The sequence below is a fragment of the Butyrivibrio sp. genome, from assembly GCF_017635265.1.
Lineage (GTDB): Bacteria > Bacillota > Clostridia > Lachnospirales > Lachnospiraceae > Butyrivibrio.
In genome coordinates this window covers 1-52,964 of sequence record NZ_JAGBLU010000076.1, presented here as the reverse complement: position 1 = coordinate 52,964, position 52,964 = coordinate 1, and the positions used below count along the sequence as shown (strand labels likewise).

Genomic DNA, 52,964 nt, shown 5'->3' with positions numbered 1-52,964 from the left:
TATCAGGTGCAGCTACAAGGTATGGCACCAAATGAATACTATCACTATAAGGTAACCAATCAACTACCATCAGCATTGGCAATAAATACTGCCAAAAAATAATGCGTGTGTCCTTGACATGGGGTTCACTTTATTGATAATTGCAATGCCTATATTGGCTGATGGCTGCATAGTGGCAGTATGACTGGTGAAAAAACAGAAAGTAAAAGAAAAAATAAGCAATAGAAACAACAAGTAAAAAAAGAAACAAATAAAAAAAGAAACAAATAAAAAAAGAAACAAATAAAAAAAGGAAACAAGTAAAAAAAGAAACAAGTAAAAAACAAAAAGGAGAAATAAAAAATGATAGGACTAAAGAAATACTTAATTGCAGAAGAGAAAAGACTAAAGACAATCAAACAGGGTGTAGATAAAAGACTTGTTGAAGTGCCTGAAGGCAATCTTAGGATAACATCATCCGGCAAACATATTCAGTACATGCATTGCAAAGAAAAGGATGGTAAGTATCAAAAACAAGGAGAATACCTAAAGAAAGAGGATATGCCTCTTGTTAGAAGACTGGCTCAAAAGTCTTATGACCAGAAGATGAAAAAGCTGGTAGATAGGAGACTTAAGCAAATCCAGATCATTAGTAAAGAGTATTCGGAAGATGAGCTTGAACTTATCTATACCAATATGAACGTCAATAGGCAGGCTCTGGTTACACCTGTTGAAAAGACATGGGTGCAGAAAGTGGCTGATTGGAAAGCAATCCCATATACAGGGAAAGAGTTTGAGGAAGGTGCACCTGAAATATATACCAAAAAAGGAGAGAGGGTAAGATCAAAGTCAGAAAAGCTGATCGCAGATACTTTATTCGATTTGGGAATTGAATACAAATATGAATGCCCTATTGTCTTAAAAGGCTATGGGGTGGTGTATCCGGACTTTACAATTCTCAGTCGCAAGACAGGAAAAGAAGTATATTGGGAGCATGATGGAAAAATGGATGATCCTAAATACTCCGAAAAAGCAGTAAGGAAGATTAATTCATATATTTATAATGGAATAATACCCGGGGATAGACTAATGCTTACCTTTGAGACATCAAACATAGTGCTTAATGATAGAACCATAAAGAAAATGATTGATAATTTCTTGCTATAATACTTAGAGAAAAGCATGTTGGCCTTTTAGTAATAAACGAATGTTGGAAGGAACAATAAAACAATGAAAGTACTTGTAAGCCCAGATATACATTTAAAACCTTGGATTTTTGACAGAGCATCAGAAATCCTTAAAGAAAAAATCTCAGATTGCATTTATACATCGGATCGATAATGTACTATGTTCTTATATGACAGTACTTGGGACCAAGGGACATATATCAGTGGATAAATACATTGATAAAAAGTTTTTAAATGCTGATGTAACATTCTCCGGTTATGAAACTGATTTTCAACAAATTAAATATATGCTGAGATTAGTGGTTGTTGCATTTGGGGCAACAACCATTTTGGACATGTGTAAAAATGATATAGTTTCGATGATAGGAGAAATGATGCTATAATATCATAAGATATACGGAAATAAAGAGACTTCATTTATCAGGTGAACAAATATGCTGAGAATATATTTTGGTGAAAAAGAAGATGTAATGCATGGACCATCATGGTTTAGATTTAATTATGATGAAGAATGGCTGGCAGACCCTTTTGTGGAAGAGATGATGACAGATATTGATAAGTCACATTATAAGGGAGGGCAGCTGATAGAAAGTGATGTTTTGGGACCAATTCCACCAGAGAAACTTTCAGGTGGATTGCAGACTCTTATTTGCATTTATAAAAGACCGGATCTGGTTTTCAATGCCACAAGCTGCGGCGAGAACTGTGCAAAATGGCTTATAGAGATTGGAAGAAGAGAAGATATTACCGTAAATCTTAGATATTACATGCCTTTTGATGATTGCGGCGATATAGAAATCGAAATTCTTAATGAGAATATCAAGGTAACAAATGCCAAGGATTATATGCATGAAGCATTAAAATATGTTTGATGACCAGGAAGTATTATACATATGAAGAATAAACATCATGTAGTTGTTGAATCAAAGAGGCTAAAATACGAATTTGATATAAAGAGGAATATTACTGTTATTCAAGGGGATAGCGCATCTGGAAAGACTACACTTTTGGACCTTTTGGGGACACATTCAAGATTTGGAAAAGAAAGTGGCATTAGTCTGCAGTCAGATGTTCCATGTGTGGTATTTGGTGGAGATGCAGGTCTTTGGAAGACTATTTTGGAAGCTTATCAAGATAGTATAGTATTTATCGATGAAGATTATCAATTTATTTATTCCAAAGATTTTGCGGAGTTGGTACAGGCTTCTTCGAATTATTTTGTCTTGATTACAAGACAGCCTCTGTATAATTTACCATATAGTGTTCAGGAAATTTATGGCATAAGAACAACAGGTAAATATCACTATCCAGAGCAAGTCTACCATGAGTTTTACAGAATTTATAATGATTCAAATGAGGCATTGGATAAAGAAGTTTTGTTGTTAGTAGAAGATTCAAAGTCTGGATATCAGTTCTTTTCTAAGGCGTGTAAGCAAGGTGAGTGTGTGAGTGTAGAAGGAAACTCACAGTTTGTAGGTAGAATTGAGGATGCCGAAGAAAATAAGAAAGTGATTGTAATTGCTGATGGAGCAGCCTTTGGCGCTTATGTTGCCAAGGTGACTACTATAGCAAAGAGCAGAAAAGATGTAATGCTTTATTTCCCTGAGTCATTCGAATGGCTAATTCTTAAGTCGGGAGTAATTGGAATAAAGGATTTGGATGCTATATTAGCTGAGCCGGAGAAGTATATTGAAAGCAAGGAGTTCTTTAGCTGGGAGAGGTATTTTACTGATCTGCTCATTACAGCAACTGCTGATGATAGTATTAAGAAATATGATAAAAGCCAGTTAAAGCCCTATTATATTGAAGGAAAAAACAAAGATGCTATTATCGCTGTTCTTCCTGAAGAGTTAAGAAAAATCATGGGGTAAATGGGCTTTATTTGTCCGCTATTTCTTAACCCCTTCACTCCAAACTATGTAAAAAGGGGTGAACATACCTGGGCCCAGTATCTACGCAGTATGTTTAAATTAATAGCGGTAGTAGCGCATGTGGAGACTGTATGTTTATTGTCCAAACTTCATGAAGCAAAACATCATATCAACGTAAAGGTAGATACAACTAGGGAGGTAGACTATGGAGTTTCGTATTGCTAATGATGGTAATGAAAAAGATATAGCAGAAATCTATAAAATGCTAAAAGATTACAATCTTAGCAAGCGAGAGAAGTCAGAGGATGTACCATTAGGAATTTATCTTGAGGATGAAAATGGAAATAAGCAAGCAGGCCTTACAGCAGATATTTTTGGCAATTGGTTATGTATACATTATCTATTTGTTTCGGAAAGACTTCGCGGACATGGCGTGGGAAAAGAACTGATTGCAACTGCTGAAAATGAGGCAATTAAGAGAGGCTGTAAATATTCCTTTGTTGATACATTTTCCTTCCAAGCACCTGGATTTTATTCGAAACTTGGTTATAAAGAGGTATTCTCGTTGCAAGAATATCCATACACCGGAGCTAGATATTACTATACGAAAGAACTATAAATTACAGCATATTGTACAATAGTAATTATTGATTGGACTTGGAGGAATATCAGGTGAAGCTCATTGTAATAGATATACAAAAGGGAATTACGGACGAAAGATTATATGATTTTGCTGGCTTCTTAAAGAATGTGATAAGTATCATTGATGCTGCAAGGAAGAACGGCGTTGAGGTTATTTATGTTCAACATAATGATGGTCCCGGGACAGGATTTTCTATTGGTGATGTAGATTTTGAGATAGCTGATCAAGTTGCTCCGGAAGCTGGGGAGAAGATTTTTGTAAAAGAGATTAACAGTTGTTTCGGAAATAAAGATCTTGCTACGTATCTTGATGAACAGAAAGACAAGGTACTTATGATTGTGGGGCTTCAGACTAACTTTTGTATTGATGCCTCTGTGAAATCAGCTTTTGAAAGAGGATACAGAGTAATCATTCCAAAGGGAACAAACTCTACGTTTGATAATGATTATATGGATGGCGAAACGACTTATAAATATTACAATGAAATGATGTGGCCAAAGAGATTTGCTGACTGTATTTCATTGGATGATGCAATTAAAATGATGGAGAAATAGCTTAATGAGAACAAAACATGTTGTTGTACTTCCATATGATGAAAAGTGGAAGCAGGACTTTATTGTCATAAAAACTGAACTTAGCCAGGCACTCGGAGAGCTTGCTATTTCTATTGAGCATGTCGGCAGTACATCGGTTAAAGGATTGGCTGCTAAGCCAATTATAGATATCGATGTTGTAGTAACAAAAGAAAGAATTAATGATGCGATATTAGCTTTGAAAAATATTGGCTACATTCATGAAGGTAATCTTGGAATACCTGGAAGAGAGGCATTTGCATATGAAGGTAAAGAGCATTTACAGAAACATCATTTATATGTGTGCCCCGAGGAGTCTTTGGAATTGAAAAGGCATCTGGCATTCAGGGATTATCTCAGAGTACATCCAGAGGCTGTAGATGAATACAGTAAAATTAAGATGGAGGCTGCGTCCTTGTATCCGGAGGATATTGATAAATACATTGAATATAAAGCTCCGGTTATTGAGAAAATATATTCCGCTATGTAAGGAGTGGGTATTAAAACTTTTTACAGAACCGGAAAGTATTTTGTTGACAGCTTTGTAATTGTTGTAATAAACTTTCATTATTGAGAGAGGAGGTGCTTCATTATGATGATAACTAGAATGAATATTTTATCTGAATATCTCATGAAGACCTCGGTGATTTTTGTTTAATTTATTATGATTAGATGCCGTGGACTTTTGCCACGGCTTTTTTATTGAAAAAGAGTCATGGCTTTCGTAGATATTCATACAAGCTTAAAGGAATCAGTTAACTAGAATATTTATGGAGGAAAACTATGATTAGTTTGAAGGTAATTAATGAGGAGAATTTTGTAGATGCATTTAATCTCAAGTTAGCTAAAGGACAAGAGGAGTACGTTTCTCATCCAATACGAAGTTTAGCACAGGCTTATGTATATAGAAATCAATGCCAGCCCTTTGGGATATATGCTGATGAAAAGATGATTGGGTATGTCATGGTGATATATGATTTTGATATACCGGAGTATGATATTTGGCATATGATGATTGATGAATCTCAGCAGGGGAATGGTTATGGTAGAGCTGCGCTTAATCAAGTCATCGCGTATATAAAGACAAAACCATTCGCTGATACTTGTAGAATTGCATTAACCTGCAATAAAAAAAATCACATAGCTAAAGCACTATATGAAAGTATTGGTTTTTCCGCTACGGGAGTTGAGGATGAAGATGAAATTGAACTTGTTATGAATGTATAATAATCAATAGAAAATTAGTGTGCGCTTGTACTTTACGTAATAGTAGGTACGAGTGCACTTTTACTATATGAAAAGAGATTGCGACCGGTATCTGGAAAAATCTATAGACTTTGTACTACCTTTTTCTCTTGCCGCGTCCATTTCCCTTTACCGGTTTACAAAGATCTGAGTATCTTTGCAGGATGTCGGTAAAGGTCTTAAACTCATAGGAATCCATCTTGGTAAAATTGATTTTGAAGAGTTTGCTATACATGACCATTTGGGCCTGCGTTGCATTGTCGGCAGTCTTTAACTCTTCAATTGAGTCAAGGATATCATCAACGGGAGTAGTCATATCACCGGTTTCCGCATCCTTGCCGTGTGCGTCTCTAATATCTTTAGCAATCTTTACGATGTCATTTCCCAGTAGATTGTTAAAGTAATTGTCTTCAGAAATAGAAGCTGCCTGTAAAGTTTTCATGTAGTGATGGGTATTGAGTATAAGTATGAATGTCCACTGAGATTAAAGGGATATGGAATTGTCTATCCCGATTTCACATTATTAAGTAAAAAGACATTTGAAGAAGTCTATTGGGAGCACGAGGGAAGAATGGATGACATCGAATATGTCGAGAAGGCCATTAGAAAAATTGACCTATACACCAGAAACAATATAATTCCCGGACAAAGGCTTATACTAACTTATGAATCATCGAGCTATGCGCTCAATACTTCTGTTGCAGAGAGACTGATCAGGGAGCATTTGCTTTGAAATCAGTTAAATACATAGATATAATTATGTGGTAGATATTTAGCAAGCTATTATCAAGAAACAGTAAACTTATCTGAGATCATCGAATGGGAGCAGAAAACATGCATTTTGTTGATGCTAAAGGGATACTGACCGGCAACGGAGGTCATTTAGGAATGAATATTTACAGAGGATGTTCCCACGGCTGCATTTATTGTGACAGTCGCAGCCGGTGCTATCAGTTTAAGCATCCTTTTGAAGATGTTGAGGTTAAGCAGAATGCACCGGAGCTATTGGAATCTGCCCTTCGTTCAAAAAGAAAAAAGAAAATGATTGGAACCGGATCAATGTCTGATCCGTATATGCATTGTGAAGAAGAGTTACAACTTACAAGGAAGTGCCTTGAAATCATATTACAATACGGTTTCGGAGTTGCGATACAGACAAAATCGGATCGTATCCTTCGGGATATCGATTTGCTGGATGATATAAACCGCTCTGCAAAGTGTGTGGTTCAGATGACACTAACAACCTGGGATGATGACCTGTGCAGAATATTGGAACCTAATGTCTGCATTACCAAACGGCGGTTAGAAGTTTTGAAAGAAATGCAGAATAGGGGCATTTCGACAGTTGTGTGGTTGACACCAATCCTGCCATTCATCAATGATACTGAAGAAAATATTATGTCTATTTTGAATGAATGCATCAAGGTAGGAGTAAAAGGCATTATTAATTTTGGTATGGGATTGACGCTTAGGGAGGGCGACAGAGAATACTATTTTGCTGCTCTTGACAGGCATTTTCCCGGAATGAAAGAACGCTACATCAAGAGCTATGGAAATGCGTATGAATTGCCGAGTCCCAGAGCCAAAGAATTGGAAGAATTATTTCAAAAAACCTGCAAAGCCAACGACATATTGTCAAGGCCCGAAGATTGCTTTAAGTTTATGAATGAACTGCCTGAAAAATATTCACAGATGAGTATATTTGACCTGTAAAGATAGAAGCTGCAGTTCTATTATCCAATCAAAGACGTGATCAAACTCCATTCCAGATAAGATCACACCTATGTACTTGGCGTTAAAATAGGGCAAGTGTCAAATAAGCCCTGCAAATACTGATGCAAGCACTACAGTGAGAATACCGGCTACAGCGATTGAGAGGGAACTCATGGCGCCTTCCACTTCGCCGATTTCCATGGCTTTGGCGGTTCCAATGGCGTGGGCAGCTGTGCCAAGAGCAAGTCCCTTGGAGATAGGCTCGTGTATTCTGAACATTTTAAAAATAAGTTCAGCAAGGATATTTCCTAAAACGCCGGTGATTACGATGACTGCTACAGTAATGGTTACGTAGCCTCCAAGTTCCTCAGAAACACCCATACCAATGGCTGTAGTGATGGACTTTGGAAGTAGGGTTACATAGCTTTCGTGAGAAAGTCCCATGAGCTTGGCAAGTGCAAATACTGTAACAAGGCTTGTCATAACACCTGAAAATATGCCGATTATCACAGCTTTTGCGTTATTTTTCAGAAGCTCCCATTCTTCATATAATGGAATGGAGAGGCAAACTGTTGCAGGTGTAAGTAGCCAGCTTAAATATTTGGCTCCTTCATTGTAGGTTTCATAATCAATTCTGCATCCCAGTAAAAAAAGCATTGTCACAATTATTGATATAAGAAGCGGATTGAAAAGTCCGATACCCGTCTTCTTTTTCAAGGTATTTCCAAGAGCATAGGAAATAAGGCTGATAGTTACGCCAGCGTAGGCGCTGTTTTGCATGAACTCGCTCATAGTGTTTCCTTCCTTTTATCCCTGCGAATGATAATCTGCGATATTAATCCGGTGGCAGCCATTACTGTAAAGATTGTTATTACGGTTATTACCGATACGGGAATGAGAACCGGCTTAAGTACATCCCATGATGACATAAGACCAACGCCGGCAGGGATAAATAAAACGGGCATGATTTCTATGAGAAATTTACCTGTCTCTTTAACCTGATCGAGCTTTAAAATTCCTGTGAGAAGAAAGATAAACATAAAGACCATTCCGTAAATGCTGGCCGGTATTGGCAATGGAAGAATAGTTTTTAAGACCTCTCCCAAAAGAGAGATTGCCAGAATAATTAGAAACTGTTTCAAATACTTCATTGATTTTTCCTCTGTGTTGTAAAAAAGTACTTTCCTATTATACATAATGGTTGATAAGAAGCAAGTGGAATAGTTTGTCCTGCCTTTATTTTGTGAGCATAAATAATTATATTGATACATAAGAATATAGAAAAATTCGAACTTTTTTCACAATTATATTGTTGATTTGTTCACAGGTATTTTGCTATATTTAAATCTGCGTTTTTAGGGAGATTTCTAAGTATTAGAAAAAGATTTGTTGAAGGGAAGAAATGTTTTCAAAAGACACACAGATATTGCTATGCATATCTTCTAATGTAATTGAACAGGAAAATATTCGCAATTTAATAAGTGCGGACAGGAACTGTGTTTTTGTGAAATCAGAAAGGGAAGCTTTAGCGCTCCTAAAGTCGAGACTTCGTCCATCGCTGATACTTTTGGACCTTGATTTTCCGGGGAACGACTATTTTGCACTGTTTTCACGGCTTAAGTCTGATCCGGTATTGGAAAATACCCCTGTGGTTATTCTCATTCCTGAAGATTCTGCCAAGGAAGCATTCTTTTTGACTATCGGTGCTTCTGATGTTATCAGAAAGCCTTTATCACAGGAAGTGTTAAACAGGAGAATTGATAACGTACTTAACAGTCAGTATATCAATGACTATCTTATTACCAAGATGTATTCATACAGAGATTCATTGGCTGAAGAACATAAAAAACTTGTGATTTATACCAAACAGATCATTAAATCTCTTTCATCTGCAATTGATGCCAAGGATACGTATACAAATGGGCATTCGGTGAGAGTTGCTGAATACGCATGCGAAATTGCGGAGGCCATGGGATATGATGACAAGATGCTTGAGATTATCTATCAGGCAGGTTTGCTGCATGACATAGGCAAGATTGGAGTATCTGACACAGTACTTCGTAAGCCTGGTGAACTCAATGAAAAAGAGATGGCAGCCATAAGACAGCATCCTATAATCGGTCATGAGATATTGTCGTCAATAACAGAGATTCCGCTTATTTCATATGGCGCCAGATGGCATCATGAGAGATATGACGGAAAGGGCTATCCTGATGGATTAAAAGGACAGGAGATACCGCTTATCCCCAGAATTATTTGCGTTGCTGATGCCTACGATGCCATGACATCGAACAGATCTTATAGAAGGCAGTTATCTCCTTTAGAGGCAAGAGAAGAGATTCTCAGAAACTGCGGCAGCCAGTTTGATCCTGAAATTGGTAAAATAGCAGCAGAAATAATTGACAAGAATATATCCGGTGATGTGAATCATAAAGACAGAGGGGCGACATTTACGTCAATTTTTTCACCCGGAAATAATAAAGCACTTTATGCGTAATAAACTTTAATAGCCTGTTATCTAAGCTAAAAGGTCGTATCTTATAATGTGGATTTTATTGTCATTTTTTGAATTTGATGACAATAAAATCCACTTTTTTTGCTATAGACCATCTGATAAAATCATCATTATGGAAGAACATAATGATTTATATTCAAAAAGAATAAGCAGGCAATACCTGATATTAGTGCTTACATTGGTATTCACCTTTTTGACTTTGATATGGGGGACTTTGTACTTCAGTTTTTACAGATTGGGACTTGCCAAACAGACGGAAGCCAAAAGTTATGACAAGTACTTTGTGATGATAACAGATAATTATAAATCGGACTTTTGGCGGTCAGTTTATGAAGGTGCCCTTGATAAAGCCAAAGAATCTGATATATATGTAGATCTTTTGGGAATGGATCTGTCAAAGGATTATTCCTGCGAGGAACTTATGAAGATTGCCACAGCATCCAGAGTTGACGGAATTATGGTTTATGCAGATGAATCAAGTTCCATGACAGCTCTTATTAATGATGCAGTAAAAAATGGAATCCCGGTTGTAACTCTCTATGGAGACAACACTCATTCCGACAGGCTGAGCTTTGTCGGAATTGGAGGATATAGCGTTGGCAAGATGTATGCGGGGCAGATCATAAATATTATTAAAGATACCAGGCGTGAAAAGATTTTGGGCGATGAAAACAGTGTTCAGACCGGTAAGGTTCAGGTGGCGATACTTGCTGATGCTGATACCAAGAACGCCGGGCAGAATATCATTATCTCGGCAATTCAGGATACGATAAGTGAAGAAAACGTTACAGACGCAGAGTTTGATATTTCAATAATCGCAGTTAATAATACCAATGCTTTTTCAGCAGAGGAATCAATCAGGGATATATTTTTAAAAGAAGATGTTCCTGATGTAATTGTGTGTCTGAATGAACTTAACACTACCTGTGCTTATCAGGCAGTTGTTGATTTTAATAAAGTCGGCGAAGTTAATGTGCTGGGATATTACGATTCCAAAGAAATTGTTGAAGCAATAGACAGAGGGGGAGTTTATGCCACGGTTTCAATCGATACAAGGCAGCTTGGAGAGTACAGCGTATCGGCGCTTTTGGACTATTATGAGTTTGGAAACACCAGTGAGTACTATCTTGCCGATGTAACTCTCATAGATAAAAACAATGTCGAGAAGTTCCTGAAAAAGGAGGCTGAGGATGAATAAGTTCCTGAACAGCCCCCTTCAGACCAAGATTATAAGCGCCTGTGTTCTGGCAAATCTTATTATCTTCATGGTTAATTTATTTTTGATCTTTGGAATAAACAGCATGTCAAAGGATATGGAGATGGTATATGAGGGAAACAGATCTTTGAATGAACTGTCAACAGCTCTTAATAAAGTTCAGGATTCCATGACTGAGTATTTAAGCTCCAAAACCAGCGACTCTCTGGAAAATTATTATATAAACGCCCAGGAATACGGAGAGCTGACAGATGAACTTGGTGATAAAGTCACCGATTTTTCTTTTAACAGAATGGAACGAAATATCAAGTATATGTCAGAAAACTACTTGGAGAAGGTAGAGCAGACTATCGAGTCAAAAAGAGGCAGAAATGTCGAAAAGTATCGCACTTACTATGAGGATTCGACAGAACTTTACGAGGATATTCAAAGCTATATTACAAGCCTTAATCTGGAACTGTTTGTCATTAATTCAGAGGAGTTTATAGCACTTATAAGGACCTTTAGAACCTTTGAAATCATCGGTGTTGCGGTTATGACCTTTGTAATGATAGGTAACGTCATTATAATTACCAGCTTTGTAAGAGCCATGATAATGCCACTTAAAAACCTTTCGGATTCGGCCAATGAGATTGCTGAAGGAAACTTTGATGTATCACTTCCTTCTGTATCCTACAGTGATGAGGTTGGAATAGTTACAGGTGCTTTCAACAAGATGATCATTAGTATAAAAGACTATATCGAGCAGCTGAAGATAAGCATGGCCAATGAGAGATACATGCAGGAAAAAGAACTGATGATGGAAGCCCATCTTAAGGATGCGCAGCTTAAATATCTGCAGGCACAGATCAATCCGCATTTTCTTTTTAATACCTTAAATGCGGGAGCACAGCTTGCCATGATGGAGGGAGCGGACAGAACCTATGAATATGTTCAGACTGTTGCTGATTTTTTCAGATATAATGTAAAAAATCAAAAAGACCTTGTTACCGTAAGAGAAGAAGTTACGCTGGTTGACAACTATATTCATATTTTAAATGTTCGCTTTTCCGGGGACATAGGCTATGAAAAGCAGATAGATGAAAGACTTTTAAATTACAAGATGCCCAGTATGATACTGCAGCCTATCGTTGAGAATGCGGTAAATCATGGAATCAGAGAGATGGCAGGAGACGGGAAGATTGTATTAAAGGTCTACAGGCAGGATAAATGTATATGTCTTAGCGTTAAGGATAACGGAAAGGGCATCAGTAAAGAAAATATAGAGAAAATACTGGCAGGAAGTTATGTCAGTGATGAAAATGCATATGATAATAATGGAATAGGAATGGACAATGTTATTTCAAGACTGCGTCTGTTTGCAGGGCGTGAAGAGGTTATGCAGATATTAAGCAAGGGAGAAGGCTGTGGCTGTGAGGTTATAGTTTCAATACCTTTTGAGGGAGCAAAAGATGTACAGAGTGATGATTGCTGATGACGAAGGAATTGTCATCGACTCTATGAAATTCATAATTGAAAAAGAGTTTGGCTCACTTTGCCAGGTGGAGTACGCCAAAACAGGCCGTAAGGTAATAGAACTGGCGGAGAACTTCAGACCGGATATTGCGGTAATTGATATACATATGCCGGGGATAAATGGCATCGATGCCATTAGGGAAATGAAGCGCTTTTGCACAAACACCGTATTTATCGTTATGTCTGCCTATGATAAGTTCGACTATGCAAAAGAGGCAATAAAGCTGGGAGTTCTTGAGTATATTACAAAGCCCATGGAAAAAATGAAGGTGATAACCGTTCTGAAAAAGGCCATGGAGCAGATTGACTCTGAAAGAGAAAAGCGAAGCAATGAGCTTTTGATAAAAGAAAAGCTGGAGACTGTAGAGCCTATTATTGAAAACGGGCTTATTTATGACATTCTTCTTCAGGAACATTTTGAAGAGGACATAGACAGTTACCGGACAATACTTGGCATAGAGGAGAACTATGGCTGTATGCTGGCGATAGTCTGCGGAGATTCTCAGGAAGGTAATCACATGACCAACGCTGTGGGAAGCTCCGTAAAAATATCAGGGAAGTATCAGGAAATAAGAGAAGGAGTAAGAACTTTCTTTGACTGCAAGATTGGAAATGTAATGGCCAATAAAATAGCAGTTCTTTTACCTCTTAAAAAGGAGAGCCTTGATTATAACGAAAGAACCGAGCTCATTGACAGGGCGAGGGAAATGGCAAGGTTTCTAAGGAAAAAGACAGAAATAAGCTTTAGGGTTGGAATTGGCGGAGTAAAGCCTCTTAGAGAGCTTGCGGAGTCTTACAAGGAAGCATTAAATGCGCTGATAGCAACTACCGGTTCTGTTGCGCACGTTGATGACCTTACTATCAGCTGCGGATATGAAGATGATTATCCCAAGGATCTGGAAAAGCCAATGTTTGATGCAGTGTCTAAAGGCGATCAGAATGCGACATGTGTATATGCCGAGAAATATGCAGACTGGATGTGCCAAAGAGCAAGTGACGGAGATCTGATGTCCATGAGACTTAAAGTGCTGGAGTTTTCGCTTTACGCTGAACATTTGGCTTATCAGAACGGCGGTCAGACATATCATTACTCCGGAAGAAATAACTATCTTCCTGAGATTATGGAGCTTGAATCCCCTGAAAAAATAAAAAAATGGTTTATGGATAAAATGTCAGCTGCCTGTCAGAATGTTATAAGCAAGAGAGAAGAGCGCTCCAATAACATTATGAAAACAGCCCTTAATTACATCAATGACAATTTCCATAAGGACATATCGCTGGATGATGTTTCAAGGGTGGTCAATATTTCACCTTATTATTTCAGTAAGATATTCAAGGAAGAAAATGGGCTTAATTTCATTGAGTATCTTACCAATATCCGAATTGATAAGGCCAAAAAGCTATTGGAAGATACAGATCTATCCATTAAGGAAATTTGCATTTCCTGTGGATATACAGATCCGAATTATTTTAGCAGGAGTTTTAAGAAAAACGTGGGAGTTACGCCGACTGAATATAAAGATAAATTCTGATTGAAGGTATTTGCGATGGGGAAAAAATACAAAAATCTACTTGGCTGTTTACTGATAAGTTTAATGCTGGTTTGTTTTACAAGTGGGTGTGGGGACAAAGCCGGGAGTGAAGACTATAAAGCTGACGATGAAACGGGAAAAGTTCAGATCGGGATGTGTTTTGATTCTTTCGTCATAGAGAGATGGCAAAGGGATCGGGATGTTTTCGTATCTACTGCAAAAGAGCTTGGGGCAGAAGTGAATGTCCAGAATGCCAACGGTGATCCGAATCGGCAAAAGCAGCAGATTGAATATTTTATAAAAAAGAACATGGATGTCATTGTCATTATCACTATTGATTCCGAAGCTATTTTGGATAGCGTAAATAAAGCAAGGGAAGAGGGAATCAAGGTGATTGCCTATGACAGACCTATCAGTGGAGCTGATGCCGATCTGTACATCTCTTTTGACAATGAAAAAGTCGGGGAAATGATGGGAGAAGCTCTTGTGAAAAAAGGTCTTATTGGGGGTAAAGTGCTTATGTTGTGCGGCTCTCCCACAGATCTTAATGTTCCAATGGTTGAAAATGGTTTTGGCAAGGTAATGGAAGAAAATACCAACATGGTTCTTGATGTATTTCATGCCGATGGATGGAGGGCAGAACTTGCAGGTGAGTATATTTATGATCACATGGATCTGGTAAACCGTGCAGATGCCATTATGTGTGGCAATGATGATCTTGCCAGCAAGGTAGTCCATGCTCTTTCTGAAAAGAGACTTGCCGGGAAAAAAATGGTTGTAGGGCAGGATGCAGATCTTGAGGCTTGCCAGAGGATTGTTGAAGGTACTCAGCTTATGACGGTGTATAAACCGATAGAGAAGCTGGCCCAGAAGGCTGCCGAGTCCGCAGTTAAACTGGCAAATGAAGAAGTTCTTTCGGAGGATGAATTATCTGTCTATGTGGACGGAGAAAAAGAGATACCATATTTAAAGATAGAGCCTGTCAGCGTGACGGAAGATAATATAGACGAAGTCATAATAAAGAGTGGATTTCATTTAAAGGAAGATGTCTACTTAAATGTTCCTTCAAAGATGCCTGAATAAGGAAATAGCAATATTTTGAAAATATAAAGCTGTGCTTGCAAAAAAATGCTAGCACAGTTTTTTTTACGAAAATTTAATAATAAAAATGTGCTAGAAATCGTAAGTTACTCCTGCTTGTCAGATGCTAGAATGACTTTCGTAAAGAGCAGATAACATTCTGCAAATAATACTAACAAACTATTGTGGGAGGAAAAGAAATGAAGAAAAAACTATTAAGTGCAGTTCTTTCAATGGCTATGGCAGCATCACTTATGGTTGGATGTGGGAGCTCAGCGCCTGCCGGAACACAGACTGACAACAGTGCAGCTCAGACCGAGACGAAAACAGAAACACAGACAGCAACAGAGACACCTGCAGATACTACTGCAGCGGGTGGCGGTAAGGTCGGTGTTGCAATGCCAACCAAGGATCTTCAGAGATGGAATCAGGATGGCGCCAACATGGAAGAACAGCTTAAGGCAGCAGGCTATGAAGTAGACCTTCAGTATGCATCAAATGATATCGCAACTCAGGTTTCTCAGATTGAGAACATGATAAGCTCAGGAGCTCAGGTTCTTGTAATTGCATCTATCGATGGTGATTCCCTTGGAACAGTTCTTGCACAGGCCAAGGAGGCAGGTATCTCGGTTATTGCTTATGACCGTCTTATCATGAACTCGGATGCCGTTTCATATTATGCAACATTTGATAACTACATGGTTGGAACAAAGCAGGGCGAGTACATCAGAGATCAGCTTGATCTTGATAATGCTGCAGGACCGTTTAATATTGAAATCTTCACAGGTGATCCCGGTGATAACAATGCAAGATTCTTCTACGGCGGCGCTATGGACGTACTTAACAAGTACATCGACGAAGGCAAGCTCGTAGTTCAGTCAGGTCAGAAGGACTTCGATAACGTTGCTACAGCAAACTGGTCAACAGAAAATGCTCAGTCAAGAATGGATGCCATTATTTCTGCCAACTATGCAAACGGAACAAAGCTTGATGCAGTTCTTTGCTCAAACGATTCAACAGCTCTTGGTGTTACAAACTCTCTTGAAGCAAACTACACAGGTGATTGGCCAATCATTACAGGTCAGGACTGTGACGTTGCAAACGTTAAGAACATGATCGCAGGCAAGCAGTCAATGTCAATCTTTAAGGATACACGTACACTTGCGGCTAAGACTGTAGAGATGGTTGATGCTATCATGAAGGGCTCAGAAGCTCCTGTTAACGATACATCAACATATGACAACGGAACAGGCGTTATTCCTTCATTCCTTTGCGAACCTGTATTTGCTGATGCAAGCAACTATAAAGAACTCTTAATTGACTCAGGTTACTACTCTGAAGACGATCTTAAGTAATTAAATTTAAGCTTAAGGCGGGTCTTTATGGCCCGCCTTATATTAAGAAAAAAGCATTTGACTTTAATTTCGGAGCCTGTTTGAGAATACGGCTTAATCAGATTAAAAAGGAGGAGGGGCAATATTGGAAAAGATATTATTGGAAATGAAAAATATCACCAAGACCTTTCCTGGTGTGAAAGCATTGGACAACGTAAATTTAAAAGTTGTAAATGGTGAGATTCATGCGCTTGTTGGAGAAAACGGCGCCGGAAAATCCACACTGATGAATGTGCTTAGTGGTGTTTATCCATATGGTTCTTATGAGGGTGATATTGTTTATGACGGTGAGGTATGCAAGTTCGGAGCCATAAAGGATAGTGAGGAGAAGGGAATAGTAATTATTCATCAGGAACTCGCACTGATTCCCTATATGACTATTGCCGAGAATATGTTTTTGGGCAATGAAAGAGGGAAAAAATTTAAGATTGACTGGAATGAAACCAATAAACAGGCTAGAAGATATTTGGATATAGTTGGTCTGCGTGAAAGTACCCAGACATTGATAAAGGATATTGGTGTTGGTAAACAGCAGCTTGTTGAAATAGCTAAAGCCCTGTCAAAAAGAGCAAGGCTTCTTATTTTGGATGAACCCACTTCGTCCTTAAATGAGACAGATTCCAGAGCGCTGCTTGATCTTTTGCTAAGGCTAAAAGAAGAACGTGGTCTTACTTCCATTATTATTTCACATAAGCTAAACGAAGTGTCTTACGTAGCTGATAAGATTACGGTTATCAGAGACGGTGCTACTATCGAGACTCTTACAAAGGGAAAAGATGATTTCTCTGAGAGCAGAATAATCAAGGGAATGGTTGGACGTGAAATCTCAGACAGATTCCCCAAAAGAGAGTCACATATCGGTGAAATCAGCATGGAAGTTAAGAACTGGAATGTTTACCATCCTTTATATAAAGACAGAAAAGTTGTGGATAACGTAAATATTAATGTAAGAAAAGGTGAAGTTTTAGGTATTTCCGGGCTTATGGGAGCAGGTCGAACCGAACTTGCCATGAGTATTTTCGGGAAGAGCTATGGTGAAAACATCACGGGACAGATCTTTATAAACGGAAAAGAAGTAAAGCTTGATACGGTAAAGAGCGCCATCAGACACGGACTTGCCTATGTGACAGAGGACAGAAAGGGCAATGGACTTATTCTTTCCAATCCTATAAAAATCAATACTACAGTTGCCAATCTTGAGGCGGTAAGTAAAAGAACGGTAATCGATAAACATAAAGAGTATTCTGTTGCCGTAGAGTATAAGGAAAAACTGAAAACAAAAGCACCTTCTGTTGAGCAGCATGTGGGCAATTTGAGCGGAGGTAATCAGCAGAAAGTTCTTTTGGCAAAATGGATGTTCACGAATCCGGATATTCTAATACTTGATGAGCCTACAAGAGGAATCGATGTGGGAGCAAAATATGAAATTTACTGCATTATAAATCAGCTTGTTGCAGAGGGAAAATCTGTAATACTTATTTCTTCGGAACTTCCCGAGGTTCTTGGAATGTCAGACAGAATATATGTCATGAATGAAGGAAAGATTGTCGGTGAACTTGATGCCGGGGAAGCTACACAGGAAAAAATAATGGCTAAAATATTGCAGACAGCAGGCTAATAGGAGATGACTAGCGTTTACGGCCATATTTTGGTCAGTTACGGTATCTGCATCCGGTCAGCCTTAGTAGGATAATAAACTGGTGTTATAGGAGGAAAGATATGAACAAGGAGAATGTACTGGGGTTTTTGAAAAAAAACACCATGATAATAGTCTTGATTATAGTAGTAGCGTTTTTTTCATGGAGGACAGGAGGAGCTATTCTTCTTCCCATGAACGTAAGTAACCTGATTTCACAGAATGCATATGTATTTATACTTGCTACAGGTATGCTTCTTTGCATTTTAACGGGTGGAAACATCGATCTGTCGGTTGGATCGGTGGTATGCTTTGTAGGAGCAATAGGAGCTCTTTTGATGGTAAATGTAGGGGCTCCGGTATGGCTTACAATTATCGTAATGATCCTTATCGGAACAGCAATAGGAGCCTTTCAGGGATTCTGGATCGCGTTTGTAAGAATACCTCCTTTCATAGTTACACTGGCAGGAATGCTTGCTTTTAGAGGACTTTCAAACGTAGTACTTAATGGTCTTACAGTTTCTATCAAGGATCAGACAACCTTTGTAAACTTATTTGGTGGCGGAGCAGATTGTTATATACATGATTTTATCGGGAACGGCAGCTTAAATCTCACATGTTTATTCGGCGGTATTCTGGCAGCATCAGCACTTGTTCTTTTACAGATTCTCAGTAGGATAAAGAAAAAACAAAACGGCTATGAACTTGAGAGCGTTTTTGCCTTTGGAGGTAAGATTGTTATTCTTGCGGGAGTAATAATTGCTTTTGCATATAAGCTTGCTCAGCATAAAGGCATTCCTACAGTTCTTATATGGGTTCTTGTGGTTGTTATCATATATGGCTACATCACAAGTAATACAACAGTTGGACGTTATTTCTACGCAGTTGGCGGAAATGAAAAGGCTACAAAGCTTTCCGGTATTGATACAAACAGAGTATATTTCCTTGCATATACCAATATGGGCTTTTTGGCAGCTCTTGCCGGAATGGTAACAATTGCACGACTTACATCCGCTCAGCCGACTTACGGTCAGAACTATGAGATGGATGCTATCGGTTCCTGCTTTATAGGCGGAGCATCTGCTTACGGCGGAATCGGAACAGTTCCGGGGGTTATTGTTGGTGCGGTTCTTATGGGTGTTATAAACCTTGGCATGTCACTTATGGGTGTGGATGCCAACATGCAGAAGGTTGTAAAAGGTGTTGTCCTTTTGGCGGCTGTTATCTTTGATGTAGTATCTAAGCGTGGCGGCAAGATGATCGTAAAGAACTGATAAAAGATAAAGCTTGAAAACAGTATAATTAAAGTCACTGTGTAGATTAGGAATAGTATTTTGGCTAAGCATTTTGCTTAAGCCAGAATACTATTTTTTTGGTCTTTAGCAATTTATCACATTAACTTGTTAACATAATATTATAGTATATAAGAATACGTGATATCGGCAATAGATTAATTTTACACCCATAGGTCGATAGATTGGATTGATATATTTTAACAATTCAACGCTTTCTATTGCTAAATTGACATGTATAAAGTATAATGAAAAAATGTAATTTATAAAAATTTAATAATTAGTTCAGAAAGCAGGTTTACATAAATGATGAAATTATCGCAGATGCCGTATAAGCGTCCGGATATGGATGATATTAAGGCTTTTTATGAAAAACTTATAGAAGACAGTAAGAATGCAAAAAGTGGCGAAGAACAGCTGCAGCTCCATCAAAAATACAGAGATTTCAGAGCTGACTATTTTACAGAGCTTACTTTGGCGGTGTTCAGGCACAATATTGATACAAGCGATGAGTATTACTCAAAAGAGAATGACTATGCAGATGAAGTAATGCCACTGATTTCCAATTATGAGAATCAGTACAAAAAGGTTTTATTTGAATCTCCGTATCGTGAATTTCTTGAAGAGAAGATTAACAAGATCTTTTTCAAGAACATAGAACTTGCCAACAACTCTATCAGTGAAGAGATCCTTCCTCTTATGCAGGAAGAAAATGCACTTATCAGTAAGTATGATAAGGTAATTGCTTCTGCAAAGATTCCGTTTGACGGTGAAGAGTACAATATTTCACTTCTTCGTAAAAAGCTCACAGATGAGAACAGAGACACCAGAAAGCGTGCATGGAAGGCTCTTTCAGAGTATTTCCTTTCTGTTACCGATGAGATTGATGATATCTATGATAAGCTTGTAAAAAACAGGACTGAGCAGGCTAAAAAGCTTGGATATGAAAATTACGTAGAACTTGGCTATAACCGCATGCAGAGAAATGCATACAGAAGAGCTGAGGTTGAGAATTTCAGAAAGCAGATAAAAGAGTCATTTGTACCATTTGTTTGTGAGATTCAGGAGAAGAGAAAAGCTCAGATTGGCGTAGAAAATCTTAAGTACTATGATAATGACGTTTTCTTTAAAAATGGCAATCCTGCACCTGTCGGAACACCTGAAGAAATCATGAAGGCAGGACAGGAAATGTACTCAGAGCTTTCACCTGAGACAAAAGAGTTTTTTGATTTTATGATGGAAAACGAGCTCTTTGATGTCCTTGGAAGAAAGACCAAGAAAGCCGGCGGTTATATGGACTTCCTTCCTAAATATAAAGCTCCGTTTATTTTTGCTAATTTCAACGGAACAAGCGGAGATGTAGATGTTATAACTCACGAGTGCGGACACGCCTTTCAGGGTTATGTGACCAGAAATGACGAGACTCCTGAAAATAATGATCTTACTATGGAAACAGCTGAGATCCATTCTATGTCAATGGAGTACTTCACATACGGCTGGATGGATAAGTTCTTTGGTGACAGATCAGATGATTATCTCAAGATGCATCTGCAGGATTCAATCACATTTATTCCTTACGGATGTATGGTAGATGAGTTCCAGCACATTGTTTATGACAAGCCCGAGATGACTCCTTTAGAGAGAAAGCAGGTTTGGAAAGAGCTTGAAAAGACATACAGACCATGGCTTGACTTTGATGGGGATGAGTTCTTTGACGAAGGCGGATTCTGGCAGAAACAGGGACATATTTTCTGGAATCCTTTCTATTATATTGATTACGTTCTTGCAAGCGTTGTTGCAATGCAGTTCAAGGTATGGATGGACAAGGACTTTAAGGATGCCTGGAATCACTATTTACAGCTTTGTAAGCTTTCAACCAGAGATTTCTATGAAAATGAGCTGGCCGAGGTTGGACTTAAGAGCCCATTTAAAGATGGCACAATAGATGAACTTGCAAAAAATATGAGAGAGAAAGTCTGATAATCCTTCATTAATACAAAGAGAAAGGTTCGATAACTTTTTATTATATGAAGAAATAGATTTTTAATAAGCCGGTATCTGAAAACTTATGTTGCAATATTGGTTTTACCGATTTAAAATTGTAAATTATGTAAAGACATATGTACGTGTCAGAAAAACACTGCGCGTTTACATATAAATTTTGCGGGAGGTAGAAATATGAAAAAAAAGACACTTGCGTCTCTTTTAGCTTTATCTATGGTAGCCGGTTCATTAACAGCTTGCGGTAATACAGCTACAGAGACACCTGCAGCTCCTCAGGCTACTGAAGAAGCTTCTACAGAAGCAGCTGCAGAGACAGAAACAGAAGAATCAGAAGAAGTTGTTTCAACTGCTGATCTTCCATCATCAGTTCAGGAACTGAACGGAAAAGAGTATGGTGAGAATGCTGATTACATTTCACTTTACGACAAGTTTGGCAAGCAGATCTCAATCGCTGACGTAACAGAGGATGAGGAAACAGGTCTTGCTTATCTTAATGTAGATGGAGAGACTTATGAACTTGGTCTTGATTTCCTTTCAATGGCTATGGTTTATAACACATCTACAGAAGGAACAGACTTCGCTACAGAAGATGAAGTATATGCTGAGTGGTGGAAGTATTTCATTACACGTTGGAACTATATGCTTCCTGAGATTCCTCTTTACTCCAATGAGTACTATGATGTTTACAACACACAGATCAAGGGCGTAGAAGAGCATCCTACAAACCCATATTGGCAGCCATGCTACGCTGTTATTGACTGGACATCTGAAAAGGAAGATAACTCAATTATCCTCGGTGATACAACAGATCTTTCAGGTAAATTCAGATATGCAGCTTTCGGTGGCACAAATCCCGGAGCATCTGACCTTGATATTCAGAAGCTTACCAATGGACTTGAAATGGTTGCTATGAACAAAGAGGGTGCTTATCAGATAAATGATACCGTAGTTGACAGTTTCGAAGAAACAGACAATGAGGATGGTTCAAAGACATATACTGTCAAGATTAAAGATGATCTTAAGTTCTCTGACGGATCAGCTGTAACAGCTAAAAACTACTTCTATTTCCCATTGGCATTCTCAACACCTGTTGCAGCAGAAGCAGCAGGAAAGGATCATAAGGGACTTTTATATGAAGCAGGCTATGAAGCATTTGCAGCTTATGATGGCACAAACGATGGTGTCGATGGAGCTTCAAAGGTTATGAGCGGTCTTCGACTTATTGATGACTACACACTTTCAATAACTATTGATGCGCAGTATCTTCCTTATTTCTATTCTATTGCTTATCTTCAGTTTGATTACTTCAGACCATATGCTAAGGAAGTTTGGTTTGGTGATTGCGATATAGCTGATGATGGAGAAGGCGTATACATCACAGGAGATTTCTATGCAAAGAATGGTGATAGTTACGTAATGGCTTCTCATATTACAGATTCAGCAAATAATGCTGATGAAACATATCCATATTCAGGTCCATATGTAGTTAAGTCATTTGATGCAAGTGATAAGTCTGCTGTGCTTGTAAAGAATGAATACTTCAAAGGCAATTATGAAGGAGTACAGCCTTCTATTGAGAAGATTGTATTTAAGAAAGTTATTGCAGAGACACAGCTTGAGGACTTCAAGTCAGGTGGAATCGATCTTCTTTCAGGTATTACAGGTGGTTCAGCAACAGATGAAGCTGTAGCACTTGCAGATGGTTCAAACGGAGCTTATGCTTATACACATTATTCAAGAGCAGGCTACGGTAAGCTTGGATTCAGATGTGACTATGGCCCAGCTCAGTATACAGCTGTTCGTCAGGCTGTTGCATACTGCATGGACAGAGCAACATTTGCTAAGGATTTCACAGGTGGTTACGGCGGAGTTGTTGACGGACCTTACTACACAGGATCTTGGATGTACAAGGCAGCTGTAGATCAGGGAATGCTTCTTAACACATATGATACTTCTGTTGATTCAGCTATCGAAGTCCTCGAGAACGATGGCTGGGTATACAATGCAGAAGGTGGCGAGTACACAGAAGGCGTTCGTTATAAGAAAATTTCAGGCGAGTATGCTACAGAAAACGACAAGAACTATCAGTCTATTGACGGCGCATACAAGACTGTAGAGATTGACGGTGATTATTACATGCCACTCGTACTTAACTGGTACGGTACTGTTGACAACGAGTTCTCAGATCTTCTTGTAACCGGATTTGAGCAGAATGACAATATTGCAGCAGCAGGCTTTGCAGTTCAGAAGACAACCGGTGACTTCGGTCCTATGCTTGATGAATTCTATCAGCAGCAGGTTTATGGTTACTACAGCGGTACACCTATGTACACATGCTTTAACTTTGCAACAGGATTTACATCTGCTGTATATGACGATGCATTCTATGCAACAATTAATCCCGGTATGTACGATGATAACTCTAACTGGTATATCAAGGACGAGGCAGATATTTATTGGAACTAATTTTCTACTAGAAGTTTCGGTAGGATTATGTTAATATAGGTAACTGACTGACAATCCACGGTTATGGGAATGGAACCATAACCGTGGATTATTGTCGGTTTAAAGATTGTTTTCGCTATATAGATTATTTGTTGTTTGAATTTGAATACTCCTATCTGCAAATTGATTACAGATGGTTTATATATAGAATTTTTTAGGAGGTTTAGACTATGGGAAAGTATGTACTTAAAAGAATAGGCTACATGTTAGTTGTACTTGTAGTTTTGTCGTTTTTATTATTCCTCATATATAATCTTGTTCCCAATAACAGAGCATATACAGATGCTAAAGCTGATATGGCAGCACAGAAGACACGTCTGCGTAATGCTTCTGATGAAGAGAAAGATAAGATGTTTGATGAAATGTATTTGGAGTATCAGCGACAATATGGAACAGATACCAATAATATGGCAGTCAGATATCTTCGTTGGGTAGGGTTGATGCCCAACTATTATGGCAAATATTCAGGTCTTTTACAGGGTGACTTTGGCTATTCATATGAGCTTAAGGATGACGTTGTTAATGTTGTTAAAGAACCTATGAAAAACACCATATTTATAAATATATTTGCAACTATACTAGCTCTTGGAATAACAATTCCGTTAGGAATTGTCTGTGCCGTGCATAAGGGAAGTAAAGGTGATCAGGCCATGCAGGTTATTACTATTATAGGTTATTCACTTCCTACTTTTGTAACAGCAATTCTTTTTGTATGGATATTCTGTTCCCTTCTTGGAATATTCCCTCCCAGTGGAATGAAGACTCCAGGAAGTAACTATACAGGTTGGAAGTGGTTTGTTGACAGAATGTATTATATGGCACTTCCTCTTATTACAATGACTTTCTGCTCCCTTGGTTCAATGACAAGATATGTTAGAGCTTCTATGATCGATGCTCTGTCACTTGACTGTATCAGAACTGCAAGAGCTAAAGGCGTTACAGAAAAGGCAGTTATATATTCTCACGCCTGGAGAAATGCACTTATCCCAATTGTTACTTTGGTAGTTGGATGGTTTCTTGGTATCTTTGGTGGTTCACTTATTTTTGAAACTACATTTGGCATAAATGGAATGGGTAAGCTTATGATATCATCACTGCGAACACAGGATTTCGATGTGGTTATTCTTATGCAGCTTTTCTATGTTGCTATTTCTCTCATAGGCAACCTGATAATTGATATTGTATATGGACTTGTTGACCCAAGAGTCAGAGTAAGCGCCTAAGGAGTAGTGAGAATATGAAGAAAAAGAATTTTTTTGGCCGTTTGAGCGGCTGGGTTCGCAGAGTATTTTTTGGAGGAAGCAGAGACCTTGCAGACTCCATTGATGTAGAAGAAGTAGTAAGTCCTATAGGGCAGATAGTAAGGAACTTCCTTGAGAGAAGACTTGCAGTTGGAGCTATGATCGTAGTTATCTTAATGTTCCTTTTGGTTTTCTTCGGGCCACTGTTCATGCCTAACTATTATGACTCATATACAGAGGTTACTCAGAAAAACGTAGCTCCTACAATGAGTATGATGAAGGTTCCTTCAGGACTGAAAAATGATATAAAGATGATCGACAGCTATGGTAGTTTTTCAGTAGGTCTTTCCAATTCAGGAGATGTATATGTTTGGGGAGCTACACAGCTTGGAACAACAGGAATCGATATTAGTGATATTCCCGAAGCTGTTGAGAATGACACAATTTGCTATGTTGCAGCAGGTATAGATCATATAATTGCAATCAGCGAATCCGGTAAGGTTTACGGATGGGGTTCCAATAAGCATGGTCAGTACATCACAACTGATAAGGAAGTCCTTGAGCAGCTTGAAGAAGCTGAGGAATCAGTAAGTGAAGAAGATCAGGCTATTCTTGAAGAAGCAGGAGCTACAACTGAAGATGCTGAGTCTGTAGAAGGTGAAGAATCAGCAGATGAAGAAGTATCGGAGAGTTCTGATGAAACAGATGTTGCTGCATCTACTGCAGCATCAGCAGGTGAAAACATCATTCCTATGCCAGATGAGCTTGTAAATGGAACTATTGATGTTGCTAATATCAAAAAACTTGTTTGCGGATATCAGTGCACAGCAATTCTTATGAATGATGGCAAGCTCTATATCTGGGGTAATGCCAATGCATATCAGAACATCAGCAGCTTTGTTGACAAAGATGATCTTACAGATATAGATTTTACTCTTAACTATATAGTTGGTATTACAGATGCTGGAACTTCAATCTACACAGGAAAAAGAGGACTTTATGATCAGTATCGTTCCAATATAAATGAGGCAGGTAAGTCTTCTAAAAAGTTCCTTGGAAAGAGAAAGATTGTTTCAATTTATGCTACAAACAATCATCTTTGCGGAATGCTTAGTGACGGAAGTCTCTTTTTTGCCGGAAATTTCCCATCTGATTCAGTTGCAATGCCAGCTCTTCATGATGGTGAAACAATAGTTCAGATAGAAGCAGGAACATATCACTATACTGCGCTTACATCAGAGGGAAGAGTGCTTTCATGGGGAGGCTCAACACTTAAACAGACAGATGTCCCTACAAAAGTTGATGGAAAGACTGCAAAGGTATTTGCCGGAGCTTTCCAGAGTTATGCTGTAGATTCAAATGGTTCTCTTGTTGGAAAATGGGGACTTAAGGGTTATCTTTTTGGAACAGACGGATATGGCGCTGATATATTCCAGCGTATTATCCAGGGTGGAAAGATGACCATGACTATCGGTGCTGTGGCAGTTATCATTTCAACTATTATTGGTATTGTAGTCGGTTGTTTATCAGGATATTTTGGAGGAACTGTAGATATTGTTCTCATGCGTATAGCAGAAGTTTTTGCAGCTATACCGTTCCTACCGTTTGCACTTATTTTGTCTGCTGTTATGGCACAGATGGATATTTCTGAGAATAAGAAGATATTTATTCTCATGTGCATCCTTGGTGTTCTTACATGGACAGGACTTGCCAGAATGGTTAGAGGACAGGTTCTTGTAGCACGTGAGAATGAATATGTTACAGCTGCCAAGGCTATGGGTGTTAAGGAAGGAAGAATCGCTTTCAGACACATCCTTCCCAATATTGTTTCAATCATCTTCGTTACACTTACACTTGATTTTGCGACATGTATGCTTACAGAGTCATCACTTAGTTACCTTGGATTTGGTGTTACATATCCAAGACCTACATGGGGTAACATGCTGAGTGGTTCGAACAATTCAACTATTATCAAGAATTACTGGTGGCAGTGGGTATTTACATCTATTTTCCTTGCAGTTACCTGTATATGTATCAATATCGTAGGTGATACACTGCGAGATGTAATGGATCCAAAATCTGACCGTGATAAGTAAGGGAGTGTAAGAGATGGCTTTATTAGAATTAAAAGATTTACATACCTTTTTTAGGACAAAAAAGGGAATAGTTAAAGCAGTTAATGGCGTTTCTTACTCAGTTGATGAAGGAAAGACCATTGGCGTAGTAGGAGAGTCCGGTTCCGGAAAGAGCGTATCTGCAATGAGTATCTTGCAGCTCCTTGACGGCAACGGATATATAGATAGCGGTGAGATCATGTTTGATGGCAGAGATCTCACGAAGCTTTCGGAAAAAGAAATGTACAAGGTTCGTGGTAATGATATTTCTGTCATTTTCCAGGAGCCTATGACAAGCCTTAATCCTGTCTTCACTATAGAAAGACAGGTAAGTGAGCCTTTCATTATCCACCAGGGTATGAATAAAAAAGAAGCAGCTGCAAAGGTTGTAGAGATGCTTGCAGATGTTAAGATTCCTAATCCTCACATCGTAGCAAAGCAGTATCCACACCAGCTTTCAGGTGGTATGAGACAGAGAGTTATGATTGCCATGGCTCTCGCCTGCAAGCCCAAGCTTCTTATTGCTGATGAACCTACAACAGCTCTTGATGTTACAATTCAGGCCCAGATCCTTAAGCTCATGAATGATCTTAAGAGTGAGTATAATACATCAATTATCTTCATTACACACGATCTTGGTGTAATTAGACAGATTGCTGATACGGTTGCAGTTATGTACTGCGGACAGGTTGTTGAGCTTACAGACGCAGAGACAATCTTCCACGTATCAGAGTTCTCACATCCATATACTGAAGGACTTATGATATCAATTCCAAGACTTGATACACCTTCAAACCAGAAGCTTGATGCTATACCGGGCGCAGTACCTCACCCGCTTAAGCTTCCAAAGGGATGTAAGTTTGCACCTCGTTGTAAATATGCAACAGAGAAGTGCCTCAATGAAGAACCACCACTTATTAAGGTTCGTGAAGGCCAGCAGGTAAGATGCTTCTATGCAAGAAAGGAGGATCGTCATGCCACAAAATGATAAAGTCCTTCTAAAAATTACAAACTTAAAACAGTATTTCTCTGTTGCCAAAAAGGGAATGTATGTAAAAGCCAATGATGGTATCTCACTTGATATCTATGAAGGCGAGACACTTGGCCTTGTTGGCGAGTCAGGATGTGGTAAATCTACATTTGGACGAACACTTTTACAGCTCTATCGCCAGACCGGTGGAAAGACAATGTATTATGGAGCATCACTTGATGAGCTTGCTCCTAAATATGTCAAAAAGACAGTTACAAACCTTACAAAGCTCAGAAAGAAGATGAATGAGCATCAGGCTGAGTATGATAAGGCTAAAAAAGAATATGATGAAGCTCCGGATGATAAGAAGCTTCACCTTCATACAGACCTTACAGCCAAGAAAAAAACAGCAGAAGATTCTTATCTCAATATAGTTAATCTTATTGGTGGTTTTATTGTTGCTGATGATCTTGCACCTGTTGAGAAAATCTATACTGAGAGATATGCAGCATGTGAAAAGCTCAACAAGGACATTGAGAAGCATAAAACTGCAAAGCTTAATGCTGATGAGCTTGAGTATGTAGTTAATAAAAAAGCCGATAAAGCAACAGATAAAGAAAAGAATAAGCTAGCTTCACTTCAGGCTAAAGCAGATCTTATTAAGAATACTATTGATGCAGATAAGGCTTCAATAGCTGAGATAGATAAGAGAATAGAAGCTCTTCGTGCAGATTACAGAAGTAACCCTGATTTTGCCAAGCATGAAGAGAAACGTGATGAAGGAATTGATCTTGCAAGACTTTCTTACAATGAAGTTCGTCTTATCAGAAATCAGCTCCAGTACATTTTCCAGGATCCGTATTCATCACTTAATCCCAGAATGACTGTTGCATCACTTATCGGTGAGGGACTTATGGCTCATAAGTTCTGCAAGGGCAACAATGAGCGTATGCAGGATGAAGTAATTAAGATCATGGAAGATTGCGGACTTGCAGGATACTTTGTACACAGATTTGCTCATCAGTTCTCAGGTGGACAGAGACAGCGTATCGGTATCGCCAGAAGCCTTGCAGTTAATCCTAAGTTTGTAGTGTGCGATGAGGCTGTTTCAGCTCTTGACGTTTCTATTCAGTCACAGATCCTTAACCTTTTACAGGAGCTTAAGGAGAAAAAGAACCTTACATACCTGTTTATTACACATGATCTTTCTGTTGTAAAATATATTTCAGACAGAATCGGTGTTATGTATTTAGGTAATCTTGTAGAGCTTGCGTCATCTGATGATATATTTGCTTCACCTGCGCATCCATACACTAGGGCACTTCTTGAGTCAATACCTACAACTGACAGCAAGAAGGATCTGGTTGTGCTAGAGGGTGATATACCAAGCCCTGTTAATCCTCCTAAAGGATGTAAGTTCCATACAAGATGTAAGTACTGTACAGAAATTTGTGAACATGTAGTTCCTGAGTGGGAAGAAATTGCGCCTAACCATTTTGTTGCTTGTCATCATAAGCTTGTTTAAGAGGGATTATTATGGGTTGGAATAGAAAAGTAGACAGAATATTCAAGGCCAGAAAAGAAAATAGAAATAGTAATGAAGAGCCTGATATTTATGCTGATGAGTATTACAATCCTGAGGATGACAGAAAGGCTTACAGGGTAGGAGATAATCTTGAAAAGGGAGACCTTTTTGCGATGATTGTTTCTGCATGGCTTGTTATTATGCCAATAGCACTTGGAGTTTTACTCCTTATTGTCTTACTCGCTTGGTTCCTTCTTGGTTTATAAAAATAAACTTTTCATTAAATAGGCACAAAAGTGTTAACTTTTGTGCCTATTTTACGATATAATAATAGAAAGCCAGATGAAATCTGGTTTCAAATTATCTAACTATTTATGAAAGGAGGAAATACGTGTATGACAGCTACATGTGATGCCAGAATGGAAGTTATGGACTGCATTAGAAAGGATTGTGAGAATGAATATTATCCTGATCCTGAAAAGGTTGCCCATATTACCGGATTACCTCTGGGGGTTGTTTTTGATCTGCTTATAGAGCTAAAAAACCAGGGTTGTCTTGGAAAGAGATAATCTTCACCAATTAAATGGAGAATACCATGGAAGAACAACAAAGTTAAAGGTCCTGTGCCCACATCGGCATAGGACCTTTAAATCTTTATCTGTATTTATCAAAGCATCTCTACAGGCTCATGAGTAAAATCAGCTTTACCTTCGTTATACAACGTCTTAATAAAATCCAAAGCTCTTTGACCTGATTCTTCAATAGGAACATTCTGACTGTAAATATATTTCAGATTGTCACCGGTTGTAAGTAAGAAGTCTATTTCTGTTCCGCTGATCTGCCCATCTCCGAAGTCCAGTGGCTTAACTTCAGCAGAGCATACTTCTTTAACAATTCCTGAACCAAAAAGAACTCTCATTAAGAAAACCTCCTTTAAATAAGTGATATTATAATCTATATTTTAACACTAAATAGTTGTAATTGCGATAGTCTTTGGATATTTTACCATTTTGTGCTATACTATCTCTTGTGTTACAAAAATTGTAATATTTTTTGAAAGGACGATGACAGGTCTGTTTAGACCTTGTTACATATAATGAATACAATAAAAAAAGTACTTACATCCGTAGCTTCTGCATTATTATCAGTTTCAATACTTACAGGATGTACTTCAGCAGATAAAACAGCAATTTCTGACACAGCTGATAAGTTTCTCTCTATAGTAAAAAATGGCACCAATGAAGACATAGAAAAATATGCGAGCGCCGAAGTATCTGAAGGTGAATTTGTTAAGACTTTTGACAGCGAGTATCTAAAACAGAATTTTATGGACGGCTTTGTCAGTAGTGAGGTAGATGATGAAACGTTAGCGAGAGTTGAGGCTTTTTGTTCTTTGTTTTCTGATATGATTGTTGATTATAAAATATCCGAAGTTACAGTCAATAAGGATGGAACCGGAACGGTTGTAGCTATGATAGATACCTCTTTTCCGATAGATGTAATAGATAACGCAGAGGCCCTTGAGATGATAGAACAAGAGGCTGAAGTGTACTATGCTGAAAATGAAGAGCAGATTGTAGCTATGTATGAGGAAAAAACTGAAGAAGAAGTAGAAGCCTACATATACAATGACATGATTACCAAGATTATTGATGTCTATGAGAAACTTATTGAAGAGGCTTCTCCTGAAACATATGCTATAACTCTTAAGCTTGAGAAGAATACCGAAACTGACAGCTGGTATGTAACGAATGTTTCTTCATATGATGAATCAACTTCTTCTGATACGCAGATAGCTACTGAAACAGCCACAACTTTGGAGAGTACCTCCGGATCATCGGAAGGCTCATCAAGTACAGCTTCAAGTGAAAAATCAGAATAGTAAAAAGGCTTAGCAAATTTGTGAAATGCTAAGCCTTTTATAGTGATAAAAATTGTTGAAGATTATTCCGGTGTCTGCATATTTTTCAGCTTATTAGCCTGCTGGAAAATCTGTCCAAGGGTATTTTTAAAGGCATCAAACTTTTCAACGGCCTGATCTGAGGATCGTGCACCTTCGTTGGATAGTGATGCAACTTCCTGGCTGGTTGCTGAAAGATTTGAGATGCTGTCATTGATTTCAGTTGTAGAAGATGCAATCTGCTTCATTCCTTCGCCGATTTCAGCAAAGCGTGAGAGCATTTCGGTGACATTTTCGTTTATGCTGTTGAAGTTATCTCCAACTGACTCTATCATTGCATTTTGTTCAGAAACAGACGCTACAGTATCATCAATACTTGCCATAGCTTTTTGAACATCTTCATTAAGTTCGTTAATGATATTGGTTATTTTCGTTGAGGCTGTGTTTGTTTCATCAGCCAGTTCTCTTACGTCATTGGCAACAACTGCAAAACCTTTACCTGCTTCGCCTGCTCTTGCCGCCTCAATACTTGCATTTAGGGCGAGCAGATTTGTCTGTTTTGAAATGGACATAATGGAGCCGACAATCTTTTGAACTTCTTCGACTTTATTGATGACAGCCTGTGTAGCATCAACAGTAACCTGACTTTGTCTTGAAACATCCTCTGATTTTGTCTTCAGATCTTCAATGACTTTAACACCATCTTTTACAGCTTCCTGAGCACTTTCGGATGCAACAGTCATGTCTTTCCGGTGCTGTTCAGTTGTATTGGTTTCTTCCTGAATTTCCTGAACTCTTTCAGCCTGCCTTGTTACAGCATTTGCTGTGCTTTCCATGCTGGATGCTATATTGCGCATTCCTTCCTGCTGTGTTTCGATGATGTTTTGGAGCGATATCATGTCATCCTGAGAATCGTTAAACAAATCAGTTATTGTATTGGCGATTTCTGCCATGGCATTTCCTGTTTCAAGGGATTTTTCGGCGTTTTCTGTTATCTTTGCATTGTTCTCATCGTTAAATTTGGTGAGCATTGTAACGGTGGCAAGACATGCTATAAAAGCCAGACCAAGAGTAATACCTGCGGGAATATAATCGGTATTAAATGTTCCGTTTACAACATAGGATTTAATGGCAGATATTATAAACGATATAATTATGGCTCCGATGCCCGCTTTACAAAGACGTGTGTTTAAATAGATAATGCTGCAAAAAAGTATAGGCAGACCAAATGCAAAGTAGATGATATTTGCTTCAGCAATTAATAGGATGAAATAGAAAAGTGTTGATCCCGCCATTATAAGTATTGATCCAAGTTTTACAGATGGATATTTAAAATTGCCAATAAAAATCAAAGCACCGCCTGTAATGACCGTAAGTAAAGTATAAAGTCTCCACTGAGACATTCCGTTTTGCAGAATGCTGTTAATTGTCATGACCATTCCACAGATTATTATTATTATTACGCATACATAAAATGAGTTATTGTTGGCTCTTTTGTACTGATCAGGATTCATAATTTATTCCTTTCCTAAATATGTAGTAGTAAAAGATATTAATATATTCCGACTCTAAAAAGATTTTAACATATAGGCAATGCGAATTAACATATTTACGTTATAAAAAGATATAAAAAAAAGATAAAGAATGACGAGCTTTTTTATCTTTTTTTTATAATATCAGACAACTTTATAATGTAAAATATAAGTGGAATTTAGTGTACTTTTATACTATTTTGAGGGAATTGCGAACAGCAATTTTAAGAGGTGTGTCTATGAAGAAAATGAGTCTAAAAGTAAAAATGTTAATCTGCATATTGCCTGTTATGGCGGTGGCAATGATCGTTCTTACGTACATCGCGTCACAGGAACTTTCCACAAATCTTCAGACAGCTAATACGGAGGCTATGAATAATAACGTCACTGCCAATGTTAACAGTCTTGATGGTAAGCTGGAAATCATAAGAACAACGGCAGTTAATATAGCAGAGATGGTTTCCACATCATATCGCTTTGTAGAAATGGACAACTACAGGGGGACATTATCAAAAATCATTAGTAATAATGATTCAATACTTGGTTCGGGAGTTTGGTTTGAACCCAATACTTTTGATCCTGCTGAAAAATATATAGGACCATATTGGTATAAGGAAGGATCAGAAATTGTAGAAACCTGGGATTACAGCAATGCTGAATATGATTATTTTAACCAGGAATATTATTTAAACGCTAAGGCTCTGGGGCAGGGACAGGCTGTTATCACAGATCCATATTATGATCCTACAACAGGCAAGATCATGTCCAGCTGTTCTGCTCCAATTTATGACGGAAGTACATACGTTGGATGTGTGACTGTGGATATGGAACTTACGGATATTTCAGAAATGGTTTCAACTATCAGGATTGGCTCTACAGGACGCGCAATCCTTTTATCATCCGATGGAACATATCTTTACACTGATGATTCACAGAAAGTCATGGATGGTGTGAAGATGACTGAAGATCCTGATGCAAATGTAGCAGCTGCAGGACAGATGATACTTGGTAATTCTTCTGATACACCAAGTATGGGTGTAATGCATGAAAACGGTAAGACTATTCTTCTGACTTATATGAATATTCCTGATGTGAACTGGAAAATGATTATAAGGATGAATCTTGAGGAAATAGAGGCTCCTTCCAAGAATGCGACAAATGTTCTTATAGTCATTATGATAATCGCACTTATTGTAAGTGCTGTTATAATCACAATCTTTGTAATGAGTATTGCAAAGAGTATCAATAGTGTTAAGCAGTTTGCAAATGTCCTGGCAAGTGGAGATTTTACTGTAGATAAGATTAAATCCAACAGAGGTGATGAACTCGGACAGATGAGTGACTCTCTGAATAATATGTTTGAAAACAACAGAGACGTTATTACCAAGATATCAGACGGCTCTGTAAGAGTTAGCGAGACTTCTTCAGGTCTTGCCAATATGGCAAACGAATTGTCCGGACAGTTTAACAGTATTCAGAATAATATGTCTGGTGTAAACGATGCTATGATGTCTTCCGGTGCAGCTACAGAAGAGGTAAATGCTTCTGTTGAGGAAGTTAATGCCTCAGTTCATCAGCTGGCAGCTGAAACCGAAAAAACAAGTGAAGACGCTGTTGAAATCAAGAAGAAGGCAAGAGAAATCGAGCAGCAAAGCAGAATTGCATATGATAATGCAATCAATATTGCAGAGCAGAGAGAAGCAGATCTTGCTGATGCCAATGAGAAGGCAAAAGTTGTTGCTCAGATCGGAACACTTGCCGATACGATTGCTGAAATTGCCGATCAGATAAATCTATTGTCGCTAAATGCCAGTATTGAAGCTGCAAGAGCAGGGGATGCAGGTAAAGGATTTGCGGTTGTTGCTTCTGAAATCAACAAACTTGCCAGCAGTACATCAGAAGCTGTTGAGCAGATCCGTGAGACAATCGACGGAGTGCAGGAGGCATTTGGAACTCTTTCAAATTCTTCAGGAGAACTCCTTACTTTTATAAAAGAGACGGTTACTCCGGATTATGATAAATTCGTTAATATGGCAAAACAGTACGGTGATGATGCAGGTTCCTTTGGCGATTCATCGGAAAAAATTGCCGGAATGGTTGAAAATATCAGAGCATCTATGGAAGAGGTATCCAAGGCCATCCAGAATATTGCCGAATCCACACAGGATACAGCAGATCTCTCCAGCAGAGTAAATGATTCTGTTATGGCTGCAGCTGACGTGGTATCCAATGTAAATGATATGTCGAGCAAGCAGGAAGAAATAGCAGGTACTCTCGGAGAAATTGTTGGGAAGTTTAAACTTAAATAATGTGTAACTAAAAAAAGAACTCCTGACCGGAGTTCTTTTTTGTTGGAATATTATAAGATGTCGCGCCGTTTTATGTATTGAGGTTCAAGCTCTGTACCTACTATATTTTTTGCATTTATTATCTTGGCCCACTTATCAACCACAGCGTTTTCAATTCTGATGTCATCTGATATTTCTGCGTATGCCATGATGATTGAGTTTTTGATCGTAACGCCTTTTCCGATTATTGCACCACGGCCGATTATGGAGTTTTCTACTGTGCCTTCAATAAGACATCCGTTGCTGACAAAGGAATTTGTGACCTTGGCTGTTTCAAAGTACTGTGTAGGACAGGAATCCGTTGTTCTGGTATATATAGGCCATTCAGCTTTGAACAGGTCACTTGCCGTATTGTAATCAAGAAGTTCCATGGAAGCATGGTAGTAGTCGTCCAAACTGGTAAGGCTTGCAAAGTATCCTTTGTGCTGATATGCTCTGACATCCATCTGCTTGCAGTAGAGATTGATTATATCGGGAAGAGTGTAGATGGAGGACATCCAGCTGGCATCCTGTACAAGTTCTACAAAGGTTTCTTTTTTCATACAATAAGTATCCATCAGGATATTCTTGTTGTTGGCTGTACCGAGATTTTTTTCAATGGCCTGTACACCTTTTTGTTTATTCAGAGCAACGGTGTGACAACCTTTGAAATAGTCTCTTGCGTTTTCTACTTTATGGTAGAGAACTGTGATTTCAGCACCTGAAGCGATGTGGCTTTCAAGGAACTGCCTATAGTCTTCTTTGTATACCATGTAGCTTGGAGCTACAATCACGTAATCCTCATGCATGCGCTGAATGTAATCAATATTTGCTTTATAAGCAGAGATATCGTTGTTATAGATGGAGCGGGCAGAGGTGTTTTCAGAGAACAGAAGCTGGATTTTACCCCTTTTACTGTTGATATTGTAATGTCTTCCGGATCCTATGTGCTCACACAGAGATCTTGGTTTTGAGTTGAGATAAACCTGTATCCTGTTGATGTCTGAATTGCTCATATTTGAAATAGGAAAATCTATGACACGAAATCTTCCTAAAAACGAGAATGAGCCAATAGGTCTGTAGTCCTGAAGACCATCAACGTATATGGTATTGTCTGCGGAGGATATAATTCCAAATGCCTTAGCCATTATTGTTACCTCCCTTCACATTTTTTGCCACCAAAGTAATGTTTTCACTGGTCTTTGAGCCAACCTTGGCTTTTTTGCCGATTTTGATGTTTTCGGCAACAAGAGCTCTTGTGACTGTAGCGCCATCTTCAACTACAGCTCCCGGCATTAGTACGCTGTCGATGACCTTGGCACCTTTTTTTACTACAGCACCTGTGAAAAGAACTGAATTTGAAACAGAACCTTCAACCTGTACGCCCTGGGTTATGTAAGCTTTTTTAACCTTGGCTTCCTTACCGATATATTGTGGAAGAGTAGAAATATCCTCTGTATAAATGAGCCATGACGAGTCATTGAGATTGAGCTCGTTCTTAGGATCCAAAAGATCCATATTTGCTTCCCAGAGTGAATCAATTGTTCCGACATCTTTCCAATAACCGCTGAATTCGTAAGCGAAAAGACCTCTGTGATCGGAGAGCATCTTTGGAATAATGTCTTTTCCGAAGTCGTGATCGGAATTTGGATTCTTCATATCTTCAACAAGCATTTTTCTAAGAAGCTTCCAGCTGAAAATGTAAATACCCATGGATGCCAGATTACTTTTTGGCTTTGCAGGCTTTTCTTCAAATTCAACAATGCGCCCTTTACCGTCGGTATTCATGATTCCAAAACGGCTTGCTTCCTTCATGGGAACACCGCGAACCGCGATAGTTGCGTCTGCATTCATCTCTTTATGGTATGCAAGCATTTTGGCGTAATTCATTTTGTAAATGTGATCTCCGGAGAGAATAAGAAGATATTCCGGATTATAAGTATCGATAAAATCAATATTCTGAGATATGGCATCTGCAGTGCCTCTGTAGACGTCAAGACCTTCATCGGCCTTTTCACGCGGCGTAAGCACGTATACGCCACTGTCCTTGGAGTCAAGACCCCAGCGGCCGTCCTGAGCGACATAACTGTTTAAAAGAACTGATTCATATTGAGTAAGGACGCCAACAACGTCAATGCCACTGTTGGCACAGTTGCTGAGCGGAAAGTCAATGATACGGTATTTACCGCCATAATAGACTGCCGGCTTGGCTACTTTGGTAGTAAGGTCTTTTAGCCTGCTTCCACGACCACCGGCAAGAATCATAGCCAGCATTTCATTCTGAGCCATATTTAATCCCCCTATTCTGTAGTTTTATAGAATTGCCCTCATAATTATGATATAATACACTCCGGAAAAAAGATAGCCAAAAATATACAATGTGTGAGGATTTTAGAGTGCTTTCAGTAATAATACCGGCTTACAATGAAGAAGAAATTATACCCAAGACCGTTGCAACCATCGACGGGATACTAAACGATGCCAATATTGAACATGAGCTTTTATTTGTAAATGACGGTTCTAAGGACAGAACCTGGGAAATTATAGAGGAGTCTGCTGCCGGGAACAGGAATGTGAAGGGGGTTTGCTTTTCCAGAAATTTCGGAAAAGAGTCAGCTGTTTTTGCAGGATTGTCACAGGCAAGCGGTGACTGTTGCGTGGTTATTGACTGTGACCTTCAGCATCCACCGGAAAAAATTGTGGAAATGTACAGACTTTGGGAGAAGGGATATGAAATTGTGGAAGGTGTAAAAACAAGCCGTGGAACAGAAAGCGCTTTTCATAAATTTGCTGCCAAAAGCTTTTATGCAATCATGAGCGATGCGGTTGGGTTCGATATGTCCAGAGCATCAGATTTTAAACTTCTGGACAGGAAGGCTGTAAATGTACTTCTTAATATGAATGAAAAAAATGCCTTCTTTAGAGCGCTCTCTTCATGGATAGGATTTAAGAGTACTGAAGTTGAATATGATGTCAGAGAGAGGGAGGCGGGAGTCTCCAAGTGGAGCACCAGATCACTTATAAAGTACGCTGTAACCAATATTACGTCTTTCACATCTGCTCCCATGCAGATTGTAACTCTTTTGGGATTTTTGGTTTTTGCTGTAGGAGTATTCTTTAGTGTTGAGGCTCTTGTACAGTACTTCCTTGGCAATGCCAGGGCAGGATTTACTACAGTTATAATTCTGCAGTGCTTTACTTCATCAGTTATTATGATGGGACTTGGTGTCATAGGTTTTTACATTTCCAAGATTTATGATGAAGTTAAGGGGAGACCAAGATTCATTATTGATAAAACTACATTTGAATAATGATACACGTAAAACTATAAAAAAATAGTTGGTTTAATCAATATTCTGGAGTACAATATTAGGTGGGAGATTGTTTATGCGTACGTGAAAGGAGCGGATAATGCTAGCTACATTAATTCCTTTGTTCGACGATAAAATGTCTGTTTGTGCCTATTCTGTTTTTGCCAGAAAAGAGAATCACTTCCTTAATCCTGAGATGGAGGCCGGTGCCAGATTTGACGGGGCCGGTACAGTTCATGAGCTTGAAGTTGTCAGCAGCATGGGCGTTGCAACATTATCGGGAGGTAAGGAAGTTTTTGTTCCCATAAATCAGTTTTCTATTTTCTCTGAGATTTCTCTTCAGTGTACCGTGCCAGCAGGTAAGGTAGTTCTTTTGATGGATAATACCATTCTTCCGGAGGAACAGTATATCCGAAGGGTAAAAGAGCTAAAGGAACAGGGGTACAAACTTGCAATCAGAAAACTTCCGATTACAAGTTTTGAGCCTTACAGAGAAATTCTTAGCAGATGTGATTACATTCTTTTAAATCATTCCAAAATAGATATTTCCAAGGCAAAGATTTATTTTAGTTCTGTTTATCCCAATATAAAACTTTGTGCGGTTAATGTTGATACTCAGGAAGAGTATGATGAACTTAAAAAGGATGGCGGATACGACCTTTATGAGGGTAGTTTTTTCAGGATGCCCGTAAAAGAGTCAGAGACTGAAGTAAGTCCTTTGAAGGTTAACTATATTGAGCTTTTAAATGTGGTAAATAATCCTGATTTTGATCTGACTGATGCAGCTGATGTAATCGGAAAAGACCCGGCTCTTGTAATTTCCCTTTTGGAAATAGTAAACAGAATGGCTCTTAATTCTGAAATTACATCTATCAGACATGCCGCAGCGATGATGGGACAAAAGGAATTAAAAAGATGGATAAACACAGCTGTAACCAAGGAGTTGTGTTCAGATAAACCATCTGAGATAACAAGGCTTGTTATGATAAGAGCAAAGTTTGCCGAAAATTTGGCGGAATCCTTTGAGCTTGCTATGCAGGCACCGGAACTCTTTATTATGGGGCTTTTTTCAGCGCTTGATATTATGCTTGAGAAAACTATGCAGGAAGCCCTTGATATGGTTGTAGTACCGAAAAATGTTAAGGCAGCACTTCTTGATGGTGAAGGAGATTATGCCAAAGTCCTAAACTTTGTAAAAAAGTATGAGGATGCTGATTGGACTGAGGTTTCAAGAATAATGGTTGTTGACGGTATAAAAATGGACGAAGTCTATGAAGCGTATCTGTCAGCCCTTAGGTGGTACAGAGACCTGATTCCGGTTACATGATTTAGTGGATAAATGATAAAAGCTTGTTACATCTATGATTTAGATGTAACAAGCTTTTTTATGTTATGAATTGATTGACGGATCAATGCTCTCAGCTGTAAATACAGGATTTGGATTTACGGGAGGAACGTCTGAAGTATTAGTATTTGATGCTTCGGAAGATGTTGGAGCTTTCTGAGCAGCGTCTGCTACAGGGGCTGCCTGAACCGGTGTAACAGTTACTTGTGACTGGGCTGCATTTGTGTTTGAAGATGCAGTCATATCAGCTGTTACATTTGCCGGTGATACCATCTGAGCAGCCATCATTTCCATATACGGTGAAAGTGGCTTGTCCGCTTTAGACATCTTTTTAACCATCTTAATGGCATTAACTGTCATGAAGATTTCCAGAAGAATGAATACAAGGAACATTCCATCGTAATCAAAGGAACAGCTAAAATCATAAAAACCGTGAAGGAAGATAGGAACGAGAAGAGCTTTCTTTAAGTTGAGATTTTTGCCTTCTTCATCGCCTCTAAGCTCACATCCCTTGGCAATTCCGTAGTAGATACCCATGAAAATGCCGAAAATGCAATGTCCCGGAACAGCTGTGATGGCACGCATAATGGCAGTTGAAAAACCACCCTGAAATACGTACAGGATATTTTCAAGTGTTGCGAAACCAAGTGAAGCACAGACAGAGTAAACAATTCCATCAAATGAGAAGTTAAATTCTTTGTTTTTCCATGTTGCTTTCTTAAGTACAAAGTATTTTCCGGCCTCTTCTGCAAGTGCCACAACGCAGAACATTTCAAAGAATGTATAGAGACCATTTGGTTCATAGAAGAAAAATGACAGGATATATAATCCGATTTCTTCTAATATCATGGCGCTGATGGTTGTTAAAGCACCAAGACCAAAGACTTTAGCCATAAGTGAAAATGGCTCTTTTTCGATGTTATCGGCTCTGTAGATAACAACGAGCAAAACGATTGCAGGAAGTACTGCAAGTAAAGCTAGTGTTGACATTTAATTTTTCCCCTTTTACTTTTTTCATATGAATATTGTTAAAATAATCACTATGATAAATTATTATATTCAAGCTAAAATGTCAACTAAATATAGGGTATAATCATTGGTATGAATAGAAAAAGATTACTTGTTTTAAATATAATAATGACATTAGCTCTTGGGGGCTGCGGCTTGCAAGCATCTTCTGATGATAATTCGGATTTTGGATTAAGTGTCGAATGGATTAATGAAGCTGCGAAAGAATCAAATGATGAAGAATCAGATAATGAAGGTTCAAATAATGATAGCTCTGATTCTGGATATTCATACGAAGATGCTCAAAGCACGGATACCGATACAGAAAATATTTCTAATGAGGATGCGGATTTTTCTGAAAAAGAGCAAAAGAGTGGAATCCTTAATGAACCTTTGGATATTAACTTAAGGGATGCAGATGGAAACGGAAAAAATTATCTTTTTACTTATGACGGAGAGGATTTTACCGCAGTATATACTACAGATAATTGGAAGATATATGATTCCTACAAGATTACCAATACTGAAGATATTACCATTATATGCGAGGCACTAAAAAGCGAGCATGAGGTTCATGGAAGTGACATGGAGTCCTTCAGAACTGCGGAGGATATGGCTTATGAATGGCTCCAGCATAACATAGCATATCAGTTTTTGTCAGATGACAGCCCCTGGAAGAGCCATGCCCAAAATGTAGACCTTGATCCCAAGGATCAGGGAAAGAGCTTTGATGAGATCTACGAGGACAGAACAGGAAAAGAGTTTAAATTGGAAGATTTTTTACCATCTAATTAAAAATAATCAAAAAAGTGTTGATAAAAAACATCAAGTGTATTATTATTTATTCATAATTGATGCATAAAAATACAAAAATGGTTATCAAAATGCATATTTAGATAGTATATATGCATGTAGGAGGTAAAAATTATGAAAAAGAAAATTATTTCTTTAGTTATGGCGTCTATGATGACAATCCTTGCTGTTGGATGCGGTTCTTCCAATGAGAAGGCTTCTGAGTCACAGGAGCAGACAGAGAGTACTGCTGAAGCTACCGGAGCAGTTGAAAGTGCTGAAACAGCCAAGGCAGAAATTTCTACAGTGACAGCTGGAAAACTTACAGTTGCAACATCTCCTGATTTTGCTCCATATGAGTTCTATGCTGTTGATGAGAGCGGAACGCCTCAGCTTGCAGGATTTGACATTGCTCTTGCACAGTATATTGCTGATTATCTTGGACTTGAGCTTGAAGTAGTACCGGTTGATTTTGACGGTGTACTTATGGAGCTTCAGACAAAGGCTGTTGATCTTGGGGTTGCAGGTCTTTCTCCTGATCCAAAGCGTGAATCAATCATGGATTTCTCTGACATATATTATGAGGGCGGACAGTCATTTGTTTGCACTCAGGCTAACAAGGATAAGTTTACAACACTTGAAGATCTGAATGTAGCAGGACTTGAGGTTGCTGCTCAGACAGGTTCAATTCAGGTTGATCTTGCACAGGCAAACAGCCCTGATGCTGATATTATTCAGCTTACAAAGGTCACAGATATTGTTGCTGAGCTTATTGCCGGAAAGCTTGATGGTGCATATATTGAGACAGCAGTTGCCGAGAGCTATGCTAAAAACTACCCAGATCTTTGTGTAGTACTTGATGTTCCTTATGAAGAAGCAGAAGGATCTGCAATTGGTATTTCAAAGGGAAATGATGCTCTTAAGGAAGCTGTTAATGAGGCAATAAAGAGTGCAATTGACAGTGGCAAGATGGATGAGTTCATAGCAACTGCAAATGAGCAGGCAAGCGGTGAGATCATCGAAGGTCTCCTTGATAACTGATAAAATACGATAACAGGGGCAGAGGAAAGCACTCACGTCAGGTTTTTTGGACAGTGGGTGAATGACCTTTGATCCCTGTTATCACTTTGGAAGATTAAATCATAGTATATAAATAAGGACGGATATGGATAGTTTTATTAAAGCTGAGAATTTTACAAAGATTGCTCCTTATGGGAGCTTGTTTTGGCAAGGTATGGTAGTCACTGTAATGCTTTCAATATTTACAGTGGCTATTGGTTTTGTTTTGGCACTTATTTTATCATCAATGAGGATGTCGAGATTTTATCCCTTGGCATTCCTTGGACTTGATAAGGATGGACACCAAAAAGAAAAGGGAGCACTTGTTGCTGTAAGTAAGTTCAACCCTTTAAGTTTTATTGCAACGGCTTATGTTGAGATTTTGCGTTCAACACCTGTTATTGTTCAGGTTGCAATAATCTATTACGGTGTTTTCGGTTCAATTATTACGCTTCCAAGCTTTACTTTTTTGGGATTTATTAAGTTTGAAAGATTTTTCCCCGGTGTAGTTGCTCTTGGCATGAACTCAGGCGCATATTTGTGCGAAATCATGAGATCGGGAATTCAGTCAATTGACGACGGACAGTCAGAGGCTGCAAGATCACTTGGAATGAGCCAGTTCCAAAACATGAGATATATTATTTTGCCACAGGCTATTAAAAATATCCTTCCTGCTATTGCCAATGAATTTGTAGTAATTATAAAGGAGTCAGCTATTACCTATACAATCGGTGTTCAGGATATTATGTCGGCAGTTAACGCTGTCAGAGGAGCCACATTCATTATTATTGAGCCATTGCTTGTTGCAACAGCAATTTATTTCTGTCTGTGCTTCCCTACAAGTAAGCTTATAGCATATTTTGAAAGGAGAATGAGCCGTGGAGACAAGAGATAAACTTATACAGGTAATTGACCTTGAAAAACACTATAATGGTGGGGCAATTAAGGCACTTGATGGTATTACGGTAGATATAGATAAAGGCGACGTGATGGTTGTAATAGGACCATCGGGAAGCGGCAAATCCACATTCCTTCGTTCTCTTAATCTGTTAGAAGAACCAACAGGTGGTGCGATCATTTTTGATGATGTTGATATAACCAGAAAAAAGTATAAAGACGAAAATGGCAAGTGGATAAAGGTAAATGTGGATATTCACAGACAGAAGATGGGGATGGTTTTCCAGCATTTTAATCTTTTTCCTCATATGACCATTATGGAAAATATGATACTTGCTCCTGTTAAGGTAAAAAAGCTTCCTGAAGAAGATGCAAGAAAAAAAGCGATTGAACTTCTAAAAAGAGTTGGTCTTGAAGATAGGGCAGATGCTTATCCTATTCAGCTTTCGGGTGGACAAAAGCAGCGTATTGCTATAGTAAGAGCTCTTATGATGGAACCGGAGGTTATGCTTTTTGATGAGCCGACCTCAGCTCTTGATCCGGAAATGGTAGGAGAGGTTCTTGACGTAATGAAGCAGCTTGCGTCTGAAGGGATGACCATGGTTGTAGTTACACATGAAATGGGATTTGCCAAAGAAGTGGGAAACAGAGTATTGTTTATGGCTGATGGTAAGCTTCTTGAGCAGGGAACTCCTGCAGAAGTATTTGAACACCCAAAGCATCCCAGACTTCAGGAGTTTTTCAGCAAGGTTTTATGACAAACTACGGGTGAAAATATACATGGACAAGAATAAAGAAATTGCAATAAAAGAGATTGAAGATAAAGAAAGTCTGATAGTAGAAGTTTCAGATAAAATATGGGACTATGCGGAACTGTCCCTGGATGAATATAAATCCTGCGAATTGTATTGCAGCATAATGGAAAAAGAAGGTTTTGAGGTCAGAAAAGGCATAAGCGGTATCGCTACGGCCTTTATGGCCTCTTTTGGTAGTGGAAAGCCTGTGATAGGAGTGCTTGCTGAATATGATGCGCTATCCGGTATTCCTAAATGTGACGTGTACAAAAAAGAACATCTGGATGTTAAAAAACTGGAAAACAGTATCACTTCTAAAAGTTCAGCTCATGGATGCGGTCACAACCTTTTAGGTGCAGGAGCCATGGCTGCGGCTTTGGGAATAAAGAAGTATCTTGAAGAGTCACATCATAAAGGAACGGTTATTCTATACGGCTGCCCCGGCGAAGAGGGCTGTGCTTCCAAAGCTTTTTTTGCAAGGGATGGTTATTGGAATAAGCTTGATGCAGCACTTACATGGCATCCGGCTGATTGTAACGAGGTTGTGACAGGTTCTTCAAACTCATGCATTCAGGTAAAATATACTTTTAAGGGAATTTCTTCTCATGCATCAGCTTCTCCCGATAAAGGAAGAAGTGCTCTTGATGCAGTTGAGCTTATGAATATCGGAGTGCAGTTTCTAAGAGAGCATATGAGTGATAAGGCAAGGGTTCATTATGCCATTACAGATGCCGGAGGAGTGAGCCCCAATGTGGTGCAGTCCAGGGCTGAGGTATTATATATGGTACGCTCAAATCATGTAAAAGAAGCTCTTGAACTTCAAAAGAGAGTGGATGATATAGCAAAAGGCGCAGCACTAATGACGGAAACGTCTTATGAGAGAACATTCATAGATGGTATGTCGGATACTGTCACTAACAGGACGTTGGAAAAAGTGGCATACTCTAATTTTGAAGAATTGGGAGTGCCGCAGCATACTGAGGATGAGCTTTTGACCGCTAAAGAGATCGCAGGCACCTATGAATCCAGAGAAAAAACACCCGGTATCGGCTCTGATTTCGATGAAAGTTATGCAGAAGTGGCTTTAAAGCTGAGAAAAGAAAATGAATCATATATGAATGATTTTTTGCTTCCGCATTTTACCGGAAATGCCTTTGAAGCGGCTTCTACAGATGTGGGAGATGTGAGCTATAACTGCCCTACGGTTCAGATACATGTGGCATCCTGGCCTAACGGGTGTCCGGGACACAGCTGGCAAAACGTGGCTTGCGGCGGTTCTTCTATAGGGCATAAAGCTGCAGTCCATGCCGGAAAAGTTCTTGCAGCTACAGCTATAGATCTTTTTGAAGATGAAGAGCTTATAAAAAATGCGCTATCCGAGTTTAAAGAAAGAACAAAGGATGGATATAATTGTCCGATACCTGAGAAAGCTGTGGCAAAGTTATAAAAATGTATTGACTCTACACTTCTTTGTGGCTAAAATCATTCGGTATATGTTTTTAATCTGAATGATAGGAATCAAAAAGTAATGCATAGTTTATTAAATAAAATTAAGATTTTTAACAGTAAACATAAGAGAATTGCTCCTGTTCTGATAATTTTTGAAATAATACTTATTTTTATGGTTAGTTTTTTTAAGAGTATTTTTAAGAATTATAAAACTGTTCTTGCTATCGTTTTAGTGCTTATAGTTGCATTGGTTTCGGTCAGGACTTTTATAAGGCCAGGAGTAAATAGCGGTAACGCAGATGAAAGGATTTCGGAAACTGCAGATCCTTCGGATGGGAGCAGGATTGTAGAAGAAGTAGTTAAAATAGAGGATGCCAATGCACCAAGCGAAGCATCTGAAAAAACTTCTACAGTTACAGCAACAAAAGAAAGCTCGTCAGATAAGTCAATTGAAGGAACGAGTGAAGATGTTAAAGAGGCGGATCTTTCAGCAGGTGATAATAAAGATGCAGTCAGTAATGATGGTAATATTGAATATCTTGACTTTATTGACTCACATCAGGACGCCGTAGGATGGATAAGATTTGAAGATGACCTTATCAGCTATCCGCTAATGCAGGCATCTGATAATTCCAAATACGCTCTTAAAGACAGCGAAGGAAACGATTCAGAGACAGGTTCGATTTTCCTTGATTACAGGTCATCATCAGATTTTACTGACTCCAACACTATTATTTATGGTCATAACATGAAGGATAGAACAATGTTTGGAGCGTTAAAGGCTTACAAGGAAGATATTTCTTTTTTGGATAATGATGAACATAAGTATTTTCAGATTATAACTCCTGAAGGAACCGGCAGATATCTTATGTTCGCATTTATGGATGTACCGAAAGATTCGTATATATATGATGTATGCGGAGATGACACTTCCAGAATGCGAGAGTTTTTAGACACGATAGAGTATAAGACATATATAGACACAGGAATTGAGCCTGATGTGGATGACAAAATAATCACTCTTTCAACCTGTACCCAAAAGGATGATCTTTATTTTGTGATGTTTGCAGTTAAAGTTGAATGAAAACGTAAAAATCGGAGCTATTAAGCTCCGATTTTTTGTTGATTTTCTTCGTTGTAGCCAAACAAAATACCAGGATTCTTTTGGCTTATTATATCGAATATTTCCTGAATCATATTCTGGTTTGATTCATTGGTAGGAAGAGAGAGTATTGATACAGGTCCCAAGGTCTTGTTGTACACGGTCACACCTATGTTGACAGGCCTTCCATACTGAGTCACATTACTTGGATACATCCAGGTTATATCATTATAGTTGATAAACAAACTATCGCTTGCTTTATTGCTGCTATCCTTAAATGGAGAGAATGAATGAAGAAGCACAATGTAATTCTCAGTAAGATACAGATTCTGAGGATATTTGCGGACACTTGCTGCCTCAAGCTCTTTTTCCATCTGTGAATAGGATGCATCTGACAAGTAACTTAATTTCTTAAGAATCAGTCCTGCCTTTATCAAAAAATCAATTCCAAAGAATAGAAGGAAAAGAGCAATCATACCACAAAATACGGCGCTTGTTTCTATCTTTTCTATAGGAAAACCACTTCCGTTATAATCACTTTGAACATGTAACATGTATTTTCCGAAAGTTGCATCATAATCATCCAAATCCATTGATAAATAATCTATAAGTTTTCCTTTTATTTCAGTAGATGGAGATTCAAGATAACCAATTAGTTTGAAACTTCCGGCATCTTTTACAGCTGTTTCGGCCTCAATAAACTGTTTACTGTCCATTATAGCGATGAAGCTATATTCATTTTCTACAAGATAATAATTGATATTATTGTATGAATAAATCAGCGAAGGAACTTCCGTTATAATAAGTTCGGCGGCATCATTATCATCGGCAGTAGATAAACCATCAAAATCCGCCAAGTCATAACGCTCTAATGAGCTGCTCTTTGAAGCGGAATAGTACTGATTATATAAAAACAGTCCGCTGGGAATGGCGATACAAATAATGGCAGCTATTAAGCAAAAAACTCCTTTATTTTTCGTAGAAGTGTAGTTATTCTTGATTATTGGACTATTGATTCTTTTTTTGGCTTCGGTCTTTGTTACCATTGGAGTCATATATTGCCCCATATCAGCCCCTTCCATGACTGGAGTATCAAAACCATTAAGCTTGTTCTTTTTTTCCTTTGCAATTAAACCTAATATGACAATCAGACATACGATGCCTGCAAGGAAAATCAGTGCACCAACAATAACAGTGGAAAGAAGGTCAGAAACAGGCTTGGTACTGATCATTGAATACCTGATCTTGAAATTTTCATCTGTAATGCCTATGTTTTCAAGGCCCTGTTTGTACATAATTGCCAGATCACTATTTTCTATAAGCCCTGAAGCACATACATCAAGAATGCAGGGCTGAGAAGTAAAGCTATCTTTTTCATAATTTAAGTAAGCCCATGTTTCATCACAGATTCTGTCAAGTTGTGTTGCAGTTTGTTTGTCATCTGTGGTTAAAACAGCAATTGAATCATCATCCAGCCAAACTGCGTAGTACCAGCTTGATGGACTCTGGCTGTTTCCTTCAGTGGCAAAGCACTCAAATGCTGCGTCTATAGTAACCTGATAATATCCATCTTCAATGTCTTCATAGTTATTACCGGAAAGTGCATAATTATAGTCTTCCAGGTTGCCGGAGTTTTTATTGATGAGCGTACCGACATCTGACATCAAAAATGCTCCAATGGCGAGCATGAGAATACAGCCCGCGATTTGAATAAATCTGTTGTTCTTTTTCTTCATTTTTCTTTTCCCCCGTAAATAGCGCTTTTTCCTGTCTATTATATTCGACATCGCAGGCAATATCAATGATATTGAATTTAGATATGGAGAAAATCTTGAAGGAATGGGTTCATTCGTTGATGGTGATTATGCATATTGGATGGCATCCGGAATACTGCAGGATTATGATGAAGAAATGATTCATAATTGCATTAAGCTTTTTGTAGATGAAAATGTTGGTGCTGAAGAATAAGCAATATTCATTATCTGAAGTTAAATGGGAATTGAAATAAGGCTCACAATGTGGGTCTTATTTTTTGTCATTTTATAGGCTATTCATGACATTAGTATTATTTAGCAGAGTAAAATTTTTTTGTAAAGGGTTAATATATTATTACGGCAAGCCGATAAATAAAATGAAAACTGTAATTGGATCTTTTTTTGAAAACACAAGGAGGTGTAGAAATGTCGGGTTTATACGGAATAGCAGCGTATCAGCAGGCTGGAAATTCATATAACACCGGGAGCGTTAAGGAAAGCGCATCAAAAGCAAAGACCACAACAAAGAGTGAATCATCCGGCATAGCAAAAGACACAGCGAAGGTTGAAACAAAGGGATGGACTCCTATAGATACCAAGAGCTCTCTGGTGCCATCAAAGACAGAATATGGAATGACCATAGGCGACGTACAGCTGTCAGATAAAGCCAAAGATTATCTTTCAAAGCTTCAGTCCAAGTTCCATGGCATGGAGTTTATTACCGTCAGCAAGGATATGAAGGCGCAGGTTCAACAGAATGCTGCAGCCTACGGTAATGCCAACAAAATGGTGGTGCTCATTGATGAAGAGAAGCTTGAGAGAATGGCTACGGATGAGTCCTTCAGAAAGAAATATGAAGGAATCATTGCATCGTCACAAAGTAAGATGGTGCAGGCAAAAATGGGACTAACAAGCAGTGGTTCCGGTATTAAGAATTTCGGAATGAGCGTAGATTCCAATGGAAAAGAGAGCTTTTTTGCCACTATAACCAAATCCTCAGATCTTCAGAAGAAACGAATCGAGAAAAAGGCTGCTGAAAAGAAACAGCAAAAGATCAAGGAAAAGAAAGAGGCTTCAAAGAAAGCTCAGGAAGAGCGCATAGAAAAGGCTAGAGAAAATAAAGCTGAAAAAACCGAAGATAAGACAAATAATGACATATACGAAGAAGAGTATGACATGATTGAAGCCAATTCTTTGGATGAGCTGCTTTCAAAGGTTCAGATTTATTCCTATAATAACGCAGCTTCGACGGTTATGACTGATACAGAAAGAAACGTTGGAACAAGAGTAGATTTTAAAGGATAAGTGCAAAGGCCGAGTGACTTCAATGTTACTGTCGATATAATAAACGCGAGGGATCTGCCGGATATTAATGGAAGGTACATACCGGTGAAAGGTTTGATGCTTCAGTTCTTCTAAAAATGCTGAAAGAGACTGCAGCCCTTTTTACTTCGCAAAGTGGAGATAAGGACCTTGGAGAGCTTACCGATGAAGAATGGGAAAAGCTCCTTGGGGATGTAGATAAGGCAATAGATGATGTAAAGGAAGTGCAGAAAGAGGCGTGATTTTATAAATCATATGGAGCAGGAGAGTAACTTCTTCTGCTCCATTGCTATTAAAAAAAGATAGCTCCATATGTCAGAAAAAAGTGAAAAAAATAATAACACCTATTAACTATTAACGAACATTAACCGATAAATGAATTGTAAGGATGAATATACCTGTCGTTGATATAAAGGCATAAATCTAAAAGGTTTACTAATTTGCGTTTATAATTAATGTTTGTTATTTGTGATATTATATAGGTGTCAAAAGTTCATAATGCCTGCAAATTTATTTGCTAATCGTTGTGACTTTATGGCACGAATAATCATGAAAAAGTAAGCAAATATGCCGGATTTCGAATGATTGCGAAAACGAAGTGAAGCAATCAGTATATCATATTAAGACATGCGGGAGGTACATTATGCCAAGAGAAGAGATGCTTCCAAGTGAGAGTGAATGGCTTATTATGGAGACTTTATGGAATTGTGATCACGATCTTACTTCATCAGAGATAACAGAAAGACTTCCCGGGTCTTCCAGCATGACGCAGAGGATGGTAAGGGTTCTGATCAACAGGCTTTGCAAAAAAGGACTTCTTTCATATACAGTTGATCCGCACGACAGTAGGGTTTATCACTATACCGCAACAAAAGGGAGAGATGAACTCAGACGTGAAAAGAGCAAGGCCTTTGCCAATAGCTACTTTGGAGGTAATACTGCCGGAGCTGCATTTGCTTTTTTGGAAAATGAGAAGCTTACTAAAGAACAGATTGCAGAGCTGGAAGCTATTATAAAGAAATCTAAGAAACAGTAAAACCGGAATTTACCAGGGACATCAGATATGTGCTCACGGATGAGCTTATGGAGGACAGGGAATGTCGTTTCAAGAGTTTTTGCATGGTCTATATGAGTTTTTACATTTCGTATGCGTATATTATGCGACCATACTTGGTTTTTGTGCGCTTATGTCAGTGATCGTTATAGGGATCATCATGTTGCTCAGGAGTACTTTGCTTTCCAAGTCCATATTTGGGAAAGCTGCTTTATGGGCGCTGATGATTCCTTGTTTATTTTGTGGGAAACTGCACTTTTACGTGGAAACAAAGCTTGGTGTAAAGCTCTTTTACTGGTGGTATGCACTTTGTGTCAAGTGGCAGATTATTTCTCTGATATATATTCTTATAGGAATCAGTCTTGCAATCTGGCTCATTATTCGAAGGAGAAAGCTGCACAGACTGGTACGAAAACTTGATGACTATAAAGAGGATATGTCAAAATTTAGCATAAAGGTTATTGATGGAGACGTCTCATCCTTCTGTACAGGGTGTATTAGGCCGGTCATTGTTATTTCAAACAGATTGGAAAAAACTCAAATACAGACAGTTATTAAACACGAAGAAACTCACATAATGCTGGGACACCTGTGGATTCAGCTATTATGGGAGGCCATTCGAATACTGTTATGGCCCAATGTTTTTTTACATATCGGTGAAAGATATTTAAAAAGGGATCTTGAAGATGTCTGTGATGCTGTAACGATGCAGCGAAATGATATAGGAGCGATAGAGTACGGCGAGGTTCTTTTGGATAATGCTAAAAGACTATCAGGAATAAGAGGAATATATGGTGCCAAAAGCGGATTGTCATTTTCCTGGGACGATAACTATAAGGTTCTAAAGAAAAGACTAAGAAGAATAACAGAGCATAGGAAGTATAACAGGAGGCTTATTGCGGCAGGTATGTTTTTGTCTATAGTTCTTGTTATATCAATGATAGTAGGAATCAAAAACGTATCTTATGCAAGGTATAATCCTATGGACATTTCGGGTATTTACAGTGAGGAAAAAATGGAGATTCTTGCATATGATCGTGATGAGTCTATTGTTACTTATGATGATGAGTTTATTTTCATCGATTGTACAGAGCTTAAGCGCCGGTGCCCGGAAATTTTGAATGAGGAAAAAGATATTTACTTTACCGTAGGAGGTTACTACAAGTTTCCCGGTATGGGCGGTGGCAGTGACATCGGATGGGTAAGTGCCAAGACTATAGCAGATAATGATGGAGTCATTAAGATAGAGAAGTACAGCGGAATTGATTTCTGGACCGGGATAATCAAGTGGATGTGACCCTGGGGGGACGTAGTTAATGGCTCATTTTGTGAACGTGGACAGGAGGTGGTTATGTGAATGGATGGGAAGTTTCCGTAAGCGGCAATACAACGCATTACAGGAAAAAACTATACGATGCCTATGGCAATCATGTAGGAACCATAGGAATATGCAAGCCTACCAAACAGACCGGAAAGAAAAAGAAACCTGTACTGTACAGCTTTAAGCAGGTTTCTTCACAGGTATTACAGGCAAAAACGTCTACGAAGGCCATGCAGGTCTCTAATGG

51 protein-coding genes are annotated in these 52,964 nt (G+C 38.6%); 42 read left to right on the top strand and 9 right to left on the bottom strand.

Features of this window, described 5'->3' with window-relative positions; genetic code table 11:
• Nucleotides 1-342 precede the first annotated feature (342 nt).
• The 8 genes from J6O61_RS09070 to J6O61_RS09035 all read left to right on the top strand — a co-directional run bounded on the left by J6O61_RS09070 (nucleotide 343) and on the right by J6O61_RS09035 (nucleotide 5,479).
• Nucleotides 343-1,146, top strand: a complete 804-nt coding sequence (locus J6O61_RS09070; RefSeq protein ID WP_292212181.1) for a hypothetical protein — start codon at nucleotides 343-345, stop codon at nucleotides 1,144-1,146.
• 190 nt (nucleotides 1,147-1,336) lie between these two features.
• The gene (locus J6O61_RS09065; protein WP_292212179.1) at nucleotides 1,337-1,549 is read left to right on the top strand and encodes a hypothetical protein; all 213 of its coding nucleotides are present in this window, start codon (nucleotides 1,337-1,339) and stop codon (nucleotides 1,547-1,549) included.
• Nucleotides 1,550-1,600: 51 nt separating this feature from the next.
• On the top strand, nucleotides 1,601-2,038 hold the full coding sequence (locus tag J6O61_RS09060) for a DUF4869 domain-containing protein (RefSeq protein WP_103868526.1): 438 nt from the start codon (nucleotides 1,601-1,603) through the stop codon (nucleotides 2,036-2,038).
• A 21-nt stretch (nucleotides 2,039-2,059) separates the two neighbouring features.
• The gene (locus J6O61_RS09055; RefSeq protein ID WP_292212175.1) at nucleotides 2,060-3,037 is read left to right on the top strand and encodes a translation initiation factor 2; all 978 of its coding nucleotides are present in this window, start codon (nucleotides 2,060-2,062) and stop codon (nucleotides 3,035-3,037) included.
• Nucleotides 3,038-3,242: 205 nt separating this feature from the next.
• Nucleotides 3,243-3,656 carry a GNAT family N-acetyltransferase gene (locus tag J6O61_RS09050; RefSeq protein WP_292212173.1) on the top strand — a complete coding sequence of 138 codons (414 nt, stop codon included), beginning with the start codon at nucleotides 3,243-3,245 and terminating at the stop codon, nucleotides 3,654-3,656.
• Between the two features lie 53 nt (nucleotides 3,657-3,709).
• On the top strand, nucleotides 3,710-4,234 hold the full coding sequence (locus J6O61_RS09045) for a cysteine hydrolase family protein (RefSeq protein ID WP_292212163.1): 525 nt from the start codon (nucleotides 3,710-3,712) through the stop codon (nucleotides 4,232-4,234).
• Between the two features lie 4 nt (nucleotides 4,235-4,238).
• Nucleotides 4,239-4,742 (top strand): GrpB family protein, encoded by a 504-nt coding sequence (locus J6O61_RS09040; RefSeq protein WP_292212161.1) that lies wholly within the window; start codon nucleotides 4,239-4,241, stop codon nucleotides 4,740-4,742.
• 293 nt (nucleotides 4,743-5,035) lie between these two features.
• Entirely contained in the window at nucleotides 5,036-5,479 is a 444-nt protein-coding gene (locus J6O61_RS09035) for a GNAT family N-acetyltransferase (RefSeq protein WP_292212157.1), read from the top strand.
• Nucleotides 5,480-5,594: 115 nt separating this feature from the next.
• On the opposite strand, the gene J6O61_RS09030 is transcribed toward J6O61_RS09035, so the two are convergent.
• Nucleotides 5,595-5,939 carry a hypothetical protein gene (locus J6O61_RS09030; RefSeq protein WP_292212156.1) on the bottom strand — a complete coding sequence of 115 codons (345 nt, stop codon included), beginning with the start codon at nucleotides 5,937-5,939 and terminating at the stop codon, nucleotides 5,595-5,597.
• Nucleotides 5,940-5,945: 6 nt separating this feature from the next.
• Between J6O61_RS09030 and J6O61_RS09025 the strand changes: the two genes are divergently transcribed.
• Together J6O61_RS09025 and J6O61_RS09020 are read left to right on the top strand one after the other, a co-directional pair.
• Nucleotides 5,946-6,230, top strand: coding sequence for a hypothetical protein (locus J6O61_RS09025; RefSeq protein WP_292212155.1), 285 nt, complete (start codon nucleotides 5,946-5,948; stop codon nucleotides 6,228-6,230).
• A 101-nt stretch (nucleotides 6,231-6,331) separates the two neighbouring features.
• On the top strand, nucleotides 6,332-7,210 hold the full coding sequence (locus tag J6O61_RS09020; RefSeq protein WP_292212186.1) for an SPL family radical SAM protein: 879 nt from the start codon (nucleotides 6,332-6,334) through the stop codon (nucleotides 7,208-7,210).
• A gap of 99 nt (nucleotides 7,211-7,309) precedes the next feature.
• Here the strand turns inward: J6O61_RS09020 and J6O61_RS09015 are convergent, their stop codons facing one another.
• A complete protein-coding gene (locus J6O61_RS09015; RefSeq protein WP_292212153.1) occupies nucleotides 7,310-8,002 on the bottom strand; it encodes an LrgB family protein in 693 nt (230 codons plus the stop codon).
• Entirely contained in the window at nucleotides 7,999-8,361 is a 363-nt protein-coding gene (locus J6O61_RS09010; protein WP_292212152.1) for a CidA/LrgA family protein, read from the bottom strand. Before J6O61_RS09010 ends, J6O61_RS09015 begins: the two co-directional genes overlap by 4 nt.
• Before the next feature lie 251 nt (nucleotides 8,362-8,612).
• Here J6O61_RS09010 and J6O61_RS09005 point away from each other — a divergent pair, with 251 nt between their 5' ends.
• From J6O61_RS09005 to J6O61_RS08930, 16 genes are all read left to right on the top strand, one after another.
• Nucleotides 8,613-9,707, top strand: coding sequence for an HD domain-containing phosphohydrolase (locus J6O61_RS09005; RefSeq protein ID WP_292212150.1), 1,095 nt, complete (start codon nucleotides 8,613-8,615; stop codon nucleotides 9,705-9,707).
• 130 nt (nucleotides 9,708-9,837) lie between these two features.
• Nucleotides 9,838-10,923, top strand: a complete 1,086-nt coding sequence (locus J6O61_RS09000) for a sugar ABC transporter substrate-binding protein (RefSeq protein ID WP_292212148.1) — start codon at nucleotides 9,838-9,840, stop codon at nucleotides 10,921-10,923.
• Entirely contained in the window at nucleotides 10,916-12,415 is a 1,500-nt protein-coding gene (locus J6O61_RS08995) for a sensor histidine kinase (RefSeq protein ID WP_292212147.1), read from the top strand. The genes J6O61_RS09000 and J6O61_RS08995 overlap by 8 nt, the downstream gene beginning before the upstream one ends.
• Nucleotides 12,393-13,988: a helix-turn-helix domain-containing protein gene (locus tag J6O61_RS08990; protein ID WP_292212145.1), complete on the top strand. Its 1,596-nt coding sequence runs from the start codon at nucleotides 12,393-12,395 to the stop codon at nucleotides 13,986-13,988. The genes J6O61_RS08995 and J6O61_RS08990 overlap by 23 nt, the downstream gene beginning before the upstream one ends.
• Nucleotides 13,989-14,003: 15 nt before the next feature.
• Nucleotides 14,004-15,071 carry a sugar ABC transporter substrate-binding protein gene (locus J6O61_RS08985; RefSeq protein ID WP_292212143.1) on the top strand — a complete coding sequence of 356 codons (1,068 nt, stop codon included), beginning with the start codon at nucleotides 14,004-14,006 and terminating at the stop codon, nucleotides 15,069-15,071.
• Between the two features lie 197 nt (nucleotides 15,072-15,268).
• On the top strand, nucleotides 15,269-16,423 hold the full coding sequence (gene chvE, locus J6O61_RS08980) for a multiple monosaccharide ABC transporter substrate-binding protein (protein ID WP_292212142.1): 1,155 nt from the start codon (nucleotides 15,269-15,271) through the stop codon (nucleotides 16,421-16,423).
• 124 nt (nucleotides 16,424-16,547) lie between these two features.
• A complete protein-coding gene (gene mmsA / locus J6O61_RS08975) occupies nucleotides 16,548-18,080 on the top strand; it encodes a multiple monosaccharide ABC transporter ATP-binding protein (RefSeq protein ID WP_292212141.1) in 1,533 nt (510 codons plus the stop codon).
• 101 nt (nucleotides 18,081-18,181) lie between these two features.
• Nucleotides 18,182-19,372 (top strand): multiple monosaccharide ABC transporter permease, encoded by a 1,191-nt coding sequence (gene mmsB, locus J6O61_RS08970; protein WP_292212139.1) that lies wholly within the window; start codon nucleotides 18,182-18,184, stop codon nucleotides 19,370-19,372.
• 327 nt (nucleotides 19,373-19,699) lie between these two features.
• On the top strand, nucleotides 19,700-21,370 hold the full coding sequence (locus J6O61_RS08965; protein ID WP_292212184.1) for a M3 family oligoendopeptidase: 1,671 nt from the start codon (nucleotides 19,700-19,702) through the stop codon (nucleotides 21,368-21,370).
• A 198-nt stretch (nucleotides 21,371-21,568) separates the two neighbouring features.
• Nucleotides 21,569-23,860 carry an ABC transporter substrate-binding protein gene (locus J6O61_RS08960; protein ID WP_292212138.1) on the top strand — a complete coding sequence of 764 codons (2,292 nt, stop codon included), beginning with the start codon at nucleotides 21,569-21,571 and terminating at the stop codon, nucleotides 23,858-23,860.
• 209 nt (nucleotides 23,861-24,069) lie between these two features.
• Nucleotides 24,070-25,122 (top strand): ABC transporter permease, encoded by a 1,053-nt coding sequence (locus J6O61_RS08955; protein ID WP_292212136.1) that lies wholly within the window; start codon nucleotides 24,070-24,072, stop codon nucleotides 25,120-25,122.
• A 14-nt stretch (nucleotides 25,123-25,136) separates the two neighbouring features.
• Entirely contained in the window at nucleotides 25,137-27,236 is a 2,100-nt protein-coding gene (locus J6O61_RS08950) for an ABC transporter permease subunit (protein ID WP_292212135.1), read from the top strand.
• Nucleotides 27,237-27,249: 13 nt separating this feature from the next.
• Entirely contained in the window at nucleotides 27,250-28,242 is a 993-nt protein-coding gene (locus J6O61_RS08945; RefSeq protein ID WP_074885747.1) for an ABC transporter ATP-binding protein, read from the top strand.
• Nucleotides 28,229-29,749 (top strand): oligopeptide/dipeptide ABC transporter ATP-binding protein, encoded by a 1,521-nt coding sequence (locus tag J6O61_RS08940; RefSeq protein ID WP_292212132.1) that lies wholly within the window; start codon nucleotides 28,229-28,231, stop codon nucleotides 29,747-29,749. The genes J6O61_RS08945 and J6O61_RS08940 overlap by 14 nt, the downstream gene beginning before the upstream one ends.
• 11 nt (nucleotides 29,750-29,760) lie before the next feature.
• On the top strand, nucleotides 29,761-30,015 hold the full coding sequence (locus J6O61_RS08935) for a hypothetical protein (protein ID WP_292212131.1): 255 nt from the start codon (nucleotides 29,761-29,763) through the stop codon (nucleotides 30,013-30,015).
• 129 nt (nucleotides 30,016-30,144) lie between these two features.
• Nucleotides 30,145-30,318, top strand: a complete 174-nt coding sequence (locus J6O61_RS08930) for a hypothetical protein (RefSeq protein WP_022774203.1) — start codon at nucleotides 30,145-30,147, stop codon at nucleotides 30,316-30,318.
• Nucleotides 30,319-30,416: 98 nt separating this feature from the next.
• On the opposite strand, the gene J6O61_RS08925 is transcribed toward J6O61_RS08930, so the two are convergent.
• A complete protein-coding gene (locus J6O61_RS08925; protein ID WP_292212129.1) occupies nucleotides 30,417-30,668 on the bottom strand; it encodes a hypothetical protein in 252 nt (83 codons plus the stop codon).
• Nucleotides 30,669-30,845: 177 nt separating this feature from the next.
• On the opposite strand from J6O61_RS08925, the gene J6O61_RS08920 reads away from it, so the two are divergent.
• Nucleotides 30,846-31,631: a hypothetical protein gene (locus tag J6O61_RS08920; RefSeq protein WP_292212127.1), complete on the top strand. Its 786-nt coding sequence runs from the start codon at nucleotides 30,846-30,848 to the stop codon at nucleotides 31,629-31,631.
• 62 nt (nucleotides 31,632-31,693) lie between these two features.
• On the opposite strand, the gene J6O61_RS08915 is transcribed toward J6O61_RS08920, so the two are convergent.
• The gene (locus J6O61_RS08915) at nucleotides 31,694-33,163 is read right to left on the bottom strand and encodes a methyl-accepting chemotaxis protein (RefSeq protein ID WP_292212126.1); all 1,470 of its coding nucleotides are present in this window, start codon (nucleotides 33,161-33,163) and stop codon (nucleotides 31,694-31,696) included.
• Nucleotides 33,164-33,420: 257 nt separating this feature from the next.
• Here J6O61_RS08915 and J6O61_RS08910 point away from each other — a divergent pair, with 257 nt between their 5' ends.
• Nucleotides 33,421-35,490, top strand: coding sequence for a methyl-accepting chemotaxis protein (locus J6O61_RS08910; protein WP_292212123.1), 2,070 nt, complete (start codon nucleotides 33,421-33,423; stop codon nucleotides 35,488-35,490).
• 50 nt (nucleotides 35,491-35,540) lie between these two features.
• On the opposite strand, the gene glgD is transcribed toward J6O61_RS08910, so the two are convergent.
• Nucleotides 35,541-36,656, bottom strand: coding sequence for a glucose-1-phosphate adenylyltransferase subunit GlgD (gene glgD, locus J6O61_RS08905; RefSeq protein WP_292212120.1), 1,116 nt, complete (start codon nucleotides 36,654-36,656; stop codon nucleotides 35,541-35,543).
• Nucleotides 36,649-37,797 carry a glucose-1-phosphate adenylyltransferase gene (locus J6O61_RS08900; RefSeq protein ID WP_292212118.1) on the bottom strand — a complete coding sequence of 383 codons (1,149 nt, stop codon included), beginning with the start codon at nucleotides 37,795-37,797 and terminating at the stop codon, nucleotides 36,649-36,651. Before J6O61_RS08900 ends, glgD begins: the two co-directional genes overlap by 8 nt.
• 89 nt (nucleotides 37,798-37,886) lie before the next feature.
• On the opposite strand from J6O61_RS08900, the gene J6O61_RS08895 reads away from it, so the two are divergent.
• Entirely contained in the window at nucleotides 37,887-38,819 is a 933-nt protein-coding gene (locus J6O61_RS08895; RefSeq protein WP_292212115.1) for a glycosyltransferase family 2 protein, read from the top strand.
• Nucleotides 38,820-38,919: 100 nt separating this feature from the next.
• A complete protein-coding gene (locus J6O61_RS08890) occupies nucleotides 38,920-40,146 on the top strand; it encodes an EAL and HDOD domain-containing protein (protein WP_292212112.1) in 1,227 nt (408 codons plus the stop codon).
• A gap of 63 nt (nucleotides 40,147-40,209) precedes the next feature.
• Here the strand turns inward: J6O61_RS08890 and J6O61_RS08885 are convergent, their stop codons facing one another.
• Entirely contained in the window at nucleotides 40,210-41,154 is a 945-nt protein-coding gene (locus tag J6O61_RS08885; RefSeq protein ID WP_292212109.1) for a PrsW family intramembrane metalloprotease, read from the bottom strand.
• A 111-nt stretch (nucleotides 41,155-41,265) separates the two neighbouring features.
• Between J6O61_RS08885 and J6O61_RS08880 the strand changes: the two genes are divergently transcribed.
• The 6 genes from J6O61_RS08880 to J6O61_RS08855 all read left to right on the top strand — a co-directional run bounded on the left by J6O61_RS08880 (nucleotide 41,266) and on the right by J6O61_RS08855 (nucleotide 47,247).
• Nucleotides 41,266-41,967 carry a hypothetical protein gene (locus J6O61_RS08880; RefSeq protein WP_292212107.1) on the top strand — a complete coding sequence of 234 codons (702 nt, stop codon included), beginning with the start codon at nucleotides 41,266-41,268 and terminating at the stop codon, nucleotides 41,965-41,967.
• Between the two features lie 132 nt (nucleotides 41,968-42,099).
• Nucleotides 42,100-43,005: a transporter substrate-binding domain-containing protein gene (locus J6O61_RS08875; protein WP_292212104.1), complete on the top strand. Its 906-nt coding sequence runs from the start codon at nucleotides 42,100-42,102 to the stop codon at nucleotides 43,003-43,005.
• A 124-nt stretch (nucleotides 43,006-43,129) separates the two neighbouring features.
• A complete protein-coding gene (locus J6O61_RS08870; RefSeq protein ID WP_292212101.1) occupies nucleotides 43,130-43,918 on the top strand; it encodes an amino acid ABC transporter permease in 789 nt (262 codons plus the stop codon).
• Nucleotides 43,902-44,678, top strand: a complete 777-nt coding sequence (locus J6O61_RS08865) for an amino acid ABC transporter ATP-binding protein (RefSeq protein ID WP_292212098.1) — start codon at nucleotides 43,902-43,904, stop codon at nucleotides 44,676-44,678. Before J6O61_RS08870 ends, J6O61_RS08865 begins: the two co-directional genes overlap by 17 nt.
• A gap of 22 nt (nucleotides 44,679-44,700) precedes the next feature.
• Nucleotides 44,701-46,161 (top strand): amidohydrolase, encoded by a 1,461-nt coding sequence (locus tag J6O61_RS08860; protein ID WP_292212095.1) that lies wholly within the window; start codon nucleotides 44,701-44,703, stop codon nucleotides 46,159-46,161.
• Between the two features lie 174 nt (nucleotides 46,162-46,335).
• Complete coding sequence (locus J6O61_RS08855) at nucleotides 46,336-47,247, top strand: class B sortase (RefSeq protein WP_292212092.1); 912 nt, start codon at nucleotides 46,336-46,338, stop codon at nucleotides 47,245-47,247.
• Nucleotides 47,248-47,267: 20 nt separating this feature from the next.
• On the opposite strand, the gene J6O61_RS08850 is transcribed toward J6O61_RS08855, so the two are convergent.
• Nucleotides 47,268-49,001 (bottom strand): hypothetical protein, encoded by a 1,734-nt coding sequence (locus J6O61_RS08850; RefSeq protein WP_292212090.1) that lies wholly within the window; start codon nucleotides 48,999-49,001, stop codon nucleotides 47,268-47,270.
• Nucleotides 49,002-49,104: 103 nt separating this feature from the next.
• On the opposite strand from J6O61_RS08850, the gene J6O61_RS08845 reads away from it, so the two are divergent.
• The 6 genes from J6O61_RS08845 to J6O61_RS08820 form a co-directional block, all read left to right on the top strand.
• Nucleotides 49,105-49,233 (top strand): hypothetical protein, encoded by a 129-nt coding sequence (locus J6O61_RS08845; protein ID WP_292212088.1) that lies wholly within the window; start codon nucleotides 49,105-49,107, stop codon nucleotides 49,231-49,233.
• 212 nt (nucleotides 49,234-49,445) lie between these two features.
• Nucleotides 49,446-50,324, top strand: coding sequence for a DUF6033 family protein (locus J6O61_RS08840; RefSeq protein ID WP_292212086.1), 879 nt, complete (start codon nucleotides 49,446-49,448; stop codon nucleotides 50,322-50,324).
• A gap of 116 nt (nucleotides 50,325-50,440) precedes the next feature.
• On the top strand, nucleotides 50,441-50,584 hold the full coding sequence (locus J6O61_RS08835; RefSeq protein WP_292212084.1) for a hypothetical protein: 144 nt from the start codon (nucleotides 50,441-50,443) through the stop codon (nucleotides 50,582-50,584).
• A 401-nt stretch (nucleotides 50,585-50,985) separates the two neighbouring features.
• Nucleotides 50,986-51,378 (top strand): BlaI/MecI/CopY family transcriptional regulator, encoded by a 393-nt coding sequence (locus J6O61_RS08830; protein ID WP_292146060.1) that lies wholly within the window; start codon nucleotides 50,986-50,988, stop codon nucleotides 51,376-51,378.
• A gap of 61 nt (nucleotides 51,379-51,439) precedes the next feature.
• The gene (locus J6O61_RS08825; protein WP_292212081.1) at nucleotides 51,440-52,693 is read left to right on the top strand and encodes a M56 family metallopeptidase; all 1,254 of its coding nucleotides are present in this window, start codon (nucleotides 51,440-51,442) and stop codon (nucleotides 52,691-52,693) included.
• Nucleotides 52,694-52,749: 56 nt separating this feature from the next.
• Nucleotides 52,750-52,964 (top strand): hypothetical protein (locus J6O61_RS08820; RefSeq protein WP_292212078.1); only part of this gene is annotated, 215 nt, incomplete at its 3' end.

What these genes read in the sequence shown, in the direction of transcription:
- J6O61_RS09070 (WP_292212181.1), top strand. Translation starts at nt 343, where the DNA reads ATGATAGGACTAAAGAAATACTTAATTGCAGAAGAGAAAAGACTAAAG.
- J6O61_RS09065 (WP_292212179.1), top strand. Translation starts at nt 1,337, where the DNA reads ATGACAGTACTTGGGACCAAGGGACATATATCAGTGGATAAATACATT.
- J6O61_RS09060 (WP_103868526.1), top strand. Translation starts at nt 1,601, where the DNA reads ATGCTGAGAATATATTTTGGTGAAAAAGAAGATGTAATGCATGGACCA.
- J6O61_RS09055 (WP_292212175.1), top strand. Translation starts at nt 2,060, where the DNA reads ATGAAGAATAAACATCATGTAGTTGTTGAATCAAAGAGGCTAAAATAC.
- J6O61_RS09050 (WP_292212173.1), top strand. Translation starts at nt 3,243, where the DNA reads ATGGAGTTTCGTATTGCTAATGATGGTAATGAAAAAGATATAGCAGAA.
- J6O61_RS09040 (WP_292212161.1), top strand. Translation starts at nt 4,239, where the DNA reads ATGAGAACAAAACATGTTGTTGTACTTCCATATGATGAAAAGTGGAAG.
- J6O61_RS09035 (WP_292212157.1), top strand. Translation starts at nt 5,036, where the DNA reads ATGATTAGTTTGAAGGTAATTAATGAGGAGAATTTTGTAGATGCATTT.
- J6O61_RS09030 (WP_292212156.1), bottom strand. Translation starts at nt 5,939, where the DNA reads ATGAAAACTTTACAGGCAGCTTCTATTTCTGAAGACAATTACTTTAAC.
- J6O61_RS09025 (WP_292212155.1), top strand. Translation starts at nt 5,946, where the DNA reads ATGGGTATTGAGTATAAGTATGAATGTCCACTGAGATTAAAGGGATAT.
- J6O61_RS09020 (WP_292212186.1), top strand. Translation starts at nt 6,332, where the DNA reads ATGCATTTTGTTGATGCTAAAGGGATACTGACCGGCAACGGAGGTCAT.
- J6O61_RS09015 (WP_292212153.1), bottom strand. Translation starts at nt 8,002, where the DNA reads ATGAGCGAGTTCATGCAAAACAGCGCCTACGCTGGCGTAACTATCAGC.
- J6O61_RS09010 (WP_292212152.1), bottom strand. Translation starts at nt 8,361, where the DNA reads ATGAAGTATTTGAAACAGTTTCTAATTATTCTGGCAATCTCTCTTTTG.
- J6O61_RS09005 (WP_292212150.1), top strand. Translation starts at nt 8,613, where the DNA reads ATGTTTTCAAAAGACACACAGATATTGCTATGCATATCTTCTAATGTA.
- J6O61_RS09000 (WP_292212148.1), top strand. Translation starts at nt 9,838, where the DNA reads ATGGAAGAACATAATGATTTATATTCAAAAAGAATAAGCAGGCAATAC.
- J6O61_RS08995 (WP_292212147.1), top strand. Translation starts at nt 10,916, where the DNA reads ATGAATAAGTTCCTGAACAGCCCCCTTCAGACCAAGATTATAAGCGCC.
- J6O61_RS08990 (WP_292212145.1), top strand. Translation starts at nt 12,393, where the DNA reads ATGTACAGAGTGATGATTGCTGATGACGAAGGAATTGTCATCGACTCT.
- J6O61_RS08985 (WP_292212143.1), top strand. Translation starts at nt 14,004, where the DNA reads ATGGGGAAAAAATACAAAAATCTACTTGGCTGTTTACTGATAAGTTTA.
- chvE (WP_292212142.1), top strand. Translation starts at nt 15,269, where the DNA reads ATGAAGAAAAAACTATTAAGTGCAGTTCTTTCAATGGCTATGGCAGCA.
- mmsB (WP_292212139.1), top strand. Translation starts at nt 18,182, where the DNA reads ATGAACAAGGAGAATGTACTGGGGTTTTTGAAAAAAAACACCATGATA.
- J6O61_RS08965 (WP_292212184.1), top strand. Translation starts at nt 19,700, where the DNA reads ATGAAATTATCGCAGATGCCGTATAAGCGTCCGGATATGGATGATATT.
- J6O61_RS08960 (WP_292212138.1), top strand. Translation starts at nt 21,569, where the DNA reads ATGAAAAAAAAGACACTTGCGTCTCTTTTAGCTTTATCTATGGTAGCC.
- J6O61_RS08955 (WP_292212136.1), top strand. Translation starts at nt 24,070, where the DNA reads ATGGGAAAGTATGTACTTAAAAGAATAGGCTACATGTTAGTTGTACTT.
- J6O61_RS08950 (WP_292212135.1), top strand. Translation starts at nt 25,137, where the DNA reads ATGAAGAAAAAGAATTTTTTTGGCCGTTTGAGCGGCTGGGTTCGCAGA.
- J6O61_RS08945 (WP_074885747.1), top strand. Translation starts at nt 27,250, where the DNA reads ATGGCTTTATTAGAATTAAAAGATTTACATACCTTTTTTAGGACAAAA.
- J6O61_RS08940 (WP_292212132.1), top strand. Translation starts at nt 28,229, where the DNA reads ATGCCACAAAATGATAAAGTCCTTCTAAAAATTACAAACTTAAAACAG.
- J6O61_RS08935 (WP_292212131.1), top strand. Translation starts at nt 29,761, where the DNA reads ATGGGTTGGAATAGAAAAGTAGACAGAATATTCAAGGCCAGAAAAGAA.
- J6O61_RS08930 (WP_022774203.1), top strand. Translation starts at nt 30,145, where the DNA reads ATGACAGCTACATGTGATGCCAGAATGGAAGTTATGGACTGCATTAGA.
- J6O61_RS08925 (WP_292212129.1), bottom strand. Translation starts at nt 30,668, where the DNA reads ATGAGAGTTCTTTTTGGTTCAGGAATTGTTAAAGAAGTATGCTCTGCT.
- J6O61_RS08920 (WP_292212127.1), top strand. Translation starts at nt 30,846, where the DNA reads ATGAATACAATAAAAAAAGTACTTACATCCGTAGCTTCTGCATTATTA.
- J6O61_RS08915 (WP_292212126.1), bottom strand. Translation starts at nt 33,163, where the DNA reads ATGAATCCTGATCAGTACAAAAGAGCCAACAATAACTCATTTTATGTA.
- J6O61_RS08910 (WP_292212123.1), top strand. Translation starts at nt 33,421, where the DNA reads ATGAAGAAAATGAGTCTAAAAGTAAAAATGTTAATCTGCATATTGCCT.
- glgD (WP_292212120.1), bottom strand. Translation starts at nt 36,656, where the DNA reads ATGGCTAAGGCATTTGGAATTATATCCTCCGCAGACAATACCATATAC.
- J6O61_RS08900 (WP_292212118.1), bottom strand. Translation starts at nt 37,797, where the DNA reads ATGGCTCAGAATGAAATGCTGGCTATGATTCTTGCCGGTGGTCGTGGA.
- J6O61_RS08895 (WP_292212115.1), top strand. Translation starts at nt 37,887, where the DNA reads ATGTGTGAGGATTTTAGAGTGCTTTCAGTAATAATACCGGCTTACAAT.
- J6O61_RS08890 (WP_292212112.1), top strand. Translation starts at nt 38,920, where the DNA reads ATGCTAGCTACATTAATTCCTTTGTTCGACGATAAAATGTCTGTTTGT.
- J6O61_RS08885 (WP_292212109.1), bottom strand. Translation starts at nt 41,154, where the DNA reads ATGTCAACACTAGCTTTACTTGCAGTACTTCCTGCAATCGTTTTGCTC.
- J6O61_RS08880 (WP_292212107.1), top strand. Translation starts at nt 41,266, where the DNA reads ATGAATAGAAAAAGATTACTTGTTTTAAATATAATAATGACATTAGCT.
- J6O61_RS08875 (WP_292212104.1), top strand. Translation starts at nt 42,100, where the DNA reads ATGAAAAAGAAAATTATTTCTTTAGTTATGGCGTCTATGATGACAATC.
- J6O61_RS08870 (WP_292212101.1), top strand. Translation starts at nt 43,130, where the DNA reads ATGGATAGTTTTATTAAAGCTGAGAATTTTACAAAGATTGCTCCTTAT.
- J6O61_RS08860 (WP_292212095.1), top strand. Translation starts at nt 44,701, where the DNA reads ATGGACAAGAATAAAGAAATTGCAATAAAAGAGATTGAAGATAAAGAA.
- J6O61_RS08855 (WP_292212092.1), top strand. Translation starts at nt 46,336, where the DNA reads ATGGTTAGTTTTTTTAAGAGTATTTTTAAGAATTATAAAACTGTTCTT.
- J6O61_RS08850 (WP_292212090.1), bottom strand. Translation starts at nt 49,001, where the DNA reads ATGAAGAAAAAGAACAACAGATTTATTCAAATCGCGGGCTGTATTCTC.
- J6O61_RS08845 (WP_292212088.1), top strand. Translation starts at nt 49,105, where the DNA reads ATGGGTTCATTCGTTGATGGTGATTATGCATATTGGATGGCATCCGGA.
- J6O61_RS08840 (WP_292212086.1), top strand. Translation starts at nt 49,446, where the DNA reads ATGTCGGGTTTATACGGAATAGCAGCGTATCAGCAGGCTGGAAATTCA.
- J6O61_RS08835 (WP_292212084.1), top strand. Translation starts at nt 50,441, where the DNA reads ATGCTGAAAGAGACTGCAGCCCTTTTTACTTCGCAAAGTGGAGATAAG.
- J6O61_RS08830 (WP_292146060.1), top strand. Translation starts at nt 50,986, where the DNA reads ATGCCAAGAGAAGAGATGCTTCCAAGTGAGAGTGAATGGCTTATTATG.
- J6O61_RS08825 (WP_292212081.1), top strand. Translation starts at nt 51,440, where the DNA reads ATGTCGTTTCAAGAGTTTTTGCATGGTCTATATGAGTTTTTACATTTC.